The sequence below is a fragment of the Fulvivirga lutimaris genome (assembly GCF_009711525.1).
Classification (GTDB): domain Bacteria; phylum Bacteroidota; class Bacteroidia; order Cytophagales; family Cyclobacteriaceae; genus Fulvivirga; species Fulvivirga lutimaris.
Window position 1 is genome coordinate 10,680 of sequence record NZ_SMLV01000436.1, and the last position, 55,223, is coordinate 65,902.

Genomic DNA, 55,223 nt, shown 5'->3' on the forward strand with positions numbered 1-55,223 from the left:
CTGTCATAGGTGGGGGGCTTGCAGGGCTGGTAAGCGCGATTCTCCTTCAAAAGGAGAAATTAAATGTGGTTCTTGTTGAAAAAAAACAATACCCTTTCCATCGCGTGTGTGGAGAATATGTCTCCAATGAGGTTGTTGATTTTCTCAAAAGAAACAACATCTACCCGAACTCAGGACACTCCGAACTTAATGAGTTTGCTTTAACATCAATTGCTGGCAAAAAAGCAACCGTACCGCTAGAACTAGGTGGTTTTGGTATAAGCAGATACAATTTTGACTTCTTTCTTTTTAAAAAAGCCCAGGAGGTAGGTGTGCATATTGTAACCGATGCTGTAGACAGTATTTCATACATTGATGATCAGGATGAATTTGTTATTGATCTGAGAAAATCAGGGCAACTCCATTCCAAAATAGCTATTGGTGCTTATGGAAAGCGATCGAATATTGACAGAAATATGAATCGCCCATTTTTTAGCAGACTATCTCCCTACATAGGAGTAAAATATCATATTAAGTATGACCATCCAATAAACCAGGTAGCGCTCCATAATTTTGAAGGTGGATACTGTGGCATAAATGCCATAGAAGAAGGCAAAATGAACCTTTGTTATCTTGGCGAGAGGTCTGCACTTAAGAAGCATGGCTCAATACCTGAAATGGAAAGAAATGTTCTGCATAGGAATCCTTACTTAAAAAAAATATTTATGGAAGCTGAATTCCTGTGGGAAAAGCCTGAGGTGATTAATGAAATATCTTTTGAGACAAAAAAGCCTGTTGAAGGTCATATTCTGATGTGTGGGGATGCTGCTGGGATGATCACTCCACTCTGTGGTAATGGGATGGCTATGGCTATTCATAGTTCTAATATTCTGGTAGAAGATATTTCAAACTATTTTCATAAACACAATGACCGGATGCAGCTTGAAAAGTCATATCGCAGTAAATGGAACAAGCTTTTTAAAACTCGGCTTTCCATTGGCAGAACCATCCAAAATCTATTCGGATCTGTTTGGTTATCTGAACTGAGTGTGGGTATGTGTAAAATAAAACCACTATCCCGATATCTGGTGTCGCTTACACATGGTAAGCCATTTTAATACAAAAATAATATTACAAAAAACAGATTCAGGCAAGTTGCTGAAATTGCATTCAATCTCATTGTATTTTCAAAATTCACTACCTCCATATTCTTTCTAGCTTTAAAGTACCAATAGAAAAAATAACCAACTACAGGTGACATGGACAACACATATAAGAATGCTATATTGAGATTATAGTATTCGATAAAATACAACCCAAATAACAATGTAGTGAGAGAGAAAAGGGTCATGGTAAAATGAAAAGTGCCCAAAATTCCAAGTTTCAAACTTAAGGTATTATCACCCCTACTTCTGTCTTCTTTATGCTGATAAATTTGGGTCATGGGGTATGAGCCCCAGAGCATTACTGAAGTTAAAATAGCGGGGAAAAGCACTTCCTTTTTCAGCAGTTCTTCGGGCGCAATTCCATTCACACCAAGGTAAACCATTAAAAAAGTAAAGAACCCTTGAAAAACGCCAGCAATAAACCAGCTGGCAAAGGGGTATTTTTTTATCCGAATAATAGGGTGGCTATAGGCCTTGGAAACCAATCCATAAACAAAAAACATAACTAGCGTCCAGAAATTAAAAGCAACAAGGACCAATGCTATCAAATCGAAAATTAAGGCCAAATAATAAAGCCCCTTATTAACCTTTGGCGGATTTTTCAAACCTCCAATGCTATCTTCATCCTTGTCAAAATAGCTATTATATCCGTTACTGGCAGGGTACAGAAATATATGAAGCGCAATAAAAACAATAATGGCATCAGATGTATTAACATTGTCAGATACCGCTAGTGCAAATAAGTAAACGGGCATCAGGTAATACGAAAAGGGAATACGCAGATGAAGCCACGCGGATTTAGAAAACATATGAAGTTGTTTTGACCAAGATATCAAAATTTGACTATAATTGACCTTAATGAACAGTTACATCACATCCATATCTACCGCCAAACCTAAATTCAAGGTTGAACAATCACAAGCACTGGACTTTATGTCTAAAGTAAACGGCATGGATAAAGATGAAAAGCATAATTTAGAAGTTCTTTACAGGGCAACAGGTATTGAGAGCAGGTTTTCTGTACTTGAAGATTTTACACTGCCTCCAGATAAATCCGAATATTTTAACACAACGGGTACGCCAAGCACTGCAGAAAGGCTAGATTTATTTAAGGAAGAGGCTCTAAAATTGAGTTTTGATTCTGCTAAGGATTGTATTAGTAAAAGTGGTGTTTCAGGAGAACAAATCACACATATTATTACCGTAAGCTGTACTGGTTTGCATGCCCCAGGATTGGATATCGATCTGATTTATAAATTAGGACTACAGCATAATGTTGAAAGATTGGCTATAAATTTTATGGGCTGTTATGCAGCATTTAATGCCATTAAAGCTGCCGATGCTATATGTCAATCATCTGAGGCAAAGGTTTTGATTATTTGTACAGAACTCTGCAGTATTCATTTTCAAAAAGGCAAAGATGAAGATACGCTGTTGGCCAATGCCTTGTTCGGTGATGGTTCTGCCGCATTAATGGTTGAATCAATCCCAACAAAATGTAAATCCTTAAAAATAACCTCTGCTCATTGTGACCTATTACCTGCGGGGAAAAGTGAAATGGCCTGGGGAGTTGGTGACTTTGGATTTGAAATGAAACTGTCATCATATGTGCCAGATGTTATTTCGACAGGAATAAGTACTCTTCTAAAAAATTACTCAGAGCATTTTGACTACTATGCTATTCATCCGGGAGGTAAAAGGATTTTAAAGGTCATTGAAGAGCAATTAAACATTACTAAAGAACAAAACATACAAGCTCACGAGGTACTCAGGCAACATGGAAATATGTCATCCCCAACAATTCTCTTTGTATTAAAGCATATTTTTGATGACTTAACAGAGGCGGATGCCCAGAAGGACATTCTCGCGATGGCATTTGGCCCTGGACTTACCCTAGAGTCTCTCACCTTTAAAATCACTTTGGATAATGCCTGATTTTAGCCAGAGGTCTGCCGAAGTTGAGTTGATGGACGATCTTGAAAGTTCAGGAGAGGTCATAGAAATAACCCTTAAAGAGCTGGAGACCATTAATAAATGGCTTGGCGGAAATTTTGTGACCATCGATGGAATTAGCCAACTTATTAAAAACAAGAAAGGTAAAATTACGATTGCTGATTTAGGTTGTGGCGGTGGGGATATGCTAAAACTGATTGCCAAATGGGGGAGGAAAATAAAAGTAGATTTTGATTTAATAGGTATAGATGCCAACCCTAGCATCATAGCATTTGCAAAAGAAAACTGTAGCAATTATCCAGAAATAACCTTTGAGTGTATTAATATAAATGATGAGGCATTCAGGAGCAGAACTTTTGATATTATAACCTCCACCCTTTTCACTCATCATTTTACCAATGAAGAGCTCAAAGAGTTGCTGTTATCGGCTCATAAACAATCAAAAATTGGAGTAGTTATTAATGACCTTCATCGTCATTGGTTTGCCTATTATTCTATCAAATGGCTCACTTCTTTGTTCTCCAAATCTGAAATGGTTAGAAATGATGCAGCGGTTTCTGTTATGAGATCATTTAGAAAAAAAGAACTTAAAACACTGCTTAGCAAAGCCGGCATTAGGCCTTATTCTATAAAATGGATGTGGGCTTTTAGGTGGCAGCTGGTTATTAAGAGCAATAATTAAATTTACTTGAATATCATGTCCAACTCTCCCAAACTATTGAAAACAAGAAAAGAGAAAATTACTGCCCTGCTTCTAGTCCTTTCCTCCTTGGTTTCAATTTTGTTTTTTATTTATGGGGTAACACAAAGTATAGAGGCTCAAAAATTGAATGAAGAATTAATGAAGTGTCGAGGTATTGAAGTATCCGAATAAAGCATCTTTAATAAAGTTTTGCTCCTAATATTGCCTAAAGAAGCCAATCATCAACTTCTACTTTTTATCCATCAATATAATTACTAGATTCAGTGCACTAACCTATTAAACAGTGCATATCATGAAAAAAACCATTCTTCTTGCCGTTCTTGTGGCAAGTTCATCTATCCTATTTGCTCAAAGAAAAAATTCAGCACCTGCAGAAATCAAGTCTGAAATTTCACTCTCAGGTTTAAAATTCAGATCCATTGGTCCAGCCATAACTTCGGGCAGGGTCTCTGATATAGCCGTAAACCCAAATAATTTCAAGGAATATTATGTGGCCACCTCCGCAGGAGGGGTCTGGAAAACTAATAACTCTGGAACCACATTCACGCCCGTTTTTGACACTCAGGGCAGCTATTCGATTGGCTGTATAACCATAGTTCCGAATAACCCAAGTATAATATGGGTTGGCTCTGGTGAAAACAACAACCAACGAAGCGTGTCCTATGGAGATGGAGTCTATAAGTCTATTGATGGAGGGGCTTCATGGAAAAATGTCGGTCTCAAAACCAGTGAACATATTGGCAAAATCATAGTTCATCCTGACAATTCTGATGTTGTTTATGTGGCAGCTATAGGTCCTGTATGGAGTGGTGGTGGTGAAAGAGGACTTTATAAAACTACCGATGGTGGTAAAACTTGGAAAGCCGTACTCACCATAGATGAAAATACCGGAATTAATGATGTGATCATGGATCCCAGAAATCCAGAGGTGCTATATGCCAGTGCTTTTCAAAGAAGAAGACATGTATTCACTTATTTAGGTGGGGGTCCAAAATCAGGCATTCACAAATCTACAGATGGCGGTTCTACCTGGACTGAAGTTAATAATGGGCTGCCAGGAGTTGATAAAGGGCGAATTGGGTTATCCTTTGCACCTTCAAATCCTGAAATTATTTATGCTATAGTTGAGGCCGCACAAGGCAAAGGAGGCTTCTATAAGTCAACCAATCGTGGAGCCTCTTGGGAAAAACAAAGTGGATATAGCTCATCAGGAAATTATTATCAGGAAATAATAGTCGATCCGATCGATGAAAACAAGATCTACTCCATGAACACCTGGATGCAAATTTCAACCAATGGCGGTAAGTCTTTCACCAATGTAGGAGAAGACACCAAGCACGTTGATAATCACAGTTTATGGATAGATCCAACCGATACCGACCATTTGCTAGCAGGCTGTGACGGTGGGGTTTATGAGACTTATGATAGGGGTAGCACCTGGCAATTTAAAGCCAACCTGCCTGTCACTCAGTTTTACAAAGTGGCAGTAGATAATGCTGAGCCTTTCTACTGCATTTATGGAGGAACGCAGGATAACTTTAGTATGGGTGGTCCTTCCCGAACAATCAGCGGAAATGGTATCGCTAACTCTGAATGGTTTATGACACATGGTGGTGACGGCTTTGAATCTGCAGTTGATCCTAAAAATCCAAATATTGTTTACGCACAAGCACAGTATGGCAATCTCGTAAGGTATGACAAGCTAAGCGGAGAAGAACTTGGCATCCAGCCACAGCCAAGAAAAGGTGAGGATGCTTACCGCTGGAACTGGGATGCTCCTTTAGAAATAAGTTTCCACAAAGATGGACGAATCTATTTCGCAGCTAACAAACTCTTTAGAAGCGATGACCGAGGGAATAGTTGGGAAGTGATAAGTGATGATCTGACTGCTCAGATTAATAGAAATGAGCTGAAGGTAATGGGTCAGATTTGGAGCACTGATGCTGTTGCCAAGAATGGATCAACCTCCTTATATGGAGCCATTGTAGCATTTGCAGAGTCTCCGAAAAATGAGAACTTGTTATATGTGGGAACAGACGATGGCCTAATTCAGGTGACGGAAGATGGTGGAGCCAACTGGCGTAAAATCTCATCAGTAAGTGGTGTACCAGCCAGAACGTATGTTAATGAAGTATTGGCTTCAAAACACAATGAAAATGTGGTATATGCAGCCTTTAACAATCATAAAAATGGAGATTTCAAACCATACATTTATAAAAGCTCTGACAAAGGTAAAACATGGGTATCTATTAGCAACAATCTGCCTACTAAGGGATCAGTTTATGCCATCGAAGAAGACTTTCAAGACCCTAATTTATTATTTGCAGGAACTGAATTTGGAGTATTCTACTCTTCAAACGGAGGCTCAAGCTGGACGCAGCTGAAGTCAGGACTTCCTACTATTGCAGTTCGAGACATAGCAATCCAAGAAAGAGAAACTGATCTGGTATTAGGCACATTCGGAAGAGGGTTCTATATACTGGATGACTACTCTTCATTGAGAAGCGTCAATGCACTGGCCTCAAAATCAGCTGACCTGATGCCCATTAGAGATGCGCTTGCTTTTGAGTACAAATACCCATTAGGTTTACCAGGCAAATCATTTCAAGGCGATGACTATTATCTGGGTGAAAATTTAGGATCAGAGGCCATATTCACCTATTATATCAAAGATGAAATAAAGACAAAACATGACCAGAGGTTAGATAGAGAGAAGAAAACTACTGATGACAGATATCCAACTTACGATGAACTGAAAGCTGAAAAAACCGAGGAAGACCCATACATTCTATTCACCATCAAAGATGCATCAGGCAACATTGTAAGAAAATTGACAACCAAACCTTCAACGGGAGTCAATAGAATACATTGGGATTTAAGAACTGCCTCTACTAATCCTATTGACTTAAGCACACCAGCGTTTTATAATCCATGGTCAGGAATAACCACTGGTACTATTGTCGCTCCTGGAAAGTATTCTGTAAGTATGTCAAAATTTGTGGATGGCACTTTTACAGACCTCGCTGGCCCTGTTAGTTTTAATGTCAAATCATTGAATGGTTACACTATGCCTGCTAACGATAGAAATGCACTAGCCGCCTTCAAAAAAGAGGTGAATGAATTGGCAAGAGTGGTTGGCGGTGCGCAGAATAGCATCTCGGAAGTTAGAAATGAAATGCGCTATGTTAAGGAGGCCATAAATAGGAGTTCCGTTGACCAGCAAGCACTCGCAAAAGCTGCCAGTGAGTTAAATACCAAATTGCAGGAAATTGCAACCAAACTAAACGGTGACAGAGTAGCTGCTGAACTAGATATGGACAGGCCCGCTACTGTAGCCAACAGAATTGGGAATATTCAATATGAGATGTATTATTCTACTTCAGCCCCAACTGCAACACATAAAATGAGTTTTGAAATTGCTAAAGAAGAATTTCAGCCCATTTTAGCAGATATTAGAAAGTTGATTACCGAAGATTTAGTAAGGCTTCAAAAGCAGTTGGAAACTGCAGGAGCACCGTATACACCTAATAGAGTGATGGTGCCATAAATTTTTATTTCAGGAATTATCGTCATTGAGATTACGGATAATTTTCTTCAGGCTAATAAAAAAGTCTGAAGAAAATTTCCGCAATGACGTCCTATCTCACCCACCTGACTTTATCCTCAATACCTTTTCTTTTTCCTTCTGGCCATTTGTCTGATTTCATGGTTCCAATGAACAAGAACCCCAACAACTTATCCTCCTCTTCAAGACCAAAGAATGGTTTGGCTTCTTCATAAAACGTTATACCACCAGTGCTCCAATAGCAGCCAATTCCATAAGCCGAAGCGGTCAGTAACATATTCTGAACTGCACAAGCTGTGGAGCAAATTTCCTCAACCTCCGGTACTACACTATGCCGCTTCATTCCGATAGCAATAATATGAGAACACTCCAGTGGCTTAGCAGCCAACTTATCAAAAGTGGCTTCATTAAAATTACCATTGCTTTCAGCCCTTGTCTTATATAATTCAGATTGAAATTTTGCCAGCTTCTTAAGTCCATCCCCTTCAAAGACCACAAACCTCCACGGCTCTGTAAGCTTATGTGTTGGTGCCCAATTGGCATTTTGAAGCATCCTTTCAATAATCGCATTATCTACTTTCTCACCTGAGAATATTCCTGTAAAAATTGACCTCCTGTTTCTGATTGCCTCATTTACAACCTCTGCATTGTTCATATTATTGCTAACTTTATTTCGCACTAAAGATAACCCAATGAAAAGACTTCTTTTGCTATCATTATCATTTGTAGCAATCAATGGATTCGCTCAAAATTTACAGACCGTTTTTGAACAATCAGAAGGAAGAAAGACAGGCACCTATGATGAGGTAATTAGCTATTATGAAAAGCTGGCGGCTTCATCAGATTATATAGGCATCAAAACCGTGGGCATGACAGATAGTGGCTATCCGCTACACTTGGTCACGTTGGATTTAGATAAAGATTTTGATTTTAAAAAATCTTACGATAAAGGCAGGACCATTGTCTTAATCAATAATGGAATTCATCCGGGTGAGGCCGATGGAATTGAAGCCAGCATGATGCTTTTGCGTGATTATGCTACACAAGAAGATAAGAAGGCCATGCTAGAGAATACTGTTATTGCTGTTATTCCTATTTATAATATTGGTGGTGCGCTTAATCGAAATTCATTTTCAAGAGCAAATCAGGATGGGCCTGAAGAATATGGCTTTAGAGGTAATGCAAGAAATTATGACCTAAACAGAGATTTTATCAAGGCTGATACCAGGAATGCAAAGGCCTTTTATGAGATCTTTCACGAAGTAAACCCTGACATTTTTGTAGATACTCATGTGAGCAATGGTGCCGATTATCAATATACAATTACTCATCTCATCACTCAGCATAATAAAATGGGTGGTGCTATGGGCAAATATTTGGAAGATGATTTCAGGCCTCGACTAGAAAAATTAATGGCCGATAAAGGTGCTGAAATTACGCCCTATGTTAATGTCTTTAACACAACGCCTGATGAGAGTGGTTTCCCTCAATTTTTGGACAACCCAAGGTATTCCACGGGTTATACCACACTTTTTGGGACATTAGGTTTCATGATAGAAACCCACATGCTAAAACCTTTTGATGTAAGGGTAAACAGCACCTACAACTTGCTTCAGGCTACTATTCAGATAGCCAAAGATGATGGCACAAAAATAAGATCGTTGAAATTACAGCGTCAGTCTGATTTTAAAGCTGGTGAGAAGCACCCTGTGGACTGGAGGCTAACAAGAGGCGAGTCGTCAGAATTAAATTTCAAAGGGTATGTGGGAGAAAAAATCATCAGTAAAGTAACCGGTCAAGAGCGCTTGCTATACGGACATAACCGCCCATTTACCAAAGTAATCCCCTATTACAATACCTATGTTTCTACTGAAGAAGTAACCATTCCAAAAGCCTATGTTATTCCGCAAGGATGGTATGATGTGATTGAACTTTTAAAACTTAACAAGGCACAATTCAAAAGACTTAAACAGGATAGTAGCATCTCAGTTGAAGTGTATCATATTGACAAATTCAATACCTCAAAAACGGCTTATGAGGGTCATTACCTTAACAACAATACTAAGGTTATAGTATCTACAGAAACTCTAAACTTCAGAAAAGGAGACTACATTTTTACCACTGATCAACCTGCTGCCAGGTATATGGTTGAAACTCTGGAACCCACTGCCCCAGACTCATTCTTTAGCTGGAATTATTTTGACACCATCCTTCAGCAAAAAGAGGGTTTTTCACCTTATGTTTTTGAGGACAACGCCCAGCAATTACTTGAGGCAGAGCCAGAGTTGAGAAAAGATTTTAATAAAAAGAAAAATGAAGAACTGGATTTTGCACAAAACTGGTATGCCCAGCTAGACTTTATTTTTAAACGATCTCCTTACTATGAAGAGGCGCACATGCGCTATCCTATTTTTAGAATTGTGGAATAAACATAGACACATTGTTGCTGTTAGTAAGCAGTGATCATTGCACTAGTTTACCCGCACCAATTATTTAAAAAAAGCCCACTACTAGACAAGGCTGATGCATTCATTCTTGTAGAAGATGAGCTTTATTTCAATCAATACAACTTCCATAAAAATAAGCTTATACTTCATAGGGCATCCATGAAGTATTATGCCTCCATACTCGTAGACCTGGGTAAGTCTGTCAGTTATATTGACAGAAAAACAAGTAATACAACTTATACAGCGCTTGAAAAAGCCAAGTCAATTGGAGCAACGGAAGTAATTGTAATTTCTCCTGATGACTATTTATTGACAAGGCGAGTTGACAGGTATGCCAGGCAATTGAGCCTTACGATTAACTGCATTGAAAACCCAGGATTTTTAACTTCTTCAAATGAGCTTAATACCAGGCTTACAAAAAATAAGACTGGCTATTTCATGGCCTCATTTTATAAGAACCAACGGGTGGCCTTAGACCTACTTATAGATAATGGTGAGCCTACCGGAGGCAAATGGAGTTTTGATGAAGACAATAGAAAAAAGCTCCCTAAAAATATAAAGCTCCTTGATATTGAACAGCTCAATGAAAATGCTTTTGTAAAAGAAGCTAAAGAATATGTTGAAGCAAATTTCAAAACCAATTTAGGCTCACCTGATGCGTTCAACTATCCAATAACACATAAGGAGGCAAAGCAATGGCTGGATAAATTTCTCATTGAGAGAATGGAAAAGTTTGGTGACTATGAAGATGCCATAGCTAAAGACCAAAGCATCCTCTTTCATTCATTATTGACACCCGCTTTAAATATTGGTTTACTAACTCCACAACAGGTTATAGACCGAACAATGGAACTTCATAAAAAGCATGATTTCCCAATCAATAGTCTGGAAGGTTTTATCAGACAGATCATTGGCTGGCGTGAGTTTGTGAGGGGCATTTATTTAAAGGAAGGTGTCTTCGAACGAACTAATAATTATTTTAATTATAGTCGTAAAATACCAGCCTCTTTTTATAATGGAACTACTGGTATTGAGCCTGTAGATCAAACTATTAAAAAGGTATTATCAACTGGCTATTGTCATCACATAGAAAGGCTCATGATTTTAGGCAATTTTATGCTGCTCTGTGAATTTGATCCCGATGAAGTTTACCGTTGGTTCATGGAACTGTTTATAGACGCCTATGACTGGGTAATGGTGCCCAATATTTATGGCATGACGCAATATGCTGATGGAGGACTGATCACCACCAAACCATACATTTCAGGGTCAAATTATATTCTGAAAATGAGTGATTACCAAAAAGGAAAATGGTGTGAAATATGGGATGGCCTCTACTGGAATTTTATTTATCAACATCAGCAGAAATTCTCTTCTAATCAGCGCATGAAGTTCAATATCAACATGCTTAATAAGATGAATACTGAAAAATTGACCAGTCATGTCAACAACGCCCAATCGTTTTTAGAAACTCTTGATAATTCGATAGTTAAAGAAGGTTAAGTGCATATCACTTCCTCTTTTTTGTTAATTTCACCCCTAGTTTTATGTAATAATTATGAAAAAGCATTTTAGAGATTTATTAAAATATAATGAGTGGGCCAACTACAGAATATTGGTCGCTTTGGAAGAACTAGAGTCTCCTGGTGATGAGCTTTTATCCCTGTTTAGCCACGTGCTAACAGCACAGATTATCTGGCTCAACAGAATTAAAGGAATACCAACATCGCCTTTTCCATTATGGGAGCAATATAAATTGACCGAGCTCAGAAGTATGACTGAAGAGACTTCTAATAATTGGAACACTTATTTAGACAGCCATTCGCTTGATACTTTTGAAGAAATGATTTTTTACACCAATTCAGAAGGTAATAAATACGAAAGTACCATTCGTGAAATCATGAACCATATGCTTAGCCATAGCAGCTACCATAGAGGGCAGATCGCAAAAGCAATTAGAAATAAAGGCGTTCAGCCACCTGATACTGATTACATCATCTACGCGAGGATAAAATAATACCTACAAAGACATGGCTTGCAAGTTGAAATTGCAGGCCATTTTTTATTTACTTCCATCCTATTTTTAACCGTGCTTTCATACCTTTATAGGTATGAGTACCCCTGAAAAAAAACTATTCCTGCTTGACGCTTATGCGTTAATATATCGTGCGCATTTCGCATTTAGCAAAACTCCAAGAATCAACTCCAAAGGCATAAATACCGGAGTAATGCTTGGTTTCACTAACACCATGCTGGAGGTTTTGCAAAAACAAAAACCTTCTCATATTGCTGTAGTTTTTGATACTTCTGCACCTACTTTCAGGCATGAGCAGTATGCTGAATATAAAGCCAACCGCGAGGAGACTCCGGAAGACATCAAAATTGGTGTGCCCATAGTAAAGGATATTATCCGGGCATTTAATATCCCTGTGATAGAGAAGGATGGGTTTGAGGCTGATGACATCATTGGTACACTGGCTAAGAAAGCTGCACGCCAGGGTTTTGAAGTATTTATGATGACTCCCGATAAAGACTTTGGACAATTGGTTGAAGAGCACATATACCTTTACAAACCCGCCTTTATGGGCAATGGTGTTGATATAATGGGAATTGATGCAGTGCTTAAGAAATGGGACATTGAAAGAATAGACCAGGTTATTGACATGCTAGGCATGCAGGGCGATGCTGTAGATAATATTCCGGGAATACCAGGGGTTGGTCCAAAAACTGCTTCGAAGTTCCTTAAGGACTATGGCTCTTTGGAAGGGCTGCTTGAAAATACTGACAAGCTCAAAGGCAAAATGAAAGAGAAGGTTGAGGCCAATGCTGAACTGGGAAGGCTTTCAAAAGAATTGGCTACAATTAATATCAATGTGCCTGTTGAGTTTAACGAGAAGGAATTAGAATATACAGGTCCCGATGAAGAAAAACTAAAACCAATGTTTGAAGAGCTGGAATTCAGAACATTGGCGAAACGACTGTTCAATACTGATCCCGCAGCAGCTTCACCCTCTTCATCAAGCAGTGGCAGCTCGAGTTCTTCTGGTCAATTAGATATGTTTAGTGCCGCCAGCAAGGAGGCAATTGATCTCACTGATGAGGAGCCAAAGAAAATTGAAGATATAAATACTGTGGAGCATAACTATCATCTGGTAGATTCTGCTCCAATGAGAAAGTCTTTAATCTCCTATTTGCTAAAGCAGGATGAGTTATGTTTTGATACTGAAACAAGTGGAATTGATGCTGTAGAAGCCCAGGTTGTGGGAGTAGCCTTCTCATATATTAAAGGTGAGGCATACTATGTGGCCATACCGCCAGATTTCGAAGAGGCTAAAGCTATCATTCAGGAATTTGCCGAGGTTTTTAACAATGATAAGATTCTGAAAATTGGTCAAAATATTAAGTACGATATTTTAGTCTTGAAAAAATATGGCATCGAAGTAAAAGGGCCCATTTATGATACCATGCTTGCGCATTACCTGATCGAACCTGAGATGAGACATGGCATGGACGCTCTATCTGAACATTATCTAAATTATAGGCCCGTACCTATAAGCACCTTGATAGGCTCGGGAAAGCATCAAAAAAACATGCAGGATCTGGCTCCTGAAGAGATTGTGGAATATGCCTGTGAGGATGCAGATGTAACACTTCAGTTAAAGGAAAAACTGGATAAAGAAATTAAGGCCAATAAGCTCGAAAAACTACTGAATGAGGTAGAGCATCCACTGGCTATGGTGTTGTCAGAAATGGAATTTGAAGGTGTAAGAATTGATGAGCAAGCCCTAGCTACCATGTCGAAAGAACTACAGCAATTGAGTCTTGAAGCGCAGGAATCGATTTTTAAAATGGCAGGTCAGGAATTTAACATAGCCTCGCCAAAACAGCTGGGTGAGATTTTATTCAATAAGCTCAAGCTTGTTGACAAACCGAAGAAAACCAAAACCGGGCAATACGCTACTGGTGAAGAAATATTGAGCAAGCTGGCGGTTGAGCATGATATCGCAAATAAAATTTTAGAGTTCAGGGAGTACCAAAAGCTGAAGTCTACCTATGTGGATGCCCTTCCAAAAATGATAAGTCCTACAGATGGCCATGTACATACAGATTATGGGCAGGCCATTGCAGCAACGGGAAGGTTAAGCTCTAATAACCCTAACCTCCAAAATATTCCAATCCGTACAGAAAAAGGTCGTGAGATCAGAAAGGCATTTGTGCCACGTGATGAAAACCATGTTTTACTATCTGCAGATTATTCTCAAATTGAACTTAGAATAGCCGCTTCCTTTGCCAAAGATGAGGTTATGATTGAAGCCTTTAAAAATGGTCGTGATATTCACTCAACCACAGCGGCCAAGGTATTTAATGTGGCTTTGGAAGATGTAGATTCGGGTATGCGAAGAAAAGCCAAGGAGGTTAATTTCGGGATTATATATGGCATTTCAGCCTTTGGTCTGGCACAAAACTTAGGCATATCCAGAACAGAAGCCAATGAAATTATTACAGCTTATTTCAAAGAATTCTCGGCAATCAAATCCTACATGGATAATTGTATTAACACGGCTAAAGAAAATGAATATGTAGAAACCATTATGGGCCGCAGGAGGTATTTAAGAGATATCAATTCGGGGAATGCTACCATGCGAGGCTACGCTGAGAGAAACGCCATTAACGCACCAATACAAGGAAGTGCTGCTGATATCATCAAGCTTGCTATGGTAAATATTCAAAAATGGCTGAAAGCAGAGAAACTGAAAACCAAAATGATTATGCAGGTGCATGATGAATTGGTTTTTGATGTTTACAAGGATGAAGTGGAGCTGGTGAAACCTAAAATCATTGATTTAATGATGAATGCCGTTTCTTTAGAAGTGCCCTTGGAGGTTGAGGCAGGTGTTGGCGACAACTGGTTGAAAGCGCATTGATTTGAATAATACTAAACCTATTGATAAGCAGCAAAAGAGCACCTTAATAGGGTATTATCTGACTCTTACCTCAGTGTTCCTAATTATGTGGCTAATTGATTTATTTTTCACTATTGCACTTACGCCTGATTGGTTTTTACCTTTGTTTGTTGCTCTGCAATTGATCCAGCTCCTTCTGGCTACAAAAGGATTCAACGCACGTATTCTTACAAATATTAATTTTCTTGAGCTTTTAGGTTTATCGCAAATAGCGCTGCTAACAACCGAGAACTATTATCATAATATCGTTTATTGGGTAGCCCTGATCCCTCTGTTGATAGTAGCCACAGCCGTATCAATAAAAGATGCCATTTTTTGGTATCTGGCTACATTTATGTTCGTAATTATTAATGGCATTTATTTTCATTCCATAACTCCACATTACAAATTTGACATCTATCCATTGCGATTTATTTTTGGAGGCAGCTTATTTCTAGCACTTTCTACATTTGTCTCACTTACCTACTTTAGAATTAAAGAGCGACAGAAAAAAGTGTTAAAAGCGAAAAATTTAGAAATAGAGAAAATCAATGATAACCTAGAAAATTTAGTGGTCCAACGAACGGCAACATTAAGTGCTCAGAATGAAAAACTAAATAAATATGCGCATATCAATGCACATGAAGTGCGTGCACCTCTAGCATCAATATTGGGGCTGATCAGTATTATAGACAAGTCGCAATTCAAAAAAGAAAATCACGAGATTATCGACAAATTAAAAGAAGCTGGTGAGCGGCTGGATGAGAAAATTAAGTATCAGAACAAAGTTCTTGAAGAGGACTCTGATTTAAAGTAAACCAACATTATGATTAAGCATTTTTTGAATCACCAATGGTTACAATTCCGAAGGTCGGCTTCATTTGAGCGAGAGTTGGGAATCACTATTTTCATATGGCTCATGGGTATTTTCGTACTTGTGAGCATTATATCTTTGGCTAATGCATTACCTAAAATTCTTTATGAAATTCCACAGATTGACGACCCAATTGCTTTTGTAAATAGTATACTTATCTATTATTTTCTAGGTGAACTGCTAATGCGCTATTTTATTCAAAAAGTGCCCGCCTTGGACATTCAACCCTATTTAAACCTACCAGTGACAAGAAGCAAAATTGCTAACTTCTTGATAGGCAAATCATTAATTAGCGCATTTAATATAGTAGCTGTTCTGCTGCTGGCTCCATTCGCATTTCAGGCACTGGAACCTCGCTATGGGCAAATCGTAATTTTATACTGGCTGGGAAGCATATTTTTCCTGTCCCTTTGCCTGCATTTTTTTAATATTCTATTTAAAAAGAAATTTGAAGAAATGCCTTGGGTTTGGGCGGTTCTAATTTCTTTGGCAGCCGGCAATTATGTGCTAACGGCATACTTTGACACCAACATATTTGGCCCTATTGGTAGTGTTTTTCAGTCTGCACTAACTTCTCCCTTTCTACTCGTTTCAACCATTATTTTATGTGCAGGATTGCTACTGCTAACTTTAAAATACTTTAAAGAAAACCTCTATCTTGAAGAGCTGGGTGAAGCATCATCTGCTAACGTAGAAACCTATTCTGAAAAGCTAAGCTTCTTAGGAAAGTCCAGTATTTACAACACCCTGATGTTGCAGGAGATCAAAATGATATTTCGCCATAAGCGCACCCGCTCGGTAATGTTGCTTTCATTAATATTTGTAGGCTATGGCCTTATTTTCTTTGGAAAAGACAACTATTCTGGCAGCAAAGGATTTTATATTTTCCTGGGCATATTTATGAGTGGCCTATTCACCATAAATTATGGTCAGTTTTTTTGGAGCTGGAATACCAATCAACTCGATTTCTTCTTCACCAAACCATTGGCTGTTCAGACATGGCTTAAGTCAAGGTACAGACTCCTACTTATAGCTTGTATAATAACCACCTTTTTATGCATTCCATATGTCTATTTCGGTTGGGATGTGCTGTTCCTAATATTAGCGGGTAGCCTATATAACATTGGTATCAACATTCCGCTCATGATCAGATTTTCACTTTGGGGGCCAAAAGCCATTGACTTAAATAAAGGCGCTTTTATGAATTACCAGGGAACTGGTGCCGCTCAATGGCTGATGGGTATTCCTTTACTTGCAGGGCCATATGTTATCTATGTTCCTGTAAGCCAGCTTTTTGGATACATGCCTGCTTTAAGCTCCATTGCTATATGCGGCATTCTAGGATTCACCTTACGAGATTATTTCATAAAACTCATCGCTCAAAAGCTGGCCAAAGTAAAATATAAACTCATTCACGACTTAACACTTTAATAAATGTTGTTGATAAAAGACTTAAAAAAATCATACAAGAAAAACGAAGTACTAAACATTGAAAAGCTGGAAGTTCCTCAAGGGCAATCCTTCGGTTTGGTAGGTAATAATGGTGCTGGTAAAACCACACTATTCAGAATAATTTTAGACCTGATAAGGGCTACTTCTGGTCATGTTGAAATTGAAGGTAATGATGTGAGCACTACTGAAGAATGGAAAAGATTTACTGGCTCTTTCATCGATGAAAAGTTTTTAATTGACTACCTAACTCCCGAAGAGTACTTTGATTTTCTGGCCAAAATCTATGGACTGAGCCAGTCAGATTTAGATGCCTTTTTAGCACAGTTTGAGCAGTTATTTAATGATGAGGTGTTGGGTCATAAAAAATACATCCGCGACTTGTCAAAAGGAAATAAGAAGAAGGTAGGTGTGGCTGCCGCACTTATCGGCAACCCATCAATTGTGCTTTTAGATGAGCCATTTGAAAACCTTGATCCAACCTCCCAGATAAGACTTAAGAAAATTATTGATGCTTTCAAGAAAGATCGGAATGTTACGTTTCTAATTTCCAGTCATGACCTCAACCATGTAACCGAAATATGCTCTAGAATTGTACTTCTTGAGAAGGGTCTTATTAAAATGGACGAGGCGGTTAACGAACAAACACTTTCTCAGCTGAACGCTTACTTTGGTGGTAACGCAGTTGAAGATGTTATTGAAAAAGGAGAATAACTAACCTTTACTATCTTGCTGAAAAAAGGAGTATTACTTATTGTCTTAAGTGGCCCTTTTCAATGGAATGCTGTGGCTCAGACTGTGAACAACGACATGACTGAAGCGATAGAATTACAAATTGACCAGCCTTTCACATCAAAGACCGATGGCAATACTGTACAATATGCCTGTATAGATCAGCAATTGACAGGCAAGTGCATTCAATATCATAATGATCAGTGGTTTACATTTACCAATACCAATTACGACACACTTTATATTAATATTGGTAATCAGCAATGCCGTGATCTTAGAGGTGTGCAGCTAGTAGCATTTGAGGGTGAGCTATGTGCTCCTGATACCTACAAAATACTCGATTGTATATCATTAGCAACACAAGATGATATCTATGCCACCATTAGTCCATTAAAGCATGACCAAAAATATTGGCTCAATATTGATGGCTATTTGCATGACTACTGCCAGTTTGAGCTGGAAGTAAGCCTAAGGCCAAAAGGCGTATCGGCCAAGCCTATTGGCCTCATAAAAAAAGTTAGCCAACAGAAAAAGAAAAGTGTCATTCAACTAAATTGGAGCATCAATGATAGTCTTGCCCAATCACTTCAGAATTTCATTATAATGCGTAGAGAAGATTCGGCATTTTCCTTTGATTCATTGGCAAGCGTGCCAGTAGAATTCAACACTTTTGGTGCTTACCAACCAGACTATATTTTTACTGATCAACTCTATGAACCTGGTGTCTATTGGTATAGAATTATTGCTCAGAACACTGAAGGTCATAAATTAATTACCGAAGAGCTTTCGTTTCAAATTAATTCCATTGACCTATCAAAAACAGTACTTTTTTTGGACTATGAAGAAAATGATGATATAGTCATCAGTGTTTATAGTGATAACAATAAGTTATTAGATACTATCAAATTGCGTTATAAAAGCCGTGAGCATCGTAACTTCCCATTGTATCTCGATAAGTACAAAAAAAGGCTGTTAAAGCATTAAGAATTGTTTTGTACAACAAAGACAATGATCACACCAAAGAGGTGTTTGTAGGGCTGTAAATACTACAGCCCAATCTCATATTCTCAAATAAACAATAATATCAGGGTAAGCACTACCCCTCCAGCAGTAAAATACATTCCCTTTTTAAAGACTGAAGTTTTCGGCATAAACATCCAGAAAGAGCTTAGAACAAAAAAGAACAAGGACAGACCAAAGAAAATATTCAAAAAGAACAAAGCATCTCCAGATTTGGCCTTGTGCATATGCGTCATTTTATCCAATACATAAGGTAATGATTTGACAGTGATATTTGCCTCGCCTGTACTTTTGTCGTAAGTACCGTTGCCAAAGTATACAAGGTTACCTTCTTCTTTCTCAATACTAAACCTTTTTATACCAAGCTTCTGGCCAATCTCTTCTCCATTGACATTTGGTTCAATACTTTTAGTAATTACTTTTTCCTGCTTAAGGAAATCGGTATCCCTAAAAATCAAAACAATACCACTTAAAGAATACACCGCCATTATACCCGCCAGGAAAAAACCCAGGTATCGGTGAACCACCCTCATCTTAAAACCAAAATCCCCTTTTACAGCCATTTAATCAATACTTTTTTTATCAGTTTGCAATAATAAAAAAACATCACGACATCTTATTTAGAATTAGTCTAATTTTATTTAAAAGGTTTTCAGGAAGGATTCATCTGCCAATAATGACTTCATTGGTATCTCAAAGATTAAGAAAATCATACTCAATTCTTTCTATGTTGTGATATTCTAAAGACTGTTATAATGCCTTTTTAAAGGGACATGAATTCGTTAAATTAAAGGGATATCTGAGCTCAACGATTCAATAAGTTGAGCTAATGACTAAATAATAATTATAAATAAAGATTATAGCATATTTACAGAAATAGCAATTAATAAACTTAATCGATACAATGGAAAATTACACACACCCAAATGACTCTAACGGTGCAAGCAAGTGCCCTTTTCTTGGAGGCGAACTACATGGCAGCGCAGGCGGTGGACCTAGAAACCGCGACTGGTGGCCAAATCAACTGAACTTAGGAATTTTACGCCAACATTCTTCTTTGTCCAATCCTATGGGCGAAGATTTCAACTATGCGGAAGAGTTTAAGAAGCTCAACCTAAAGGCATTGAAGAAGGATCTTTTCGATTTGATGACTACCTCTCAAGACTGGTGGCCAGCAGATTATGGTCATTATGGACCATTTTTTATTAGAATGGCATGGCACAGCGCAGGTACATATCGTATTCAGGATGGCCGCGGTGGTGGTGGTGCTGGAACACAGCGCTTTGCTCCACTTAATAGCTGGCCAGATAATGCCAACTTAGATAAAGCACGTCTGCTTTTATGGCCCATCAAACAAAAATATGGCAAGCAAATTTCATGGGCTGACCTCATGATACTTGCCGGTAACTGCGCATTAGAATCAATGGGTTTCGAAACCTTTGGTTTTGGCGGTGGTCGCGAAGATGTATGGGAGCCTGAAGAAGATATCTATTGGGGCTCTGAAGGCCAATGGATGGGCGATGAAAAAAGAATCAGCGGAGATCGTGAATTAGAAAACCCATTAGGTGCTACACACATGGGACTAATCTATGTAAACCCTGAAGGACCAGGAGGCAACCCTGATCCTATTGCCGCTGCTAAAGACATCAGAGAAACTTTTGGTAGAATGGCGATGAATGATGAAGAAACCGTAGCCTTAATAGCCGGTGGTCATACATTTGGTAAAACACACGGAGCAGAGGATCCTGACAAGTATGTAGGTGCTGAACCAGAAGGAGCTACCATGGCAGAACAAAGCCTTGGTTGGAGCAATAGTTTTGGAAGTGGAAGCGGAGCTGACACTATCACCAGCGGTCTTGAAGGAGCATGGACGACCACACCAACTAAATGGAGCAATAACTTCTTCGAAAACCTATTTGGTTTTGATTGGGAATTGACAAAAAGTCCGGCAGGTGCTCATCAGTGGAGACCTAAAGGTGGTGCAGGCGCAGGAACTGTACCTGATGCCCATGATCCAGCTAAAAAACATGCGCCTTTTATGTTAACTACTGACCTTTCTTTGAAAATGGATCCTATCTATGAGCCAATTTCAAGAAGATTCTACGAAAATCCAGATCAGTTTGCTGATGCCTTTGCAAGAGCATGGTATAAGTTAACACATCGTGATATGGGACCTCTGGCTCGTTATCTGGGACCAGAAGTGCCTTCAGAAGAATTGAGTTGGCAAGATCCAATTCCTGCCGTTTCGCATGAGTTGATCAATGACAGTGATATTGCAGACTTGAAATCAAAAATATTAGCATCAGGATTGAGCGTTTCCGAATTGGTATCTACTGCCTGGGCGTCTGCTTCTACCTTCCGTGGATCTGACAAACGCGGTGGTGCCAATGGTGCTCGAATTCGTCTCGCGCCTCAAAAGGATTGGGAGGCCAATAACCCAGCACAACTGGCTAAAGTTCTAAAAACTTTAGAGGGTATTAAAAATGATTTTGGTAAGGAAGTTTCTATGGCTGACTTAATTGTACTTAGCGGATGTGCCGGTATTGAAAAGGCAGCTAAAAATGCTGGCCAAAATGTTACCGTCCCATTTACACCAGGCCGTGCTGACGCTTCACAGGAGCAAACAGATATTGAATCTTTTGAAGCTCTAGAACCATTAACTGATGGTTTCAGAAACTACTTTAAGCCAAAGCATAAAACAACAGCTGAAGAAATGCTAGTTGATAAATCTCAACTACTCACGCTATCTCCTCCTGAAATGACCGTACTGGTTGGCGGCATGAGAGTATTAAACACCAACTATGATGGTTCTAAACATGGCGTCTTCACCGATAAGCCTGAAGCTTTAACAAATGACTTCTTTGTGAATCTTTTAGACATGGGGACAACCTGGAAAGCTACATCTGAAAAAGAAGATCTGTTTGAAGGAAGCGACCGTGGAACGGGTAAAGTAAAATGGACTGGGACTCGTGCTGACCTTATATTTGGCTCAAATTCAGAGCTAAGAGCCCTTGCAGAAGTTTATGGCTGTTCAGACTCTAAAGACAAATTTGTCAAAGATTTTGTTGCAGCCTGGGACAAGGTAATGAACCTTGATCGTTTCGATCTGCAGTAATATTTATAGAGTGATAATTTAGTTTGAGAAGTGGCCCAGAAACGGGTCACTTTTTTATTTCCATAGGGTTAGAAATTTGTAAATTTTGCAATTAGTCGTTTAAATCTATATGAAAGCATTTCATTGAAATAGTTGTTTCAAATGACTATCTTAACTGCTTCCAATTTTTTTAAACTATGTCTATAGGCAGAGTATTAGTTGCTTTTTTTCTGTTTTGCACCCTTAATTCGTTTGGTCAAAACCAGATTCGTTTTGAGAGAATAACTGTGGAAGATGGTCTTTCTCAATCTTCCATTAAATCCATGGTACAGGATAAATATGGTTATTTATGGGTCGCTACACTTGACGGCATCAATAAATATGACGGCAATAGGTTTTATCAGTATCATCATATTGATGACGACCCAGCCTCGATACCCAGAAATAATATTCATAGACTTTTCATTGATAATAATCAAAACCTTTGGGTCTCCTCTGAAGGATCTTTAAGTCAATATATTCAGGAAGAAAACAAATTTGTTTCTTACAATTTGATCGCTGATGAAGTCAATGACTCCGAAATACTCGTACATGACATGTTTCAGCAGTCGGATAGCATTTTTTTAATAGCTTCTAATCTGGGTATGTGGGCATTTAATATTAACAATGAAAAACTGATAAGAACCCCTCAATTCTTCAATTTTAGTAATCAGGAAGTAAGAAACTTTGTCTTCAATGAGGATGGAAGTATTTGGGTAGCCACAGATAGGGCGGTGTATCATAAAAATACCTCAGACAATGACTTCAATGAATTATTGGAGCATGACTCAAGAATTACATTTTACTATAGTAAACAAACTAACGAAGTATATATTCATGGCCGTGATAGTTTGAGTAAGTACAATCCCATAACCAATAGATTTAATTCCATCTACAATTTCTCGGATTCCGAAAAGATTGGAGAATTCCGAATGCCCATAATGCAACTAAGCAATGGCGAGTTATGGGTATTAAGAAGGGATGCTTTCATTTTTGACTCACAGGGTAAGCACAAAAGAACGCTTAAATATGTGCATCAGGATCCGTTTGCTTTATCTAGTGATTATCTGTCCTGTATTTATCAGACCAAAGATGAAGTGGTTTGGATTGGAACCAACGGCCTGGGCTTGAACAAATACAGCCCTCAATTTTCTGTGTTCAACTACTATGGGAGTTTTGCTGGTGCTCCAATCTCTTTGTCAAGTAATTTTGTAACCGCAGTTACTACTAAAGATGACAATACCATTTACGTGGCAACCATGGAAGGGCTGGATATTATAAATCAAAATGAAAATAATACATTTCACATTAACATTAACTCAATCGATGGTGATAAGTCTCGGATAAATTCGATACTTCTCGAAGAGGATAATGATCTATGGTTAGGAACATCACATGGGCTAAGAAAATGGGATGGCCATGAAATCGAATACATCGAAAATAATGATAAAATAGGTGCAACTAACACTACCATAAATGAACTTTTGAAGGTTTCACCAAGCAGCTTTTTAGTTGCTACTAACACTGGGGTTTATTTGTTTAATACCAATACTTATAAATCCAAAAAGTTATCAGCAACCAGCACATCGGTTATGATGATTTTCGAGGGTAAGCTTTGGGCTGAAAAATTCAATGATATTATTAAGTATGATACTAGCGATTATTTAATTTCTGAAGAAATAAAAATAGGTGCTAGTGGCAATTCAAGCTTTCCAGATGCCAGCATTAAGTGCTTCTATAGTGACACAGAAGGAGCAGTCTGGGTAGGTACAGCAGGCGGAGGACTCGTTCATTATGATATTCAAAAGAACCATTTTCAAACTTTTACGGAAAAAGACGGCCTGCCCAATAGCGTGATATATGGCATCTTAGAAGATGATCAAAACAACCTATGGTTAAGTACTAATAAAGGGATAGCTGTATTCAGCAAAACAGAGATGCGATGCATTCGTAGTTTCAATACTACGCATGGATTACAGGGTAACGAGTTTAATACAAAAGCCTTTTATCAATCACCTTCTGGTAAAATGTACTTTGGTGGTGTAAATGGGCTGACCTCTTTCAATCCTAAGGAAGCTAATGCTCTTATCAGCGACATACCCAAATGTATTGTTACGTCTTTATTGATAAATGGCGTTCGGAAAGAGGAAATTGGAAACGGTACATCACTAAATCAAATCCTTACTAATAGGAAAATGGAATTGGCCTGGAATGAGAGAAATTTTGGCTTTGAAATCAGTAGTTTAGGATTCTCCTACCCAGCACATACTTCCTATCAATACACTTTAGAGGGCTATGAGAAAAGTTGGAATCTGTTGGAAAATGAACGTAGAATACAGTTTACAAATATTCCTCCCGGAAAATACACCCTGCGCGCCAAAGCTTCCAACTCTTTTGGCGAATGGGAAAAGGAAGGACTTGAGTTAGTGATTACTGTTACTCCCCCTTTATGGCGAACCCCATGGTTTATAATTCTGATAGTTGGAATGATTACACTTTTCATTTACTCCATTTTTCAATGGAGAACCAGAAGGCTCAGACTTCAAACTGCACTTCTCGAAAAACTAGTAAATGAACGGACACAAAAACTTCAAATCCAACAGGAGGAAATTCAGGCAGCCAATGAAGAGCTTACTGCCCAGTCTGAACTAATGGATGAACGCAATACGGAATTAGAAAGAGTAAAGGATTCTTTAGAAGAACGTGTGGAAGAAAGGACAACAACTCTGCAAAAGGTTAATGAAGAGCTAGTCGACCAAAATACAAAACTCGAACAGTTCGCATTTATAACTGCACATAATATAAAAGGGCCCGTTGCTCAGGTGAAAGGACTTATCAATTTGCTTAAAATAGATGACTCAGAAGTTTTGCAACTCCTTAGCTCTAGTATTAACGATCTTGATCAGGTAATATCTGACTTAAGCATTGTCTTGAGTATCCGTAAAGGGATGGGAAACTTAATTGAACCTGTGGAGTTAAAAGAACAGCTTACTCTTGCCTTAAAAATGCTCACTGAAGACATTAAGAAGGTCAATGGAACAGTTAATATTAACGAATTCAAGGAAGTGCACATTGAAGGTTTGCGTCCTTATGTCTACAGTATATTCTATAACCTTATTCATAATGCATTAAAATATAGAAGTGAAGAGCGTGATGTAGTGATTAACTGCTCAAATATTTTGATTGAGGGTGAAAAGATTAAAATCATGATAGAGGATAACGGCATAGGAATTGACATGAACTATGCTGAAAATAAAATATTTAATCTTTATCAGCGATTCCACCCCGAAAGAATCGGTAAAGGATTTGGTCTATTTCTTACCAAGGCCCATGTAGAAGCTATGAAAGGTACTATTACTGTGGAAAGCGAAGTAGATCGAGGAACTCGCTTTACGATGGAATTCCCAGTATGTAAAGAGGTGATAATAAAGACTGATTGATAAAATCTTTACTCCTCGTATTTTTGTAGTGCCAAAAATTTGAGCTCAGTATCTCCGACATTTTTGATGCCATGCTCAATATTAGGGGGGCAATAAAAGCTAGTATTAGGTCCGGCTACTCTTGTTTTTCCATCAAGATAAAACTCTGCAGTACCTTCTAAAACGTAAAAGAACTCATCCTCTGAGTGCTTATGGGGTTGATGTGTTTGAGAACCTGGAGCTACAACACTCATCTTCATCGTTCTGCCAGCTAAAAATTCCTTATCAACAAACCAAAACTGATATCCTGCCTTTGTTTTGATGGTTTCATCCATTGAAAACTCAGACACACAGTTTTCTATTGTAAACTGCACATCCTTTTGTGCAACAGGAGTTTTCTTTTGTTTTGTAAAAGTTCCGTCATTCCAAACCAATTCAATTGTTGAGCCCAAATCATACTTTTGATACTCTTCAGGTATTTTACCAAATCTATGTGTCTGTGATTCAACTTTAATATTCTCACCGTCAATAGGCAGATGAAATAAAAACCCAAAAAATCTGGCAAATACCTCTCTGCTGATTGGCTTTACGCCATCCTTCTTCATTTGTTCCGTATCAAAAAAGTCTGCAATCGTAATTTCAGGAACAACGTAGCTAGCTGGAACTTTAGAAGTCTTTTTATCAGTCTTTATATAAAAAAACAGATCAGTATCACAAGGACCTTCACACTCAGTATAAGTTACACCGACAAGCTGACTACCATTAGACACCTTCCAACATTTCAGTGTTTCATAGCCTTCATAAGCCCCGGAAAAGGCTACGTAATAATTCTCAGGACGATAGTCTATAAGATATGGTCTTTCTTTCTCGGCTCCTTCCTTATAATTTAAAAAATTGTTAATCATAAGTTCTTTTTGACCAAGTGACAACCCGCCAAGTGGAAGTTCAAAAAAGATTTCCTTGATTGTTTGACCAAAAGATATCTGTGTCAGAAATAATAAAGCAACTATAAAAAGCCTGTATCTCATACTTCCTTTTCTCTATCCTAACAATAGAGTTATTATAACGTAAAATTTAATTATGCTAAGCTATGTACTTATATATCAATAACTTTTATTCAGTAACCCACTGCACTTTTTTAGACGCGTAATAATCCACTTGCATTAATTTCAATCTTTCAGCCTGCGCAGCTAACCGTGCTTTATAGGTATCCCACTTTCTCAAAACTTTGGGTGACCATCCAATCTCCGCATAACCCATAATTCTAGGAAACATCATATACTCTAGATCATCAATGGTTTCCATAGTTTCAGTCCAAAGTGGAGCCTCCACTCCTATAATATTTGCTCTTTTTATTTGCTCATTAAGTTCTGCCGGATCCCATTGATAGCCTTCATCAACTTCTATGTAAGCCGCCCAATTCTGACCCAATCTGGTCGCAGAATCGTACTGCATGTCTAAATACGCCTTGTAAGCAGGTGACATAATAACCTTCGCGCCTTGACTAAGGCCCATGATAATATTGTCTGCCTCAGACCAATACTGAATAATCGAACTACTGTCCAGCTCAGCATTGGCCACCTCATCCCAGCCAATCATCCTTTTATTGTGCGATAAAACAATCTCCTGTACTCTGTTGATAAATGGAATATAATCTTCCATGGGTGTAACATGAGACTCATCTCCACCAATATGAATGTAGGGGCCAGGAGTCAAAACGGCCAATTCACCAATAACATCATCAACAAACTGGTAGGTAATTTCCTTATCCGTGCAAAGTGTGCTGAAGCCTACTTCTGTACCAGTATATAATTCTGGAGCTTCACCTGAACAGTTTAATTCTGGATAAGACGACAATGCAGCATTGGTATGACCTGGCATGTCAATCTCTGGAATTATCATGATGTATCTTTCTGCTGCATATTGAACAATCTCCTTATAATCCTCCTGAGTATAAAATCCTCCATCTCCTCCACCAACCTCTGTCTTACCTCCATGAGCTGTCAAGTTTGGCCAAGATTTGATCTCTATCCTCCACCCCTGATCATCTGCCAAATGTAGATGCAGCCTGTTCATCTTATAAGCAGCAATCAAATCAATATACCTTTTGACATCTTCCTTACTAAAAAAGTGTCTTGATACGTCTAGCATTGACCCGCGGTATTCATATTCCGGATAATCAACTATTTTTCCTGTAGCCACTGTCCATTGTTGATCTTGAACGGATTGGGCCTCAATTTTAGCCGGCAACAATTGCCTCAAAGTTTGAATTCCTCTAAACAAACCTTCTGGCTGCCTAGCTGAAAGTTTTATTATATCTTCTGTTACTTCTAATTCATAACCCTCAGCCTTATCAACACTTTCAGGGATCAACGCTAAATATATACCTGCGGCTGGTTCTGTATCAACCACTTCTATTATAAAATCAAACCCAGTAGCAGTATGTAGGAAGTTGCTCAGGTAAGCAGAAACATTTTTAGTTTCATCATTGCTTTCTGAAATGTATATGACTGTTTCATTGGTAATAGTATGAGTAGATCCTGTTGCCGAAACGGAAACCGGAACAGGTATCATACTAACCTTTGTAAGATCAGTAGGCTCAGGCTTAGCACATGAAAATATTAGAATAGGGAAAAGAAATATGATGAGATATTGCTTCAATTTTTCCGCTACAGAATACATAGAAGTTGGATTAATTTGAATTTATTTTTTGGCTTAAACCTTAATATATATCTTCTTTTTATCCATTACATACCCTATAAACCAATTAAGCAATGTGAATAAAATGGCGAAAAGCAATGAGGCATTAGCCGGAGTCATGTAAGATTTAAGACCTTCAATGATTGCTCCATTTAGGCTTCCATCTCCAACTCGTATGGTATAATAGAAAGTTGCAAGCACCCACGATACAATATAAATAAATAATGGATTCTTACCGAAAACCTCAAAGAAATAAGTCCAGTGTTTAATCTGCTTCATTTCTATTAGATAGATAAGCATCGCCAGAATAGACATACATATACCTGAGGTAATGATTGTATAGGAGCTGGTCCAAATCTTTTTATTAATAGGGAAGAACAGATCCCAAAATAGAGCTACCAAAATCATAGCTCCCCCTGCCAACATCAGCTTGGCTATTGTCTCATATGAGTTGTTTTGTTTTCTGATGTACATTCCCGTAAAATATCCAAGCACAACATTTACAACGGCAGGTAATGTGCTTAACAGCCCTTCTGGATCAAAAGGAACACCTTCTCCATTATAGATACGCTCTGCTCCGAAAATTGAGATGTCAATGGCATTACCAACGTAGCTTGTTATGCTAAATGGATCAGGAGCCATACCAAAAAAATATAGAATACACCAATAGCCCAATAATATAAACAAGCTGGTACCAATAACCTGTTTTCTGGTGCAATAATGTATAAGTACAGATGCCAATAGATAACATAAAGCAATCCGCTGTAGTACACCTGGAATTCTAACTGCCGAAATTGGAATAACAGAGCTTGAGCCAAAATCATAAAAAGGAAACCATTGTAGCAGGTAGCCGATCAGAAAAATAAGAAAGCTTCGTTTCAATATTTTTCCCCAAAAAATCGTATTACCCTGCTGCTCATACTTTCCCATCGCGAATGCCATGGCATTACCAACGGCAAATAGAAAGGCAGGAAAGACCATATCGGTCAAGGTCAGCCCATGCCATCGTGCATGTTGTAATGGCCCATACTGAATACCCCATTCTCCAGGATTGTTGACAGTGATCATCAAACAAACTGTAGCTCCACGAAAAACATCCAGGGAAAGGTATCTGGGTTTTTGATCAGACATTAGTTCTATTTTAAATCAAAGAACCAATATACAAAATGATCCTAATTATGTGCCCTTCATTTTCTATTCAATCCTCAGCGTATCTACTGGATTGCTATTCTTAACTTTCACTAGCTGCATACTAACGGTGAGCAAAATGACAATTAGTAAAAATGATATGGCGAAGAACAATGGCAAGGCTCCTACTCCAGAATGAAACGAATAAACTGAATCTAGTAAAGCTCCAATGGCCATACTTCCTAGAAGGCCACCAATAAGGCAGCCTATTGCCCAAAGAATAACGATTCTTTTAACAATGATTTTTGAAAGTTGAAACATTGTAGCTCCCAGAATCTTTCTAATACCAAAGTCTTTCATTTTGTTGTTAATATTTAACGAAACAAGCCCGAAAAGTCCCATGGCAGAGAGTATAACAGCCAGTGTAGCTGTAAAAAGCATTGTATTTCTGAGGCCCTTCATTTCGAAAAAGTACATATCAAACATCTCTGCTTGAACAATACCATTATAAATATCATTATCCACCTTTTCATGCCACAACTCTTTTACAAACGTAGCCATGACCTCAGTCTGGTCTTCTGCAACTTTAATAGTAAGATAATGCATATTACTATCTGGCAAAGCGCTTATGACCACCGGGTTGATTGAGAAAGCGAAATTCTCAGCATGAAAATCTTCCACTATGCCAATAATGTTCATTTCATTACTATCAATAGTAACGGTTTGTTCAACTGGAAACTCTAGGTTATACCAGTCCATAAATGTGCGATTGACTATTATACTATTTGTAATATCAGTGGCCATAGCCGAATTAAATAACCTACCCTCAGATAGTCGAAAACCCATAATATCCGGATAATTAGCAGTTGCTCGTATAAAATCCACTTCCATTTCCTCCTCACCTATTTTAACAGTTGTTTCAGAAATATTTCGTCCTACAAGGTCCATACTTCCTGCAGTACCAAGTACTTGGCTTTGCTGAAGCAACTCGTTTTTAATCTCCTTATATTCCTTATCACTAGGTAGATTCACTACTATTTTGGATGAGTTGTCATATCCCCAATCACGATTATGATTTATATTATTGGTCTGAACAAAAGCAATTCCTGATATTATGGTAATAATTGCCAACACAAATTGAAAAGTTAGTAATACACTGGTAAAAACACTTTTGCTACTCATACGCTGCTTACCTGAAAATATATCCACTGGCTTAAATGAGCTAATATAAAAAGCTGGATAAGCCCCTGAAGCAAGTGTAATAAAAACCAGCAGGCCACCAAAAAACAGATAAATATATGGGTCATTAAGTAGGTCAACTTTAAGATTGGTAGTAGCCATATCATTAAACCACGGAATGAAAAGCGTAATGGCAATCAGTACTCCCAGGGTAATTGAGATAAGACAAGTAATTAGGTTTTCAGTTAGAAATTGGAATACTAGCTGACTTCTTTTTACTCCAATAGCCTTGCGAACACCTATTTCTTTAACTCGTTTAGTCGCCATTAAAATGGCAATGTTGATATAATTGAAAATCGCCAAAGTCAGCATAAAAATGCCAATGGCGGCTAATACAATTTGTGGTGCCAAATTCGCTCCGTTTGCTGCCCCACCTTCAATTTGCTCAGCCATTCTGGAGAGCCCCATCATTGGTTCCAGTTGAATGCCAAGGTATTTATTATCTTGATCCATCTCATTATGGATATCTACCAACCTTTTCAAACCAGCCAATAATTCGACTGAACTACCTTCTTCTTCTATTTGCAAAAATGTCCAAGAAGACTTCTCCCAATTTTCATCTAAAGAAGTAGTGGAATTAAGCAATTGATTATTAAGCAGTATATCGAAATTAAACATGGCAACATTGGACAAGTCTTCCATGACTGCACCTATGGTGACCGCCTTCGCCTCTCCGTTTATATACACTCTGATTTCCTCTCCCACAGGAAATTCATCTCGAAAGAATTTCTGAGCAACAGACTCAGTAACAATAACTTGATTAGGATCATCAAGTGCTTGAGCAGAGCCATAAAGTACATTATATGTAAACATATCCATGTATTGAGAATCTACATATTGTACAAACTGTGAAAAATTCTCGTTCTTACAATTGACAACAACCCTCGCATTATTGATTCGTGATACATACTTTACAGAAGGAAAATTCTCCTTTATGACATTTGCTAAAGGAGATGACAGGTACCCAAATTGAGTAACCTCATCATTTTCAGTAGCTGTATGTGTGATCATATAAATATGATCTTTGTTTTCATGATACATACCCTTTAGCCAGTTGCCTTCAATAAAAAGATAAGCTACAATACAGCAGGCTATGGCTATTGCCAACCCTAGTATATTGATAAGTGATGGCTGTTTTTGTTTGAGTAAATTTCTCCAGCCGATTTTGAAATAATTTTTGAGCATGCCTGTTGAGTTAAATTGTTGTTGTTGAGTTGTTGATCTTTTTATATTTCTCCATCTGAAAAAGCGAATGATGTCCCACCAAAATGCCCATTTTGCTTGCTTCTCCCCTTTTTCACTGAGCCTCCAATAGTATAATTCATGCACATCGCCCTGGATTTGCTCCAGTAGTCTGGGGTTGCAGTAAAATTCAAGTAGACGATCGGCCCACCTTGGCGGTGAAGTTGGCTTTTGACTTTTCATACTGAGAAATTGTATGATAGTGGAGGAAGTTGACTGTATAGCTTATCTCTCATGGCTTTCATTTCATCCACCACTGACCGGCCAGAGGCTGACAATGTGTAAACCCTTTTTCTCCTGCCACCTCGCTCATTGGTTGCACCCCCCATTTGAGAGTTTAAAAAACCCTTTTCTTCAAGTCGATTGAGTACTGCATGAATAGCACTGATGTTAACTGATCTCCCGGTTTGATCTGACAATTCCTTCAAAACCGCTACACCATAGGCCTCCGTTTGCAAAATGCCAACGGTCAGTAATATGAGCTCTTCCAACTCACCGATATGATTTCCTTTCATCTGAAATTATTTCATTTACAAATATAGATCAAATATATATAATCTATATTTGTAAATGAAATGTAATCTTGAATTATCTATTCTGACCAATGAGTATTTGGCGAGCCTTGGAAATGACACCTTGTATTTCTCAACCACTTAACCTGTCGTGTAAACCTTTAATAGGATTCTTGTGAAAAAAATTAGCTCAAGATTAAGTTCAAAGGTTAATTTTTCCTTCTTTAACGGCCTATTTAAGACGATTTTAACCTAACCCATTTGAATTATGAAACAGATTTACTCCATCCTTTGTATCGGATTACTTCTTATTGGCAATACAGCCTTTGCCCAAAATGTCGAAGTCCCTATTGTCAAGGACATCGTAAAAGAAGCCAATGAAAATTCTGAGTTAGAACGATTGGCTCATGAGCTTATGGATGTTATTGGTCCACGGTTAGTAGGAACTCCGCAAATGAATAAGGCCAATGACTGGGCTGTCGTGCAATATGGCAAATGGGATATTTCAGCCAAAAATGAGCAATGGGGCGAATGGCGTGGTTGGGAAAGAGGCATTACCCATATCGACCTTATTCACCCAAGAGTGCAAACATTAGAAGGCACTCAATTGGCATGGAACCCAGGCACGTCAGATAAAGGGGTAACTGCTGAGGTTATTGTTTTACCAACGGTTAAAGATTCAATGGAATTCCAGGCCTGGCTACCTAAGGTAAAAGGCAAAATAGTACTGATATCAATGAAGCAAGCCACTGGGCGCCCTGACTACAACTGGGAAGAATTTGCCACTGATGAGTCTTTCGAGAAAATGAAAGCTGAACGTGATGCCGCAGAAAAAGAATGGAATGAAAATATGGATCGCACTGGTTATGACAGGCGATCTATCATTGGGGCACTAGAAGATGCCGGAGCTGCTGCGCTAGTATCATCATACTGGAGCAAAGGATTTGGCGTAAACAAAATCTTTAGTGCCAGAACTAAGAAAATACCTACCATCAGTATGGCATTAGAAGATTATGGGATGATCTACCGCATGGCAGAATATGGTGATAAGCCACAAATCAAAATAGTGGCAAAATCAAAAGAGCTGGGCAATGTGCCTACTTTCAATACGATCGCAGAAATAAAGGGTACTGAAAAACCAGAGGAGTATGTGATTTTATCAGCGCATTTTGATTCTTGGGACGGTGGCACAGGAGCTACTGATAACGGCACTGGTACTCTTGTGATGATGGAGGCCATGAGAATTCTTAAAAAGCTTTATCCAAACCCAAAACGCACAATTTTAGCGGGGCACTGGGGTAGTGAGGAGCAAGGACTTAATGGGTCAAGAGCATTTGTTGAGGACCATCCTGAAATTGTAGAAAACGTTCAGGCTTTATTTAACCAGGATAACGGTACAGGCAGAGTAGTGAGGTTATCCGGTGGCGGATTCTTACACTCTTATGAATACTTAACCAGATGGCTGGATGCTGTGCCAAGTGATGTTTCAAAACACATCGAGACGGAATTTCCAGGAATCCCTGGTGGTGGCGGATCAGATTATGCTTCTTTTCTTGCTGCTGGTGCACCTGCCTTTAGCTTAAGCTCATTAAGCTGGTCTTACTGGAATTACACATGGCATACCAACCGTGACACTTACGATAAAATAGTTTTTGATGATGTGCGTAATAATGTAATACTAACAGCAGTATTAGCCTACATGGCTAGTGAAGATCCTGAAAAGACTTCTAGAGAAAAAATTGTTTTGCCAATAAACCCAAGAACAGGTGAACAAAGAACGTGGCCAACACCACGATCACCAGAAAGAAAAGGAGGCCAATAAAACTTAATTTAAGGCTGTCGCAAATACTAATCATTTTGAGACAGCCTTATCTACTTTTCAATACCTTCTCAATACTCTCCACCACTAACTCGGCATTTTCCTTTGTAAAGCATAATGGCGGTTTTGTCTTCAGCACACTGTCATCCGGACCATCTGTACTGATTAGAATATTGTTGTTTCTTAGTTCGTTTTTGATCAAATGCGCCAGCTGAGTATCCGGATTAAGGCTACCTTCTTGCACTATTTCCACACCTAAAAACAAACCTGAACCACGTACATCTCCAATGCAAGGATAGTTTTTCTGCAAGCCTTTAAGAAGCGACATATAATATTCACCTACATCTTTTGCAATCTGTTGGAGCTGCTCTTCTTCTATGACATCCAACACAGAAAGTCCAATAGCACAAGACACAGGGTTGCCCCCAAAAGAGCTGAAAAACTCTACTCCCTTACCAAATGATGCAGCAATTTCATCGGTACAAACCACGGCACCCATTGGGTGGCCATTGGCCATTGGTTTACCCAATATTACAATATCAGGCACAACACCCTGAGCTTCATAACCCCAGAAATGATCTCCCATCCTGCCAAAACCAGTTTGAACCTCATCACTAATACACACGCCTCCTTGCTTTCTTACAGCCGGATAGATTTCTTTTAAATAGCCCTTAGCCAAGGGCACTTGTCCTCCACAACCTACAATTGGCTCAGTGATAAAAGCAGCCAGCGGCATACCTGACTTTTCCATAATTTCAATGGCTTCTTTGGCATAGGCCTTACCCGCACTGCCATCATTATTGGTGTGCGGCCCCCTATAAGTATCTGGTATTGGTGCCTTTAGGATATATTCCTTTTGGCCCTGCCCTTTTTTATTATTGAACTTATAGTCACTTACATCTATCCCGATCTGGGTATTGCCATGATACCCATGCTCCATCACCATAATGTTTTTACGACCTGTATGTGCGGCAGCCAATCTTATCGCCAAGTCAGTAGCTGCACTACCAGAATTTACAAAAAAAACTTTGCTGAGCGAGTCAGGAAACTTCGCTAACAGCCGCTCCGCATAGGTTGGCAATAGATCATAGAAATACCGGGTATTAGTATTTAATAGTGCCATTTGCCGCTGACCGGCAGCCACAACTTTCGGGTGCGAATGACCAACATGTGGGATGTTATTGTAAGCATCTAAAATAGCATTCCCTTCATTATCATACATGTATTGAAAGGCAGCGTGAGTCATTGATATTGGCCTTTTATAGCTCGTTGACAATATCGGGCTCAATACATGATGCCTCCTTGTTAATTGATCTTCAGTAGTTGGTATTGGGCTTAAGGGCATACCCAATGCTTCTTTAAATGTCATTTCCACACCCAGTGGGCTAATCTTGAGCCATTTGTGCAACATCGACCAGGCCGCATCTTCACTAACAGTGGCATAATTATTATCAGGATCGGTCTGACGGGCATGTGCTGAATTGCAAACACTAATGCACAGTCTTGCCGCTATCAAATAATACAGCACCTCCACTTCATTTTCCTTTAATGGCAACACACTATGATAGGCTTTCAGCATAGTAGTAGCCCAGGGCAATGGATCAGTTTTATCATAACACAAATAAACAATAGCCACTGCCAGCTCATTGATTAAGTAGGTATGAGCAAGGTCTCCAAAATCTATAATGCCATTAACTTGCCCTTCATTTACTAAAATGTTCCACTCGTTAGGGTCATTATGGATGATCTGCTTTCTGAGCTCGAGTGATTTAGGGACAACATGCTCTTCGAACTGAAGCATAAAGTGATTGACTATATTTCTATTATGGGCATTTGGAATATCATTCAGGTATTTCTTGTTAAAATGAAGGAATTGAATGTCCCATTCCCACTGACGCGCTCTAAAGACATAACTATCAAACTTTTGAAGTTTTAGATCTAGCTTGGCCAGAAAAATACCAAGGGACTGCGCCAGTTCTTCAGTGGCTGGTACCTCTCCCAGAAAATCACCTGCCAGAAAAGATAGCATCCTGCAGATAGTAGGCTGACCATCTAAGGGTATGACCTTGACAAATTGACCATCTTTAAACGCTATAGGCTTTGGATATGCTGAAGTAGCAGGGTTGTGAAGATCAATAAGTGTTTCACTTTCTGCTTCGGCAATGGCATGCTGCTCTTTATCATATTCATAGGTTTTGATGATGTATTTAAGGCCATCACTCTCGACTAAATAATTAGCATTAATATAGCCATTTAGCTTTTTAACTATTGGCGATTGAAATCCGAAATGCTCCAATAATATTTCTTTCATCCTGTTGATTTGAATATGTGCTACCGCTTAAAAAAGTATCAGATATCTAAAAGCTGAAAGTAATATTTTAAGCAGGTTAAACCAACTTTAAGATGATTCATATTGACAAGAAAGCACAGATGAATTTTTGGAATACCTAATGATAACTTAATGGCATATTCGTTGCTACCTAATATTAAGCTGCTACTTTCATCGCAATCCGTTGGTCCAGAAGTGCTTTGATCGTTTTAAAGTCTCTTAGCAACTCAAACTTAAATTTGGCATTATAATGAGTTGTATTAATGTGTATGACACGTTTTGATGAGTCAGCTCTCAAAATACTTAAGATAGTATCAAAAGGTATATTAACTGATTTCTTACCAACTAGGTCAATGCATTCGTTATCAAACTTTAATTGCCCTCTTCTCCAACTCAGTTTGTCAAGAAAATGACCTGTCAGAGTCGAAAATATTCCTATGGCCAATAAATGAAGAGTAAATTCACCTATAATTTCAAACAGATAAACAACTAATAAATCTAATGGTAAAAATGTACTAATTGAGATAATAAGAAAAACTAACAATAATAGAGTTATCCCAAACCAGTATGGCCATTTGGCTATTTGTTTTAGGTCTGTAGGTTCATACTTCAATTCAAATTTGACCTGATACATTCCTTCTCATTAACGCCACTGTATGAATTCGTGGCTGATTAAAAGTATAAAAAATTCAATTAACTACCGAGGCAATCCGCAGGATTGGCTTATTAAATTAAGTTCGACCAATAAGTCAATCCTGCGGATTGACGGGCTATCTACGAAGAGCCAAAGAAACAGTTACTAACTGAACAGCCATGATTTATACAGAATGTTGGCAATCGTTTCATTCGAATTGTTTGGCCATTTCTAGGCGTTGAACCTCTACAATCCAACCGTCAAATTTTCGGTAGTTGTTCAGCAAATCTGTTGGTTCGTTCGAGAACATTAAGCAGCCTCGATCATCATACATCCAAAACCAGCGATTGGTATTGGGCTGGAAAAAGTAAACCAGTTGATGAATTGTCGGAACGAATCCCATTTCTGTATTCGCAATTCCGTTAAATATGGACTTGTAATCAAATGAACTTCTGCTCCCGTGGTAAATGTTTAGTTGTCCGTTCTCCCGTTCGACCTCTTCACCAACAAAATATCGAGTTGCCAGGCTTTCTTGGAATTCCTCTTTTTTGAGTTCGGATTTGTTCAGTAGTTCGTATATATATGCTGGAGTTCTGGCAAACATGTCATCTCCGAAATCATAAGTTAGGATATAGAGTTCAGAGTCTTCGATGTGATTTTCAAAGAGTTCAGTTGCTCTGTTTGTAGCCTGTTCAACCCGTTCGGGAGTTTCGTTATCAAATGGGTCACCGAGTTCAAACCTCAAATGAAATTTCAAGTTGCGTTCGATAGTGTTAAAGTCAGTCAGGTCCAATTGACCGTCCTCCATGTATTCAAGATCTTTTTCTAATTGCTTCCTCATAATTGCCAACAACCGGATATCAACAATTAATGATATCCGCATACTAATTTATAGAAATTTAAATTAGATCAACAGTGTCTATAATTTCTTCAACTGTTGTCATACCTATATAACAATTTTACCTTTTCAAAATCAGTGGTTGTACCAATCTTGTAAAAATAATCCAGCTGCCATTTTTGAGTGCGCTCAGCTTGTTTGTTATTGGCAGTATCCCAGGGTGGATAAACACGGAACGCTCTCTTGCCTTCCTTTTTGTCTGTCGAGATAATGCCTTTTTTGATCAGCACTGATTTAGGAAAAACAAATTGGCCAAGCTTATCATCAGTCCGCAGGTTAACCACATAAAAATCAAATGCGTCAGTTTCGTGAAATGGCGCTATTGGCCCATTCCCTTTTCTTTTCCAGAAGGTTACAAACTGACCGCCCTTTTTAGGTGTGATTTTAGCGCTTCTGCTAATGATTTTAAGACCATTTAACACAAATCTGCAGGCATCATATTCTTTGCTCTCAGTCTCAATTGTGAAATCTGAAATCTCAAAATCGATTGGCTTATAAACTTGAGCTTGGATTTGTTTTAGAGTATTGTCCATGCACAATACTCCAAAAAAATCTATAGACTAAACCTAATTTTAAAGCACTTTCAACTAAATAAATACTGAACCATAAATTGGTGAGGTATTAAAATAATTTAGGAGCAAATTCTGATAGATAGATTCTCCAATTCCTCCAGATGTGTCCGCCATCAGTTTCCACGTACTCGTACTTCATGCCCATGTCATCAAGTTTCTTTCTAAAATCCGTGTTGTTTTTATATAAGAAATCGGTTTTACCAATGCCTATCCAGTACAGCTGATAGCCATTTTTCATTTGGTTGGCCAGGGTGCTGTCAAAATCAGAATAAACCTTTCCGGTGGCATCTTCTCTTGGCATTATGGCTGCAGAAAACAACCCTACATAATCAAAGGTATTAGGGTAATATCTGGAGATATGCAAAGCATGGTATCCACCCATTGAAAGACCAGCTATCGCCCTATTGGCCTTGCCGACTTTCACTCGATAATTGCCTTCAACAAATTTTACAATGTCCATAAAATTAGCTTCATATTCGCCATTCATGGTTCTTGGCGCCATAAATTGTGGCTTGTAATACCCATCAGAACCTTTGCCTGGCGCAGCATCTTGTGTTACATTGCCGTTAGGCATGGCAACGATCATTGGCTTCACTTTGCCTTGTGCAATCAGGTTATCCATGATTTGGGCTGTTCTTCCCAAGTCCATCCAGGCCTCCTCATCACCACCAGCACCATGAAGGAGATATAGCACAGGATATTTTTCATTAGACTTCTCATAGCCTGGAGGAGTATAGATGGTAATTCTTCTATCCATTTTAAGACCAGGAGATTGATACCAGGTTTTAGCCACTGTACCATGAGGAATATCATTAACCTTATACAGATCAGCATGGCCGCCACCGATAATGAAGATGTTGGTAATTGAGGCCACATCTCTTATTAAAAATGGGTTGCTAGGGTCTGTGGTTCTAAGCCCATCAACTATAAAAGCATAGCTGTATAACTCAGGTTTAAGTGGCTCGGTTTTATAGGTCCAAACACCTTTATCATCTTTTACCAAAGCTGCACTGCCAGGTGCATCCACCTCTCCAAAAGGCGACTGAACTTTTATGGTAGGTAAAAAGTCTCCTGTTACTTTAACAGAATCTGCTGCTGGAGCAAAAAGACGAAAGGTTACGGCATTGTCATCATGAATCTCTGGTGAGACAATTTGCTGAGCATTAAACAACGCCTCCTGACCATAAGAATGGCTAAAGATGATTACTGATAAAAATAGAAGTGCCAGATACTTTTTCATGGGTTTATATTCAATTATTGTTAGTTCGAATACTTAATGTGTCTATATGACGCATTGAAATTAGCACATTATTTTTTCTCAGGCAAGTAGTGGAAAAGAAAGCAGGAGTATTTAGGTTGATCAGTATTGGTTTTTCCAATGGAATTCCTGCGGGAAAAACGAGCCTAGCTGGGATATATGCTGCTGGCCTTTGTTACATCACGTTTCAAATATCCGACTGTACGTCCTTCAACATTAATTGCTTTAATCCATCTCTGAATTTTATTATTTCTAGCTGTTCAGGGTTTAATTCAAGTGATTTATTAAGATATTTCAATTTAGTAGAGTCATCATAGAGTATGAATAAAGCAGCATTTCTATATGCTTCATCAGTTCTGTAATCCAATTCAGCCGCTTTGACAAAAAATTTAACGCTAGGATGTTCAATGAAAAATGTGTCCAATTGAAGTTCTCCAATTGAGTAGCCAAGTTTATAGTAAACCTCACCTATAGTTGTATCCACTTTTAAGATAGACTCATATGCTAACCTAGCTTCTTTATATTTATCTAGTTCGTAATACTTGTTAGCTTGTATTAGGATAGAGTCAATATTTACTGTTTCGATTGCGACATTCAAGTTTTTACTGCTGTCAGATTTGCTAGAGCAGGAAGCCAAGATTAATATTAAATACAAGAATCTCATGGTAGTAATGAATGGATGTAACATCCAGCTATCAGCAATTGCTGATATCCGTAACCAAATTAATTACCATCGCATCCTGGCTTAGCATCGAGGTCAGACCCTAATCGAATATTACTAAGTCCTATATCTGTACCTTCACCTGCTTTGATCATGAATGCCGAGCTGATGTTGGTCATATCAACGCCAAGATTAGCAAAGCAGCTTAGGCTTATTCTATATTCTCGCCAGTCCGTAGCTTCTATATTAATATCAAGGGTGAGGTTGCAATCAGTATCAGGATTACACACACCAATTTGAACCACTGAATTAGCAGCAAATGATTTTGCAAAGAACGCCAATTCCATGGCGCCATTGGCTTGTCGGGCCATATCGCTGGTTGAAGATGCACTGATTTGCAATTGGTTCTGATCTGCTTTAGTCCATTTTAATCTTAATGCATCTTCCTGCGCCTGATGATCTGTTTTGCTAACAATCAACCCTCCCACTGATGATGGAAAGCTTGCTATTTGCTTGTTCAAATCACCTGATCTCAACCATATTTCCCAAGGTGCAACAGGAGCGCCTTTAATGAAAAATTCCCCTGTAGATACTGCCGCACTATTGTCTATACCTGAGTCTTCTGAAAGAGGATCAATAGTTGATTGATCTTTATAGGAAAGACCATAACCCAGTTTAAACAAAGGTTCAGCATCAGCAGATGCTACAGCCGTAGATGGCCATGAGAATGATAGTCGACCTTTAAAATCATAAGACGGATCACGTTGAAATAACATGTCTGATATACCGCCTCCTTCACTGCCAGGCAACCATGCAGCAATAAATGCTTCAGAATTGTTTATTTCTGGATTGGTCCACAATGGACGACCTGATAGAAAAACTGACACTACAGGAATACCTTTCTCTTTAAAAGCTGCGAGGGTGTTAACATCAAAACCATTAGGAACAAAGTCAAGATTTTCACGATCGCCCTGAAATTCAGCGTATGGATCCTCCCCATAGACCGCTATCACAACATCTGCTGCTACATTTGCATCGGCATTAGCTGAGTAAATTACCTTGCCACCTGCTGCATCTACCGCTTCTTTTATACCGTCTAGTATTGACATACCATTAGGAAATTCATCATTGGTGTGACCTGTACCTTGCCATGAAAGTGTCCACCCACCACAAGCTTTTGAGATGCTTTCGGCACCATCACCTACTACCAAAATGGTTTTTGAGGGATCAATAGGCAAAACACCATTATTATTTTTGACCAGTACCAAAGACTCACGAACAGCCTGGCGTGCAATGGCCCTATTTTTAGGAAGACCTAACTGACTTTCATCTCCAGCGTTTTTACGGGTGCTTGGAGCACCTTTAGTAAATATACCTGATGCTAATTTTACCCGCAGAATCCTGCGTACGGCATCATCCAGACGGGCCATAGGAATCGTTCCGCTCTTTACATGTTTTAATGTGCTTTCATACAATCCCCTCCAGCTATCTGGCGCCATATACATATCCAACCCGGCATTAATTGCCTGCGGGCAGTCCGTGTTTGTACAACCTTCAACCTGACCATGACCATTCCAATCACCTACCACGAAACCATTAAAACCAAGTCGCCCCTTTAACACATCCGTTAAAAGTTCTTTGTCACCGTGTAGTTTTCTTCCTTGCCAACTAGAAAAAGACGCCATCACCGTTTGAACACCTGCAGGTATGGCACCGTAGTAACCTGCAGCATGTATATTGCGCAATTCAGCCTCGCTAATAAGTGCATCTCCCTGATCAACACCCTTTTCTGTCGCTCCATCTGCAAGAAAGTGTTTGGCACTGGATATCACGCGACCATCACCCATAAAATCAGCTTCTCCTAAATGACCTTGCAGCCCATAAACAACACGAGGCGCATATGCTTTCACTATTGTGGTATCTTCAGAAAACCCTTCATAACTTCTGCCCCAGCGAGTATCTTGAGGTAATGCCAAGGTAGGTGCAAAGGTCCAATCATGACCAGACACTGTAAGTTCATGGGCAGTTACTGCTGCAATCTGCTCTATTAAATCAGGGTTGTTCATAGCACCAAGACCTACATTATGTGGAAAAATGATGGCTCCTTTAAGATTGGCATGACCATGTACTGCGTCTATCCCCCATATACTAGGAATGGCTACTTCTACTCCTTCATCATCGATGGATGCATTGTAGTATTTATCAGCCATCTCCAACCACGACTTGGTGTCTGAATAAGACAAAGGCCCGGGTGCTGAATTTCCTCCACTCAGCACAGAGCCTATACGATATTTTTTTACCTCCTCAGGAGTGATAGATTCACTGTCTGCCTGAATTACCTGCCCTACTTTTTGCTCTAGGGTCAGCTTCGGTAATATTTCATCTATCTGAGCTTCAATAGCAGGATCTAATGGCAGCGGTTTAATGGCACGCCACTCTTCAGGATTGACCATATTTGATGATTTCTCTGCTGCAGGGGCTTCGTTCTTTTTTTCAGAACATCCTACAATCAGAAATGAAATAATAAAAGATAGAGCGATAGTTGAAATAAAATATTTGACAGTACTCATGTTGGAATTGATATAAGGGGTGATTTATGATAGATTAGATTAACTGCGATAATTAGCTAAGATTCTAACGAAAATATCTTTAATTAATCAATAAATACGCATTCAGGGGTATTTTTTTATCCTGCTAAGCTATTAATTGATTGTTGGTAACTTATCTCGTCCTCGTTACAAACGAGGACTAGTTAGGTTTAATTTATGCTATGGGCATTTTTCCACCCTGGACCTCTTACAACTTTCCCTGCTAATGCTCCTGTATGTTCTCCTTCCTTGATTACCTGGACTCCATTAACAAAAACATGGCTCATACCTGTTGAATATTGCATGGGATCTTCAAATGTCGCGTGGTCTTGGATTTGGTTGGGATCAAAGAGTACTATATCAGCATAATACCCTGTTTTTAGTGCTCCTCGTTTTTTGATTTTCAAATTGGTGGCGGGTAAAGTAGTTAGTTTATATATAGCTTCTTCCAGCGAAATCACATTTTCGTCTCGAACGTATTTGCCTAGTAACCTGGAAAAATTACCATATGCGCGAGGGTGTGTACTCGATTTAAGGAAAACACCTTCAGGGGCTGAAGATTCAGCATCTGACCCAAAGCTCATGTAAGGTAAAGCTATTTGCTTCTTCACATTTTCTTCTGACATCAAGAAATACACCGTTCCTACTCTGCTACCATCTTGAATCACAAGATCCATTGCGGTTTCTTCGGGAGATTGGTTTCGCATTTTGGCCACTTCAGCAAGTGTTTTTCCCGTCAAGTATTTTAAACTGTCATTTTTAAAACCTATTAATAAAACTTTATCGGCAGAGCCAGTCATCTGCATCAGGTTTTCCCATTCTTCAGATGGAGTTGTCATTTCCTTTAGTACTTTAGCTCTAATTTCAGGGTCTTGCAACCGTTCGGCCCATTTATCATAACCACCTTCCTGCACCCATGGTGGCATTGCAGCATCTAATCCCGTAGCACCTGCAATGTAATTGTACATATCGGTTGTGATCTGTAATCCCGCCTCTCGAGCCGAATCAATTTTTGCTATTACATCATCGTACTTATTCCAATTTTCCTCACCACTTAGCTTGAGGTGATAAACCTCTGCTCTTATATCAGCCTCATGAGCTATTCTTATTAATTCATCCAAGCTTTCTAAGATTTTACCCCCTTCACTTCTCATATGCGATATATACATGCCGTCATATTCAGAAGCCACTCTACATAATTCAATCAATTCTTCTGTACTAGAGTAAAATGCAGGTGCATAGATCAACGAAGACCCGATACCCAATGCACCTTCTTGCATGGCATGTCGAACCATAGATTTCATAGAGTCAAGCTCTTCAAATGTAGGAGCTCTATCTTCATATCCGACAGTATGTATTCTAAGCGTTGTGGCACCTACAAAAGAAGCTACATTGGGTGATATGCCTTTTTTAACTATGAAGTCAAGATATTCACTTAAGGAAGTCCACTCAATATCGAATTTGATATCACCCTGACTCTCCAATTCTTCCTTTTTCATTTTCTCATTCAAAGGACCCATAGACCAACCTTCTCCAAATACTTCCAACGTCACACCTTGTCTTATATCACTTTGAGATTTACCATCTTCAATCAAAGAATTCACTGCCCAACTTAGCATATTTATAAAACCAGGGGCAACCACCAAACCTGAAGCATCAATTTCCAATTCGCCTTTTGCCCCCTGCAGGTCTCCTATGGCTGCTATCGTGTCGGCAATAATACCAACATCACCTACATAAGAAGCGTTGCCAGAACCATCAACGATCTGACCGTTTTTGATAAGAACGTCAAACGTTTGAGGAGAGGAGCATCCTGTCACAAGGATGAGCATAATGATTTTAATTGTTTTCAATTTCATAATTTGTCTGATTATTGGCTGAACAGAGAATGATATGCTGCCGCGCGATTGTATCGCGTGACTATAAAACGATAGGCACTCGTTTAAAACGAGCGCTAGCGGAGTTTCTAACGAAAATATCTTTAAATAACCAATAAATACGCATTCGGGGGTATTTTTTTGTGCTGCTATGCTATTATTTGAATGTTGGTTAACTTATCTCGTCCTCGTTTGAAACGAGGACGCTTGGAATTTGCGTTTTCAACGCAAATCATACAACCGTGACATTAACCATACCCTTCCCTCCAGCATAATCGGTGGCACTACTATAAACATATTGATCAGGCTCATGTACTAATCCTGCTCGCACCGGATTATCATGTATATAGTCAATTTTATTCATCATATCTATTGTACTCATGTCAATAGCATGGTTGTCGTCCTTCCATAATTTATAATTTTCCGCTCGACCCGTTCTTCTTGCCTCAAAGGAGAATTTATCTAAAAGCCAATCCCTTCTACTCTCAGGAATTTCCTGAATTAATTCCACAATCTTTTTTGATGTAAATTTTTTGAAATCCCTCAAGAAACCAGACATCCCCAATTCCGTATCCACCTTGCCTACTATATGAATATGGTTGGACATGATAACCCAGGCATATAAGTTCAATCCTTTATTTGCTATGCAATAATTTAGCGATTCAACTATAACATCTTTGTAATCCCTTCGGCTAAATACATCAATCCAATACACGACCGTCATGGTTATGAAATAACATGCCTGCTGATCCTGTATTTTGTATCTATCGCCTGACACTAATCTATTGATTCATTTTTCTTATTTATCGAATTAGAAATGCTTATTTCATAAATCCTCGTTACAAACGAGGACTAGTTAGGGCTTTATATATCCTAGACATACGGAATCTAGGTACAAACGAGGACTAGTTAGGGTCCGTATATGCACTGGCCTATTTGGAGCTTATAACTTCTATCCAGTTCTCATCAAGATCCTTAATATATACTTTTCTAATTCCTCCAGGCCTAACGATAACACTACCTGATTGAGCTGATGGATAGCTGTATAGTTTAAGTTCTAGTTTGTCTACATTTTTGAGAAATGAATCAAAATCAGGTACGAACAAAGCAAAGTGCGTGGCCATATGTGTTAGCGTATTTTCTTTATCAACTGTTTGTAGATGTAATTCTTTACCTTCACTCAATGAAAGCCATATTACCCCTTCCCTTCTATTAGCATCAGGAATTCTTTCAAGACCAAACAATTGTTCGTAAAAGTCAGATGCCTTATTAACATCTTTGACTGATAATCCAATATGTCCCAGTGTTACTCCACTGGCTTCAATTTCCTGTCCAAACAGATGGCATGACCAAAGGACAATAACCAATATTAAAGTGATCTTCTTCATTTCAAATTGAATTTTTGTTTTCAAAAGAGGTCTGCGCACAACGCCCGGATATCAACAATTGCTGATGTCCGAATCCCAATTTATTGATAAAGCACTTATTACTCCCTCCTATACACGCCAGAAGGAAATACCACTTGGCTTTCAGTGCCATCTTTAGCTACTGCCGCTACTCCAAACAGGTAGTTGTCAATCACAATGCCCTCTAATAAAAACTCATTGACCTTACCCACAAACCTTGAGTATTGCCATTGCGGCTCGGTGGTGTCTCTCCAGTAAATTCTGTACCCAGCAAGGTTATCATCCTCTACAGTAGTCCACTTTAATGAAGTAGATGGTGCCACTACTCCGGCAATCTCTACTTTAGCAGGTGCTGGTGGTGCCCATGCCAATCCGGCAAGGTTAATGGCATTAACCGCAGTTAGTTTGGCGGCATAGTCAAAGTTTACGCCTGATATCACATCACCATATTTTATTCCTCCTTCTTCTCTTATATCCTGGTGCTGGCGGTTGTAGTTTTCATTAGTTTCCATAATTCTGATGCCTGCAAAACCGGCATCATTAAATGGTCTGTGGTGACCACCTCTTCCAAATCTGTCCAGCCTGTAAATCATAGTTGGGTTCATTTCAGGCATGTATTTAGAAGTCATTTTATGGACATAGCGCGCCAATTGCCTGGAAATACCATCTACTTCTCCACCATAAAATCTTCTGCGGCCACGCTCCTGCTCAGTTTCTGTAACCGGTGTAGGCTCAGAAAATATTCTAAAGCTTCTATTGTCAATCACACCATTAACCCCTTCAATATTGCCAATCATATCGTTGTTCAACACCCCAATAATCTCCCAGCCTTTTTCTTTCGCCACTTCAGCCATATACTTACCGCCATACAGTCCCTGCTCCTCTCCAGCAAGTCCTACGAAAATGATACTAGACTCAAAGTCATACTTAGAAAGCACCCTTGCCGCTTCTATTGCACCTGCCATTCCTGAAGCATTGTCATTAGCTCCGGGAGAGTCCGATGTTGAATTTAAAGGATCGCTCACACGACTATCAATATCCCCTGACATGATGATATATCTATTTGGGTACTTTTTCCCTTTTTTAACCGCCATCACACTCACTATTTCAGCATCCTTCTGGATTCTGGTTTTAGGATCGCCTTTTACAATATTTCTCAAATAGCTCACCTCAAGACACTTGTTACAATCTTTTGAAATTTTATTGAACTCTGACTTTATCCACCTTCTGGCAGCGCCAATTCCTCGCGTTTGAGAAACGGTGTCAGACAGCGTGTGTCGGGTGCCAAAAGAAACCAGCTTTTCAATGTCTTTTTGAATGCGGTCTGCCGAAACAGCATTAATAATATCATAATACTTTTGGTCTCCTGAATCGGCCGTCTGGGCAGATAGAGAGAAAGAAATTAAAACGGCACTTAGGGTTGAAAGTAACTTCATAATTCTGATGATTTAAATATTTTAATCCTTTAACAAGGTAGCGTTAATTATGTCTTTAACTATTCGTTAATTTATGATTTAATAAGCTATGGTATAAATACAATTTGATAAACGGAACAGTAAATGTCAAACCTCCCAACTTTAGAAGCACTTAATGAAGCTCACACAAGAGTAAAACCGCATGTTCATAGAACACCAATTTTAACATCGGAAAGCATCAATGAAATAGCCGGTTGTGACATCTATTTTAAGAGCGAGAATTTTCAGAAGGTAGGTGCCTTCAAAGCTCGCGGTGGTGTTAATGCCATTCTTAGTTTGGATGAGGAGACACTAAAAAAGGGTGTGGCCACACACTCTTCTGGTAATCACGCTCAAGCTGTAGCATTAGCTGCAAAAATAGCTGGAGCTAAAGCCTATATTGTAATGCCAAATAATGCACCTCTGGTTAAGAAGAATGCCGTTATCGGTTATGGCGCTGAGGTGATTGAATGCGACCCTACCTTAGATGCCCGCGAAATAACCTTAAATGAGGTGATAGAAAAGACTGGTGCTGAAATGATCCATCCGTACAATGATATAAGAATTATTATCGGCCAGGGCACTGCAGCGAAAGAACTGATTGAAGATACGGAGGTTAATCTGGAATATATCTTAACCCCTATTGGTGGTGGCGGATTGATCAGTGGCACCTTAACTGCAGCTCATTATTTGTCGCCAAATACTAAAGTAATTGGCTGTGAGCCAGAGGCAGCTGATGATGCTTACAGGTCATTCAAATCAGGTACTTTGCAGAAAAACCCAGCGCCTCCAAAGACCATAGCAGATGGCCTTCTGACCAATTTAGGAGAGCTGAATTTCAGTATTATTAAAGATCACATTCATGATATTTTGACTGTGAATGACGATGAAATACGCCACGCCATGAAGCTGATCTGGGAACGTATGAAGATCATTATTGAGCCCTCATGCGCGGTGCCCTTTGCTGTCATCTTGAAGAACAAAGAAGTTTTCAAAGGCAAAAAGGTAGGCGTGATTTTGAGTGGTGGCAATGTTGATTTTGATAAGGTGAAGTTTTAGTTTTCACCATTGCCGGATATATTCCGGCACCTCTTGATTGCATAGAGACCCCGGAATAACTCCAAGGAGAAATCCTTTTTGTGACAAAGATGCCTAACGGCATGACTTAGAGGGGTGTTATAAAAGTGTATAACGCTCAAATCTGAACGTCATTCCTGAGAGCCTGCCTGTCCGGCAGGCAGGCGTAGCGAGTCAGGAATCTCAATGAAAGCTACTATCGTTATAGCTTAAAAACATTATTCCTGGTATTAATATCACCAGTTTTATCGAAAGGATCTAGCTGAACAGACTTAAGTACTTTATCAAAGTAAAATACCTTAGTCACTTCACTTTCGGAATAGCGCCAGATCTCGGCAGGGATAGTCTCTGAAACTGTACTATTATCATCAAAAGTAAATTGCAAAACCAAAGGAGAAACAAGGCCACCTACATTTTTAAAAGTAATCTCATAGAAGTTTTTGCCCTTAAAATCCACCTTAATTTTCTGATCATCAACACGGTTCATAAACTCTCTGTAGGAGGCTTCTGGCGTTCCTGTCAATGAAAAAGAAATAGGCTGAATACCATACTTCTGTTTTGGCTGAAAATTATCGTCTCGAAGTCTGTACCATTTTACCTCTTCAATAGCCACATCTACTGGTGCGGTTTTAAAAAACCATCCTTTCCAGAACCAGTCCAAGTCAGTGGCTGAAGCATCTTCCATAACCCTGAAAAAGTCCGCAGGCTTCGGTCGCTTAAACTTCCATAAATTAGTATAGGCCTTAAATGCTTTGTCAAATAGTTCAGGCCCCATGATCACATTTCTCAGCACATTCATAGCAGCTGATGCTTGTCCGTAATCTGAATACCCGGAGAAATTAGTGATGTCAGGATTAGTCATTGGCGGGTCCAGCCATTTGTCAAACCTTATGTGATATACCGTCATGCTTTTAGGGCTGCCCCAAATTGTATCAAGATTGGGGTATCTTTCCCTTTTGGTCTCCAGTTCAAGGAAGGTATTGAGTCCTTCATCCATCCAGCCATACATGCGCTCATCAGTATTCACAATCATAGGGAAGTAGTTGTGCCCCACTTCATGCACCACCACATCTACTAAATCAGAAACATGGCGCTGACTATATTTACCATTTTTATTCGGACGGCTACCATTAAAGCATATCATCGGGTATTCCATGCCTTGTTCGGCAGCATTTACTGCTATGGCCACCGGATATGGATAGTCAAATGTCCTAGAAGAATACACTTCAAGCGCATTTTTAACAGCCTTAGTGGCATGATCACTCCAAAGTGTATTGGCCTCTTTAGGGTAAACTGACATGGCCATCACTGTATTGGTTGGAAGCTTAACGGCCTGTGCCTCCCAGATATATTTTCGAGATGTAGCGAATGCAAAATCACGCACATTCTGAGCTTTATAGTGCCATGATTTAGTTTCTGCACTTTTAGTTTTTTCTCTTGCCTCAGCTTCTTCCTTTGAAGCTATAATCACCGGTTTGTCAAAAGATTTTTTAGCCAAAGTCCAACGCTTTTGCTGGTCAGCAGTTAAAACAGCTGCGCTATTTTGTAGCTCTCCGGTTGCGGCCACAATGTGATCAGCTGGTACAGTAATCTCTACATCAAAATCTCCAAATTCTAATGCAAACTCTCCATCACCTATGAATTGTTTGTTTTGCCAGCCTTCATAATCATCATAAACACAAAGCCTTGGGTACCATTGCGCTACCGTATAGGCATAATTTTTATCTTCAGGGAAATACTCATAGCCACCGCGACCATCAATGATCATCCGGTCATAAAGGTTATAGCTCCAGCTCATACTAAACTCAAAGGCCTCTCCTGACTTTAGTGGTGCTGGCAAATTGATACGCATCATAGTACGATTGATAAAATAGTCAAGACTTTCTCCTGTTGTAGTTTTTACCTCTCCAATCTTAAAGCCACCATCATAGTCATAAGCACCCAGCTCCTGGACAATATTTTTGGTAGACATTTTTGGTGCTATGCCGGTGATGTTAGTGACATCTTTAATGTTGCCTTCTTTTCTTACATTTTGATCAAGTTGGACCCAAAGGTAGGTCAGTACATCTGGAGAATTATTATGATAAGTAATAACCTCAATACCTGTAAGCACCTGCTTTTCATCATCAATACTTACTTTGATTTTATAATCTACTTGCTGCTGCCAGTAAGCCTCTCCGGGAGCACCAGAGCCGGTGCGATAGGTATTTGGGGTGGGTAATTGTGAACCTAATTGCTCAAAACTAGCGGGCCATTCCTGGGCGTTGGTGACAAAAAAAATAAAGCTAAATAGAAAGACAATTAATCCCCTGCTACAATTCATGCCGCAAGTTAAATCCTTCTATTTAGCTTTAAAAATATTGCCTGAAATCAGCGGAAATTATTTTCCGCTTTTTCCTTTAAATTCATCAAACTTAGATACCTCCCTTTTTCTTGGAAACACGTTGTCAGAAACATCAGTATCTGCTGTTTCAAGATTTGGATCTAAGACCACATTAGTCACTTCTTTGTCAAAGTAGAATACCTTAGATACTTCCTTCTCATTCTTTCTCCAGATTTCAGCAGGTATTTTTTCAATGGTTTTGGTGCCATCAGCAAAAGTAAATTCAACAATAATTGGCATTACCAAACCACCTTTGTTTACGAACTTAATTTCATAGAAATTTTTGTTCTCAAACTTCTGCATAATGGCCTTATCATCCAATCTGTTTTGGAACTCTCTGTAAGCGCTCTCTTCAGTATCAACCAATGAGAATGGCTGAGGTCCACCACTGAAATCCATCATTTCTGAATTATCAGCACTAGCACTCAAGTCACCCTTTTTCACTTTTTTACTTTTGTTCTCAATCTGAACATCTTCTGTTCTCATTTTGAACCATTTTACCTCATCTACGGATATGTTTACATTATCGACTGTATAGAACCAACCGTTCCAGAACCAGTCAAGATCCACAGCAGAAGCATCTTCCATAGTTCTGAAGAAATCTGCAGGCTTAGGGTGTTTAAACGCCCATCTGCTAGCATATTCTTTAAATGCTGCATCAAATAATTCAGGTCCCATTACGGTTTCTCTAAGGATATTCAAGGCAGTAGCAGGTTTTGCATAAGCATTGTTACCAAACTGAGTAATCTGCTCTGAGTTGGTCATGATAGGTCTGATATTTTCCTTATCGCCTTTCATGTAATCTACAATCTTAGAGGCAGGCCCTCTTCTTGATGGAAAGTTATCATACTGTTCCTCTTCTGTTCTATACTGCACGAAAGTGTTCAAGCCTTCGTCCATCCATGTCCACTGACGCTCATCAGAATTGATGATCATGGGAAAGAAATTGTGACCTACTTCATGAATAATCACACCAATCATTCTGTATTTAGTTCTATCAGAAAATGTTCCATCAGGGTCAGGTCTTCCAAAATTAAAACAGATCATTGGATATTCCATACCAATAGAAGCAGCATGAACTGATATTGCCACCGGATACGGGTAATCAATGGTATATTTAGAATAAGTTTCCAAAGTTGCTTTTACAGCTTTAGTAGATTCTTGCTCCCACAGTGGGTTTCCTTCTTTAGGATAAAAAGACATGGCTAAAGGAGTTTTATTACCCACTTTAACGGCCTGAGCATCCCAGATAAATTTTCTAGAAGTTGCGAAAGCAAAGTCTCTAACATTTTCAGCTGAATAAGTCCAAGTAGAAGTTTTTGAAGATTTAGTTTTTTCTTTTGCTTCTGCTTCTGCCTGAGTAACAATAATCACCGGCTTATCGAATGACTTTTTAGACTGCTCAAATCGCTCTATTTCGGTTTTTGTCAATACATCTTTAGCATTCTGTAAAGTACCAGTTGAAGCTACAATGTGATCACTTGGCACTGTGATGTTTACTTTGTAATTACCAAATGTTAAAGTAAACTCTCCTCTACCTAAAAATTGCTTGTTTTGCCATCCTTCATAATCATCATAAACGCACATTCTTGGATAAAACTGAGCGATGGTATAGACATAATTATCATCTGCTGGAAAGTACTCAAAACCACTTCTACCGCCATCTTCCATTCTGTCATTGATATTATAATTCCATTCCACATTGAAAGAAAAATTCTCACCCGATTTCAATGGCTCTTCAAGATCAACACGCATCATTGTTTTATTGATGATATAAGGTAGTTTTTTACCTGCACCATCTGTAATTGACTCTATTTTGAATCCGCCATCAAAATCATACATCGCAAATCTACCTGCCGCACTTTTTGTGGATAAAGAGTCTTCCATGCTGTTGGTGCTCGTTTTCTGGGTATTAGTTTCTTGCTCTCTAACATTCTGATCTAACTGTAACCACAAATAGGTAAGTGCATCAGGCGAGTTGTTAAAGTAAGTGATCGTTTCTTTACCAGTAATTCTCTGATTCTTGTCATCGAGAGTAACATCTATATCATAGTCAGCACGCTGCTGCCAGTATTTAGGCCCTGGTGCTCCAGATCCTGTTCGATACTCATTCGGAGTAGGGAGCATTTGTCCCAGCTGCTCAAATTTACCTTTAAAGGTCTCTTGTTGTGCATAGCCTGTGGTTATGACACCAGCACAGAGTAATAATAAAAGCTTTTTCATAGTTTAAGGTTTACCAAAATTTTGTTTCTAACATTAACATGACAGCCATACCAGCTATCGCAGAGGAGATGACCATTTTCCAATCCCTTCTGGTCACTCCAAATATATCAATCACAACAAAGGATATTATCATGAATATAAATACAATGATTATCTGCCCTATCTCTAAACCAACATTGAAGGCAAAAAGTTGAAATATAATGTCTGCATCTTTACCTAATAAGGCCCTCAGGTAATTAGAAAATCCTAATCCATGGATAAGACCAAATACCAGGGCAATTACATAACTCAATTGGATCTTGCGGCCGTACATCGGTCTGTCCTTTCTAAACAGGTTTGTAAAAGCTGTAAGAAAGATGGTCAATGGAATGAGGAACTCAATCACTGAAGAATCAAAATTGACCAACCTTAAAGTAGACAGTGCCAATGTGAGCGAATGCCCAATAGTAAAGGCTGTAACTAATACCAGCAATTTTTTCCAATCTGACATCACATAAGTGGCGCAAAGTGCCACCACAAACAGCATATGATCATACCCATTTAAATCTAAAATATGATCGAAACCTAGGTCAAAATAAAGGAGGAATTCAGACATTTACATTTTTATATATCTTGGCAAGATAAGTGATGTTAATGACGAGGAATCCTAATTTTATATAAATGAGCACATATATTGTTTCAGTGGTGTTTTTATTCACCACATCCTTTCTGCACCCTATTCATATCACAGTTACTGACATTAATTTCGATCAGGAAAGAGATGCTTTGGAGATAGTAAGCAAGGTTTTTCTAGATGATATAGAAAAGGAAATTCGCTCGATTAAAAAAGAAGAGTACCTGGATATTACAAAGCCAGGCAAAAAAAGAACTACTGATGATTTACTGCGCCCGTATATCAAAGAGCGATTTAAGGTAATGGTAAATGGCAAGGAAGTGGAATGCGTATACCTTGGTCATGAGATAGAAACGGAAGCCATTTATCTGTATTTAGAAGTAGAAAAAGTTAGAAAGCTTAAAAGCATTTCAGTTGAAAACACAGTGCTACTTAATTACTTTGATGATCAGGTGAACATGGTTCATGTTAAGGTTGATGGCAAATTGAGAAGTATGAAAATAGAATCTGGTGAAGAGGTAGGTACCCTGGAGTACGACAACTAATTTCTAAATGAGAACGCTTTAAGCACCTGCCACTTTTTGCCATCATGCTTGAGCAGTCCTAGCGAAGACACATCAAATGACTTTTTATAAGTAGCATTTTCAAACTCAGGCCATGCTTGCTTAAATGCCTCTCTTTTTAAATCCCGAAAGGCAAGGGTGATGTGTGGATTAAACCCCCTGTTTTTATAATCAGCATTAAAAATATTGAAGTTAACCTTCATCATTTTTCTGATTTCCAGAAATAGGTTGAGCAAAGGTTCTGAGTCTTCTACCATGACATAGATCACCCGCTGCCCAAAATGATCATAGCCATTTAGTTGAAGTTGAAATGGCTCAATATTGGCAATAGTATTATCAACCTCATCTATAAGCTGCGGCTCCTTTACCTCTTTGAGCTTAAAAGGCATATGTACCGTCACATGTGGAGGTGAATTTAAAGACGCCTTTGAGTTATACTTCTCAAAAAAATGGTCTTTATGTGCCTGGCATTCACTCAATATTGGCTCTGGAGGAATGACTGCTAAAAAATATAAATTGGCTTCGTTACTGTTTTTCATTGAGGTACTAGATAAAGGATCGTCATCTCGGAAATTATATTCATTTCTTTTTTCAAAATGAATATAATTATCCGTGATCTCCGCTGCTTTCATAAAGAGATACCGGATAAATAAAGGTTTTAAAA

General features: G+C 38.8%; 40 protein-coding genes. 17 read left to right on the forward strand and 23 right to left on the reverse strand.

Going from position 1 to position 55,223, the window contains the following annotated elements:
* Positions 1-1,097 (forward strand): NAD(P)/FAD-dependent oxidoreductase (locus E1140_RS20730; protein WP_155188757.1); only part of this gene is annotated, 1,097 nt, incomplete at its 5' end.
* Here the strand turns inward: E1140_RS20730 and E1140_RS20735 are convergent.
* Positions 1,094-1,954 (reverse strand): UbiA family prenyltransferase, encoded by an 861-nt coding sequence (locus E1140_RS20735; protein ID WP_155188641.1) that lies wholly within the window; start codon positions 1,952-1,954, stop codon positions 1,094-1,096. The genes E1140_RS20730 and E1140_RS20735 overlap by 4 nt on opposite strands.
* A 49-nt stretch (positions 1,955-2,003) precedes the next feature.
* On the opposite strand from E1140_RS20735, the gene E1140_RS20740 reads away from it, so the two are divergent.
* The 3 genes from E1140_RS20740 to E1140_RS20750 all read left to right on the forward strand — a co-directional run bounded on the left by E1140_RS20740 (position 2,004) and on the right by E1140_RS20750 (position 7,348).
* Complete coding sequence (locus E1140_RS20740; protein WP_155188643.1) at positions 2,004-3,080, forward strand: type III polyketide synthase; 1,077 nt, start codon at positions 2,004-2,006, stop codon at positions 3,078-3,080.
* Positions 3,073-3,780 (forward strand): methyltransferase domain-containing protein, encoded by a 708-nt coding sequence (locus tag E1140_RS20745; protein ID WP_155188645.1) that lies wholly within the window; start codon positions 3,073-3,075, stop codon positions 3,778-3,780. The genes E1140_RS20740 and E1140_RS20745 overlap by 8 nt, the downstream gene beginning before the upstream one ends.
* Before the next feature lie 313 nt (positions 3,781-4,093).
* On the forward strand, positions 4,094-7,348 hold the full coding sequence (locus tag E1140_RS20750) for a VPS10 domain-containing protein (RefSeq protein WP_155188647.1): 3,255 nt from the start codon (positions 4,094-4,096) through the stop codon (positions 7,346-7,348).
* A 91-nt stretch (positions 7,349-7,439) separates the two neighbouring features.
* Here E1140_RS20750 and E1140_RS20755 read toward each other — a convergent pair whose 3' ends face one another.
* Positions 7,440-8,021, reverse strand: a complete 582-nt coding sequence (locus tag E1140_RS20755; protein ID WP_155188650.1) for a nitroreductase family protein — start codon at positions 8,019-8,021, stop codon at positions 7,440-7,442.
* Between the two features lie 37 nt (positions 8,022-8,058).
* Between E1140_RS20755 and E1140_RS20760 the strand changes: the two genes are divergently transcribed.
* The 8 genes from E1140_RS20760 to E1140_RS20795 all read left to right on the forward strand — a co-directional run bounded on the left by E1140_RS20760 (position 8,059) and on the right by E1140_RS20795 (position 18,795).
* The gene (locus tag E1140_RS20760; protein WP_155188651.1) at positions 8,059-9,795 is read left to right on the forward strand and encodes a M14 family metallopeptidase; all 1,737 of its coding nucleotides are present in this window, start codon (positions 8,059-8,061) and stop codon (positions 9,793-9,795) included.
* 30 nt (positions 9,796-9,825) lie between these two features.
* Positions 9,826-11,316, forward strand: a complete 1,491-nt coding sequence (locus E1140_RS22075) for a cryptochrome/photolyase family protein (RefSeq protein ID WP_185153707.1) — start codon at positions 9,826-9,828, stop codon at positions 11,314-11,316.
* Between the two features lie 55 nt (positions 11,317-11,371).
* Positions 11,372-11,830 (forward strand): DinB family protein, encoded by a 459-nt coding sequence (locus E1140_RS20770; protein ID WP_155188653.1) that lies wholly within the window; start codon positions 11,372-11,374, stop codon positions 11,828-11,830.
* A 94-nt stretch (positions 11,831-11,924) separates the two neighbouring features.
* The gene (gene polA, locus E1140_RS20775) at positions 11,925-14,738 is read left to right on the forward strand and encodes a DNA polymerase I (RefSeq protein WP_155188655.1); all 2,814 of its coding nucleotides are present in this window, start codon (positions 11,925-11,927) and stop codon (positions 14,736-14,738) included.
* A gap of 1 nt (position 14,739) precedes the next feature.
* A complete protein-coding gene (locus E1140_RS20780; protein ID WP_155188657.1) occupies positions 14,740-15,573 on the forward strand; it encodes a hypothetical protein in 834 nt (277 codons plus the stop codon).
* 9 nt (positions 15,574-15,582) lie between these two features.
* Entirely contained in the window at positions 15,583-17,061 is a 1,479-nt protein-coding gene (locus E1140_RS20785; protein WP_155188659.1) for a DUF5687 family protein, read from the forward strand.
* Between the two features lie 3 nt (positions 17,062-17,064).
* Positions 17,065-17,793, forward strand: a complete 729-nt coding sequence (locus E1140_RS20790; protein ID WP_155188661.1) for an ABC transporter ATP-binding protein — start codon at positions 17,065-17,067, stop codon at positions 17,791-17,793.
* A gap of 15 nt (positions 17,794-17,808) precedes the next feature.
* On the forward strand, positions 17,809-18,795 hold the full coding sequence (locus E1140_RS20795) for a hypothetical protein (protein ID WP_155188663.1): 987 nt from the start codon (positions 17,809-17,811) through the stop codon (positions 18,793-18,795).
* 83 nt (positions 18,796-18,878) lie between these two features.
* Here the strand turns inward: E1140_RS20795 and E1140_RS20800 are convergent, their stop codons facing one another.
* Complete coding sequence (locus tag E1140_RS20800) at positions 18,879-19,394, reverse strand: hypothetical protein (protein ID WP_155188665.1); 516 nt, start codon at positions 19,392-19,394, stop codon at positions 18,879-18,881.
* Positions 19,395-19,735: 341 nt separating this feature from the next.
* On the opposite strand from E1140_RS20800, the gene katG reads away from it, so the two are divergent.
* Complete coding sequence (gene katG / locus E1140_RS20805) at positions 19,736-21,946, forward strand: catalase/peroxidase HPI (RefSeq protein WP_155188667.1); 2,211 nt, start codon at positions 19,736-19,738, stop codon at positions 21,944-21,946.
* Between the two features lie 176 nt (positions 21,947-22,122).
* Positions 22,123-25,404, forward strand: a complete 3,282-nt coding sequence (locus E1140_RS20810; protein ID WP_155188668.1) for a sensor histidine kinase — start codon at positions 22,123-22,125, stop codon at positions 25,402-25,404.
* An 8-nt stretch (positions 25,405-25,412) separates the two neighbouring features.
* On the opposite strand, the gene E1140_RS20815 is transcribed toward E1140_RS20810, so the two are convergent.
* From E1140_RS20815 to E1140_RS20835, 5 genes are all read right to left on the reverse strand, one after another.
* The gene (locus tag E1140_RS20815; protein ID WP_221412741.1) at positions 25,413-26,288 is read right to left on the reverse strand and encodes a cupin domain-containing protein; all 876 of its coding nucleotides are present in this window, start codon (positions 26,286-26,288) and stop codon (positions 25,413-25,415) included.
* Between the two features lie 208 nt (positions 26,289-26,496).
* Complete coding sequence (locus E1140_RS20820) at positions 26,497-28,065, reverse strand: beta-N-acetylhexosaminidase (RefSeq protein ID WP_155188670.1); 1,569 nt, start codon at positions 28,063-28,065, stop codon at positions 26,497-26,499.
* Positions 28,066-28,098: 33 nt separating this feature from the next.
* Positions 28,099-29,214, reverse strand: coding sequence for an acyltransferase family protein (locus E1140_RS20825; RefSeq protein WP_155188673.1), 1,116 nt, complete (start codon positions 29,212-29,214; stop codon positions 28,099-28,101).
* 63 nt (positions 29,215-29,277) lie between these two features.
* The gene (locus E1140_RS20830) at positions 29,278-31,875 is read right to left on the reverse strand and encodes an ABC transporter permease (protein WP_155188675.1); all 2,598 of its coding nucleotides are present in this window, start codon (positions 31,873-31,875) and stop codon (positions 29,278-29,280) included.
* A complete protein-coding gene (locus E1140_RS20835) occupies positions 31,872-32,207 on the reverse strand; it encodes a PadR family transcriptional regulator (protein WP_155188677.1) in 336 nt (111 codons plus the stop codon). The genes E1140_RS20830 and E1140_RS20835 overlap by 4 nt, the downstream gene beginning before the upstream one ends.
* A gap of 265 nt (positions 32,208-32,472) precedes the next feature.
* On the opposite strand from E1140_RS20835, the gene E1140_RS20840 reads away from it, so the two are divergent.
* Positions 32,473-34,026 carry a M20/M25/M40 family metallo-hydrolase gene (locus E1140_RS20840; RefSeq protein WP_155188679.1) on the forward strand — a complete coding sequence of 518 codons (1,554 nt, stop codon included), beginning with the start codon at positions 32,473-32,475 and terminating at the stop codon, positions 34,024-34,026.
* Positions 34,027-34,072: 46 nt separating this feature from the next.
* Here E1140_RS20840 and E1140_RS20845 read toward each other — a convergent pair whose 3' ends face one another.
* The 11 genes from E1140_RS20845 to E1140_RS20895 all read right to left on the reverse strand — a co-directional run bounded on the left by E1140_RS20845 (position 34,073) and on the right by E1140_RS20895 (position 47,682).
* Positions 34,073-36,334 carry an aminotransferase class III-fold pyridoxal phosphate-dependent enzyme gene (locus E1140_RS20845; protein WP_155188681.1) on the reverse strand — a complete coding sequence of 754 codons (2,262 nt, stop codon included), beginning with the start codon at positions 36,332-36,334 and terminating at the stop codon, positions 34,073-34,075.
* 175 nt (positions 36,335-36,509) lie between these two features.
* Positions 36,510-36,986, reverse strand: coding sequence for a hypothetical protein (locus E1140_RS20850; RefSeq protein WP_155188683.1), 477 nt, complete (start codon positions 36,984-36,986; stop codon positions 36,510-36,512).
* A gap of 208 nt (positions 36,987-37,194) precedes the next feature.
* Positions 37,195-37,869, reverse strand: coding sequence for a DUF3885 domain-containing protein (locus E1140_RS20855; protein WP_155188685.1), 675 nt, complete (start codon positions 37,867-37,869; stop codon positions 37,195-37,197).
* Positions 37,870-37,916: 47 nt separating this feature from the next.
* Positions 37,917-38,417: a MepB family protein gene (locus E1140_RS20860; protein WP_155188687.1), complete on the reverse strand. Its 501-nt coding sequence runs from the start codon at positions 38,415-38,417 to the stop codon at positions 37,917-37,919.
* Positions 38,418-38,505: 88 nt separating this feature from the next.
* Positions 38,506-39,696, reverse strand: coding sequence for an esterase (locus E1140_RS20865; protein ID WP_155188689.1), 1,191 nt, complete (start codon positions 39,694-39,696; stop codon positions 38,506-38,508).
* Positions 39,697-39,901: 205 nt separating this feature from the next.
* On the reverse strand, positions 39,902-40,312 hold the full coding sequence (locus tag E1140_RS20870; RefSeq protein WP_155188691.1) for a hypothetical protein: 411 nt from the start codon (positions 40,310-40,312) through the stop codon (positions 39,902-39,904).
* Positions 40,313-40,437: 125 nt separating this feature from the next.
* Positions 40,438-42,945, reverse strand: coding sequence for a glycoside hydrolase family 3 protein (locus E1140_RS20875; RefSeq protein ID WP_155188693.1), 2,508 nt, complete (start codon positions 42,943-42,945; stop codon positions 40,438-40,440).
* 188 nt (positions 42,946-43,133) lie between these two features.
* Positions 43,134-44,822, reverse strand: coding sequence for an N-acyl-D-amino-acid deacylase family protein (locus E1140_RS20880; protein WP_155188695.1), 1,689 nt, complete (start codon positions 44,820-44,822; stop codon positions 43,134-43,136).
* Positions 44,823-45,072: 250 nt separating this feature from the next.
* Positions 45,073-45,618 (reverse strand): REP-associated tyrosine transposase, encoded by a 546-nt coding sequence (locus tag E1140_RS20885; protein WP_221412742.1) that lies wholly within the window; start codon positions 45,616-45,618, stop codon positions 45,073-45,075.
* 154 nt (positions 45,619-45,772) lie between these two features.
* Entirely contained in the window at positions 45,773-46,228 is a 456-nt protein-coding gene (locus E1140_RS20890; protein WP_155188697.1) for a VOC family protein, read from the reverse strand.
* A 98-nt stretch (positions 46,229-46,326) separates the two neighbouring features.
* Positions 46,327-47,682: a M28 family peptidase gene (locus E1140_RS20895; protein ID WP_155188698.1), complete on the reverse strand. Its 1,356-nt coding sequence runs from the start codon at positions 47,680-47,682 to the stop codon at positions 46,327-46,329.
* A gap of 123 nt (positions 47,683-47,805) precedes the next feature.
* Here E1140_RS20895 and E1140_RS20900 point away from each other — a divergent pair, with 123 nt between their 5' ends.
* Positions 47,806-48,759 (forward strand): threonine ammonia-lyase, encoded by a 954-nt coding sequence (locus E1140_RS20900; protein ID WP_155188700.1) that lies wholly within the window; start codon positions 47,806-47,808, stop codon positions 48,757-48,759.
* A 220-nt stretch (positions 48,760-48,979) separates the two neighbouring features.
* On the opposite strand, the gene E1140_RS20905 is transcribed toward E1140_RS20900, so the two are convergent.
* The 3 genes from E1140_RS20905 to E1140_RS20915 are packed head-to-tail and all read right to left on the reverse strand — an operon-like array spanning position 48,980 to position 53,978.
* Positions 48,980-51,100, reverse strand: a complete 2,121-nt coding sequence (locus E1140_RS20905; RefSeq protein ID WP_155188702.1) for a M1 family metallopeptidase — start codon at positions 51,098-51,100, stop codon at positions 48,980-48,982.
* Positions 51,101-51,157: 57 nt separating this feature from the next.
* On the reverse strand, positions 51,158-53,383 hold the full coding sequence (locus E1140_RS20910; RefSeq protein ID WP_155188704.1) for a M1 family metallopeptidase: 2,226 nt from the start codon (positions 53,381-53,383) through the stop codon (positions 51,158-51,160).
* Positions 53,384-53,393: 10 nt separating this feature from the next.
* Entirely contained in the window at positions 53,394-53,978 is a 585-nt protein-coding gene (locus tag E1140_RS20915) for a HupE/UreJ family protein (protein WP_155188706.1), read from the reverse strand.
* 65 nt (positions 53,979-54,043) lie between these two features.
* On the opposite strand from E1140_RS20915, the gene E1140_RS20920 reads away from it, so the two are divergent.
* The gene (locus tag E1140_RS20920; RefSeq protein WP_155188709.1) at positions 54,044-54,541 is read left to right on the forward strand and encodes a DUF6702 family protein; all 498 of its coding nucleotides are present in this window, start codon (positions 54,044-54,046) and stop codon (positions 54,539-54,541) included.
* Here E1140_RS20920 and E1140_RS20925 read toward each other — a convergent pair.
* Positions 54,538-55,223: 2'-5' RNA ligase family protein (locus tag E1140_RS20925; RefSeq protein ID WP_221412743.1), on the reverse strand; the 686-nt coding region annotated here is incomplete at its 5' end. The genes E1140_RS20920 and E1140_RS20925 overlap by 4 nt on opposite strands.

Excerpts from the sequence above, each read along its gene's own strand:
- E1140_RS20735 (WP_155188641.1), bottom strand. The coding sequence starts at position 1,954 with ATGTTTTCTAAATCCGCGTGGCTTCATCTGCGTATTCCCTTTTCGTAT.
- E1140_RS20740 (WP_155188643.1), top strand. The coding sequence starts at position 2,004 with ATGAACAGTTACATCACATCCATATCTACCGCCAAACCTAAATTCAAG.
- E1140_RS20745 (WP_155188645.1), top strand. The coding sequence starts at position 3,073 with ATGCCTGATTTTAGCCAGAGGTCTGCCGAAGTTGAGTTGATGGACGAT.
- E1140_RS20750 (WP_155188647.1), top strand. The coding sequence starts at position 4,094 with ATGAAAAAAACCATTCTTCTTGCCGTTCTTGTGGCAAGTTCATCTATC.
- E1140_RS20755 (WP_155188650.1), bottom strand. The coding sequence starts at position 8,021 with ATGAACAATGCAGAGGTTGTAAATGAGGCAATCAGAAACAGGAGGTCA.
- E1140_RS20760 (WP_155188651.1), top strand. The coding sequence starts at position 8,059 with ATGAAAAGACTTCTTTTGCTATCATTATCATTTGTAGCAATCAATGGA.
- E1140_RS20770 (WP_155188653.1), top strand. The coding sequence starts at position 11,372 with ATGAAAAAGCATTTTAGAGATTTATTAAAATATAATGAGTGGGCCAAC.
- polA (WP_155188655.1), top strand. The coding sequence starts at position 11,925 with ATGAGTACCCCTGAAAAAAAACTATTCCTGCTTGACGCTTATGCGTTA.
- E1140_RS20785 (WP_155188659.1), top strand. The coding sequence starts at position 15,583 with ATGATTAAGCATTTTTTGAATCACCAATGGTTACAATTCCGAAGGTCG.
- E1140_RS20790 (WP_155188661.1), top strand. The coding sequence starts at position 17,065 with ATGTTGTTGATAAAAGACTTAAAAAAATCATACAAGAAAAACGAAGTA.
- E1140_RS20800 (WP_155188665.1), bottom strand. The coding sequence starts at position 19,394 with ATGGCTGTAAAAGGGGATTTTGGTTTTAAGATGAGGGTGGTTCACCGA.
- katG (WP_155188667.1), top strand. The coding sequence starts at position 19,736 with ATGGAAAATTACACACACCCAAATGACTCTAACGGTGCAAGCAAGTGC.
- E1140_RS20810 (WP_155188668.1), top strand. The coding sequence starts at position 22,123 with ATGTCTATAGGCAGAGTATTAGTTGCTTTTTTTCTGTTTTGCACCCTT.
- E1140_RS20815 (WP_221412741.1), bottom strand. The coding sequence starts at position 26,288 with ATGATTAACAATTTTTTAAATTATAAGGAAGGAGCCGAGAAAGAAAGA.
- E1140_RS20820 (WP_155188670.1), bottom strand. The coding sequence starts at position 28,065 with ATGTATTCTGTAGCGGAAAAATTGAAGCAATATCTCATCATATTTCTT.
- E1140_RS20825 (WP_155188673.1), bottom strand. The coding sequence starts at position 29,214 with ATGTCTGATCAAAAACCCAGATACCTTTCCCTGGATGTTTTTCGTGGA.
- E1140_RS20830 (WP_155188675.1), bottom strand. The coding sequence starts at position 31,875 with ATGAAAAGTCAAAAGCCAACTTCACCGCCAAGGTGGGCCGATCGTCTA.
- E1140_RS20835 (WP_155188677.1), bottom strand. The coding sequence starts at position 32,207 with ATGAAAGGAAATCATATCGGTGAGTTGGAAGAGCTCATATTACTGACC.
- E1140_RS20840 (WP_155188679.1), top strand. The coding sequence starts at position 32,473 with ATGAAACAGATTTACTCCATCCTTTGTATCGGATTACTTCTTATTGGC.
- E1140_RS20845 (WP_155188681.1), bottom strand. The coding sequence starts at position 36,334 with ATGAAAGAAATATTATTGGAGCATTTCGGATTTCAATCGCCAATAGTT.
- E1140_RS20850 (WP_155188683.1), bottom strand. The coding sequence starts at position 36,986 with ATGTATCAGGTCAAATTTGAATTGAAGTATGAACCTACAGACCTAAAA.
- E1140_RS20855 (WP_155188685.1), bottom strand. The coding sequence starts at position 37,869 with ATGCGGATATCATTAATTGTTGATATCCGGTTGTTGGCAATTATGAGG.
- E1140_RS20860 (WP_155188687.1), bottom strand. The coding sequence starts at position 38,417 with ATGGACAATACTCTAAAACAAATCCAAGCTCAAGTTTATAAGCCAATC.
- E1140_RS20865 (WP_155188689.1), bottom strand. The coding sequence starts at position 39,696 with ATGAAAAAGTATCTGGCACTTCTATTTTTATCAGTAATCATCTTTAGC.
- E1140_RS20875 (WP_155188693.1), bottom strand. The coding sequence starts at position 42,945 with ATGAGTACTGTCAAATATTTTATTTCAACTATCGCTCTATCTTTTATT.
- E1140_RS20880 (WP_155188695.1), bottom strand. The coding sequence starts at position 44,822 with ATGAAATTGAAAACAATTAAAATCATTATGCTCATCCTTGTGACAGGA.
- E1140_RS20890 (WP_155188697.1), bottom strand. The coding sequence starts at position 46,228 with ATGAAGAAGATCACTTTAATATTGGTTATTGTCCTTTGGTCATGCCAT.
- E1140_RS20895 (WP_155188698.1), bottom strand. The coding sequence starts at position 47,682 with ATGAAGTTACTTTCAACCCTAAGTGCCGTTTTAATTTCTTTCTCTCTA.
- E1140_RS20900 (WP_155188700.1), top strand. The coding sequence starts at position 47,806 with ATGTCAAACCTCCCAACTTTAGAAGCACTTAATGAAGCTCACACAAGA.
- E1140_RS20905 (WP_155188702.1), bottom strand. The coding sequence starts at position 51,100 with ATGAATTGTAGCAGGGGATTAATTGTCTTTCTATTTAGCTTTATTTTT.
- E1140_RS20910 (WP_155188704.1), bottom strand. The coding sequence starts at position 53,383 with ATGAAAAAGCTTTTATTATTACTCTGTGCTGGTGTCATAACCACAGGC.
- E1140_RS20915 (WP_155188706.1), bottom strand. The coding sequence starts at position 53,978 with ATGTCTGAATTCCTCCTTTATTTTGACCTAGGTTTCGATCATATTTTA.
- E1140_RS20920 (WP_155188709.1), top strand. The coding sequence starts at position 54,044 with ATGAGCACATATATTGTTTCAGTGGTGTTTTTATTCACCACATCCTTT.